This window comes from Pelagibius litoralis (assembly GCF_011683915.1).
GTDB lineage: Bacteria > Pseudomonadota > Alphaproteobacteria > Kiloniellales > Kiloniellaceae > Pelagibius > Pelagibius litoralis.
Genome location: NZ_JAAQPH010000002.1, coordinates 284055 through 339601, shown reverse-complemented (window position 1 = coordinate 339601; position 55547 = coordinate 284055). Strand labels below are relative to the sequence as shown.

Annotated in this window: 56 protein-coding genes (2 of these 56 cut by a window edge); 35 read left to right on the top strand and 21 right to left on the bottom strand. The window is 63.1% G+C overall.

Annotation, left to right across the window (positions count from 1 at the left end):
• A protein-coding gene (locus tag HBA54_RS03790; RefSeq protein ID WP_167221504.1) for an anti-sigma factor family protein crosses the window boundary here: on the top strand, nucleotides 1-562 show its 3' portion. Its footprint begins 194 nt before the window's first position; 562 of the gene's 756 nt are visible here — the last part of the coding sequence; its start codon lies beyond the left edge, outside the window; it ends in the stop codon at nucleotides 560-562.
• Nucleotides 563-568: 6 nt separating this feature from the next.
• Here HBA54_RS03790 and HBA54_RS03785 read toward each other — a convergent pair whose 3' ends face one another.
• Entirely contained in the window at nucleotides 569-1432 is an 864-nt protein-coding gene (locus HBA54_RS03785; RefSeq protein ID WP_167221502.1) for a nitrilase-related carbon-nitrogen hydrolase, read from the bottom strand.
• A 349-nt stretch (nucleotides 1433-1781) separates the two neighbouring features.
• On the opposite strand from HBA54_RS03785, the gene hydA reads away from it, so the two are divergent.
• The 10 genes from hydA (at nucleotide 1782) to HBA54_RS03735 (ending at nucleotide 11986) form a co-directional block, all read left to right on the top strand.
• Nucleotides 1782-3224, top strand: coding sequence for a dihydropyrimidinase (gene hydA / locus HBA54_RS03780; protein ID WP_167221500.1), 1443 nt, complete (start codon nucleotides 1782-1784; stop codon nucleotides 3222-3224).
• Between the two features lie 59 nt (nucleotides 3225-3283).
• Entirely contained in the window at nucleotides 3284-4342 is a 1059-nt protein-coding gene (locus HBA54_RS03775; RefSeq protein WP_240932483.1) for a BMP family protein, read from the top strand.
• Nucleotides 4343-4428: 86 nt separating this feature from the next.
• On the top strand, nucleotides 4429-5994 hold the full coding sequence (locus tag HBA54_RS03770; RefSeq protein WP_167221498.1) for an ABC transporter ATP-binding protein: 1566 nt from the start codon (nucleotides 4429-4431) through the stop codon (nucleotides 5992-5994).
• Nucleotides 5984-7033, top strand: a complete 1050-nt coding sequence (locus HBA54_RS03765) for an ABC transporter permease (RefSeq protein ID WP_167221496.1) — start codon at nucleotides 5984-5986, stop codon at nucleotides 7031-7033. The genes HBA54_RS03770 and HBA54_RS03765 overlap by 11 nt, the downstream gene beginning before the upstream one ends.
• Nucleotides 7034-7975, top strand: a complete 942-nt coding sequence (locus HBA54_RS03760; RefSeq protein WP_167221494.1) for an ABC transporter permease — start codon at nucleotides 7034-7036, stop codon at nucleotides 7973-7975.
• 21 nt (nucleotides 7976-7996) lie between these two features.
• Complete coding sequence (locus HBA54_RS03755) at nucleotides 7997-9265, top strand: amidohydrolase family protein (protein WP_167221492.1); 1269 nt, start codon at nucleotides 7997-7999, stop codon at nucleotides 9263-9265.
• A gap of 24 nt (nucleotides 9266-9289) precedes the next feature.
• Nucleotides 9290-10525, top strand: a complete 1236-nt coding sequence (locus HBA54_RS03750; RefSeq protein ID WP_167221490.1) for an aminotransferase class V-fold PLP-dependent enzyme — start codon at nucleotides 9290-9292, stop codon at nucleotides 10523-10525.
• A 70-nt stretch (nucleotides 10526-10595) separates the two neighbouring features.
• Nucleotides 10596-11093, top strand: a complete 498-nt coding sequence (locus HBA54_RS03745; protein ID WP_167221488.1) for an RDD family protein — start codon at nucleotides 10596-10598, stop codon at nucleotides 11091-11093.
• 230 nt (nucleotides 11094-11323) lie between these two features.
• Entirely contained in the window at nucleotides 11324-11638 is a 315-nt protein-coding gene (locus HBA54_RS03740) for a hypothetical protein (RefSeq protein ID WP_205944390.1), read from the top strand.
• A gap of 33 nt (nucleotides 11639-11671) precedes the next feature.
• The gene (locus HBA54_RS03735; RefSeq protein WP_167221485.1) at nucleotides 11672-11986 is read left to right on the top strand and encodes a hypothetical protein; all 315 of its coding nucleotides are present in this window, start codon (nucleotides 11672-11674) and stop codon (nucleotides 11984-11986) included.
• A gap of 54 nt (nucleotides 11987-12040) precedes the next feature.
• Here the strand turns inward: HBA54_RS03735 and HBA54_RS03730 are convergent, their stop codons facing one another.
• From HBA54_RS03730 to HBA54_RS03700, 7 genes are all read right to left on the bottom strand, one after another.
• Entirely contained in the window at nucleotides 12041-13042 is a 1002-nt protein-coding gene (locus HBA54_RS03730; protein WP_167221483.1) for an ABC transporter substrate-binding protein, read from the bottom strand.
• A gap of 86 nt (nucleotides 13043-13128) precedes the next feature.
• A complete protein-coding gene (locus HBA54_RS03725; protein WP_167221481.1) occupies nucleotides 13129-14274 on the bottom strand; it encodes an ABC transporter permease in 1146 nt (381 codons plus the stop codon).
• Entirely contained in the window at nucleotides 14271-15197 is a 927-nt protein-coding gene (locus tag HBA54_RS03720) for an ABC transporter permease (protein ID WP_167221479.1), read from the bottom strand. The genes HBA54_RS03725 and HBA54_RS03720 overlap by 4 nt, the downstream gene beginning before the upstream one ends.
• Complete coding sequence (locus tag HBA54_RS03715) at nucleotides 15187-16002, bottom strand: ABC transporter ATP-binding protein (protein ID WP_205944389.1); 816 nt, start codon at nucleotides 16000-16002, stop codon at nucleotides 15187-15189. Before HBA54_RS03715 ends, HBA54_RS03720 begins: the two co-directional genes overlap by 11 nt.
• 78 nt (nucleotides 16003-16080) lie before the next feature.
• Nucleotides 16081-17319: a Zn-dependent hydrolase gene (locus HBA54_RS03710; protein ID WP_205944388.1), complete on the bottom strand. Its 1239-nt coding sequence runs from the start codon at nucleotides 17317-17319 to the stop codon at nucleotides 16081-16083.
• 33 nt (nucleotides 17320-17352) lie between these two features.
• Nucleotides 17353-18630: an NAD-dependent dihydropyrimidine dehydrogenase subunit PreA gene (gene preA, locus HBA54_RS03705; RefSeq protein ID WP_167221475.1), complete on the bottom strand. Its 1278-nt coding sequence runs from the start codon at nucleotides 18628-18630 to the stop codon at nucleotides 17353-17355.
• Between the two features lie 37 nt (nucleotides 18631-18667).
• On the bottom strand, nucleotides 18668-20017 hold the full coding sequence (locus HBA54_RS03700; protein WP_167221473.1) for an NAD(P)-dependent oxidoreductase: 1350 nt from the start codon (nucleotides 20015-20017) through the stop codon (nucleotides 18668-18670).
• Between the two features lie 193 nt (nucleotides 20018-20210).
• Between HBA54_RS03700 and HBA54_RS03695 the strand changes: the two genes are divergently transcribed.
• The 7 genes from HBA54_RS03695 (at nucleotide 20211) to HBA54_RS03665 (ending at nucleotide 27276) form a co-directional block, all read left to right on the top strand.
• Nucleotides 20211-20894, top strand: a complete 684-nt coding sequence (locus tag HBA54_RS03695) for a TetR/AcrR family transcriptional regulator (protein WP_167221471.1) — start codon at nucleotides 20211-20213, stop codon at nucleotides 20892-20894.
• Between the two features lie 56 nt (nucleotides 20895-20950).
• On the top strand, nucleotides 20951-21883 hold the full coding sequence (locus HBA54_RS03690) for a 2-hydroxyacid dehydrogenase (RefSeq protein WP_167221469.1): 933 nt from the start codon (nucleotides 20951-20953) through the stop codon (nucleotides 21881-21883).
• A gap of 145 nt (nucleotides 21884-22028) precedes the next feature.
• Nucleotides 22029-23243 (top strand): D-alanyl-D-alanine carboxypeptidase family protein, encoded by a 1215-nt coding sequence (locus HBA54_RS03685; protein WP_167221467.1) that lies wholly within the window; start codon nucleotides 22029-22031, stop codon nucleotides 23241-23243.
• A 163-nt stretch (nucleotides 23244-23406) separates the two neighbouring features.
• Complete coding sequence (locus HBA54_RS03680) at nucleotides 23407-24390, top strand: Bug family tripartite tricarboxylate transporter substrate binding protein (protein WP_167221465.1); 984 nt, start codon at nucleotides 23407-23409, stop codon at nucleotides 24388-24390.
• 98 nt (nucleotides 24391-24488) lie between these two features.
• A complete protein-coding gene (locus HBA54_RS03675; protein ID WP_167221463.1) occupies nucleotides 24489-24971 on the top strand; it encodes a tripartite tricarboxylate transporter TctB family protein in 483 nt (160 codons plus the stop codon).
• Nucleotides 24972-24980: 9 nt separating this feature from the next.
• Nucleotides 24981-26474, top strand: a complete 1494-nt coding sequence (locus tag HBA54_RS03670) for a tripartite tricarboxylate transporter permease (RefSeq protein ID WP_167221461.1) — start codon at nucleotides 24981-24983, stop codon at nucleotides 26472-26474.
• Nucleotides 26475-26499: 25 nt separating this feature from the next.
• Nucleotides 26500-27276: an HpcH/HpaI aldolase family protein gene (locus HBA54_RS03665; RefSeq protein WP_167221458.1), complete on the top strand. Its 777-nt coding sequence runs from the start codon at nucleotides 26500-26502 to the stop codon at nucleotides 27274-27276.
• A 27-nt stretch (nucleotides 27277-27303) separates the two neighbouring features.
• Here HBA54_RS03665 and HBA54_RS03660 read toward each other — a convergent pair whose 3' ends face one another.
• The gene (locus HBA54_RS03660; RefSeq protein WP_167221456.1) at nucleotides 27304-27597 is read right to left on the bottom strand and encodes a hypothetical protein; all 294 of its coding nucleotides are present in this window, start codon (nucleotides 27595-27597) and stop codon (nucleotides 27304-27306) included.
• 221 nt (nucleotides 27598-27818) lie between these two features.
• Here HBA54_RS03660 and HBA54_RS03655 point away from each other — a divergent pair, with 221 nt between their 5' ends.
• The 3 genes from HBA54_RS03655 to HBA54_RS03645 all read left to right on the top strand — a co-directional run bounded on the left by HBA54_RS03655 (nucleotide 27819) and on the right by HBA54_RS03645 (nucleotide 29641).
• Nucleotides 27819-28382: a sugar O-acetyltransferase gene (locus tag HBA54_RS03655; protein ID WP_167221454.1), complete on the top strand. Its 564-nt coding sequence runs from the start codon at nucleotides 27819-27821 to the stop codon at nucleotides 28380-28382.
• Between the two features lie 128 nt (nucleotides 28383-28510).
• A complete protein-coding gene (locus HBA54_RS03650; RefSeq protein ID WP_167221452.1) occupies nucleotides 28511-28960 on the top strand; it encodes a GFA family protein in 450 nt (149 codons plus the stop codon).
• Nucleotides 28961-29008: 48 nt separating this feature from the next.
• The gene (locus HBA54_RS03645) at nucleotides 29009-29641 is read left to right on the top strand and encodes a DUF7002 family protein (protein WP_167221450.1); all 633 of its coding nucleotides are present in this window, start codon (nucleotides 29009-29011) and stop codon (nucleotides 29639-29641) included.
• 9 nt (nucleotides 29642-29650) lie between these two features.
• On the opposite strand, the gene HBA54_RS03640 is transcribed toward HBA54_RS03645, so the two are convergent.
• Nucleotides 29651-30091 (bottom strand): DUF3574 domain-containing protein, encoded by a 441-nt coding sequence (locus HBA54_RS03640; RefSeq protein WP_167221448.1) that lies wholly within the window; start codon nucleotides 30089-30091, stop codon nucleotides 29651-29653.
• A 208-nt stretch (nucleotides 30092-30299) separates the two neighbouring features.
• Nucleotides 30300-31127: a PhzF family phenazine biosynthesis protein gene (locus HBA54_RS03635; RefSeq protein WP_167221446.1), complete on the bottom strand. Its 828-nt coding sequence runs from the start codon at nucleotides 31125-31127 to the stop codon at nucleotides 30300-30302.
• Nucleotides 31128-31272: 145 nt separating this feature from the next.
• Here HBA54_RS03635 and HBA54_RS03630 point away from each other — a divergent pair, with 145 nt between their 5' ends.
• Nucleotides 31273-31749 carry an Lrp/AsnC family transcriptional regulator gene (locus HBA54_RS03630; protein WP_322095971.1) on the top strand — a complete coding sequence of 159 codons (477 nt, stop codon included), beginning with the start codon at nucleotides 31273-31275 and terminating at the stop codon, nucleotides 31747-31749.
• Between the two features lie 19 nt (nucleotides 31750-31768).
• Here the strand turns inward: HBA54_RS03630 and HBA54_RS03625 are convergent, their stop codons facing one another.
• Nucleotides 31769-33358: a gamma-glutamyltransferase family protein gene (locus HBA54_RS03625; protein WP_205944387.1), complete on the bottom strand. Its 1590-nt coding sequence runs from the start codon at nucleotides 33356-33358 to the stop codon at nucleotides 31769-31771.
• Nucleotides 33359-33414: 56 nt separating this feature from the next.
• Between HBA54_RS03625 and HBA54_RS03620 the strand changes: the two genes are divergently transcribed.
• Nucleotides 33415-34092 (top strand): RraA family protein, encoded by a 678-nt coding sequence (locus HBA54_RS03620; protein WP_205944386.1) that lies wholly within the window; start codon nucleotides 33415-33417, stop codon nucleotides 34090-34092.
• 26 nt (nucleotides 34093-34118) lie between these two features.
• On the opposite strand, the gene HBA54_RS03615 is transcribed toward HBA54_RS03620, so the two are convergent.
• Entirely contained in the window at nucleotides 34119-35078 is a 960-nt protein-coding gene (locus HBA54_RS03615) for a DMT family transporter (protein ID WP_167221444.1), read from the bottom strand.
• Between the two features lie 99 nt (nucleotides 35079-35177).
• Here HBA54_RS03615 and HBA54_RS03610 point away from each other — a divergent pair, with 99 nt between their 5' ends.
• The 8 genes from HBA54_RS03610 to HBA54_RS03575 all read left to right on the top strand — a co-directional run bounded on the left by HBA54_RS03610 (nucleotide 35178) and on the right by HBA54_RS03575 (nucleotide 43066).
• Nucleotides 35178-36086, top strand: coding sequence for a LysR substrate-binding domain-containing protein (locus tag HBA54_RS03610; protein WP_205944385.1), 909 nt, complete (start codon nucleotides 35178-35180; stop codon nucleotides 36084-36086).
• A gap of 85 nt (nucleotides 36087-36171) precedes the next feature.
• Nucleotides 36172-37155: an NAD-dependent epimerase/dehydratase family protein gene (locus tag HBA54_RS03605; protein ID WP_167221440.1), complete on the top strand. Its 984-nt coding sequence runs from the start codon at nucleotides 36172-36174 to the stop codon at nucleotides 37153-37155.
• Nucleotides 37156-37247: 92 nt separating this feature from the next.
• Entirely contained in the window at nucleotides 37248-38282 is a 1035-nt protein-coding gene (locus HBA54_RS03600) for a TRAP transporter substrate-binding protein (RefSeq protein WP_167221438.1), read from the top strand.
• 60 nt (nucleotides 38283-38342) lie between these two features.
• Nucleotides 38343-39593 carry a flavin-dependent oxidoreductase gene (locus HBA54_RS03595; RefSeq protein ID WP_167221436.1) on the top strand — a complete coding sequence of 417 codons (1251 nt, stop codon included), beginning with the start codon at nucleotides 38343-38345 and terminating at the stop codon, nucleotides 39591-39593.
• On the top strand, nucleotides 39583-40146 hold the full coding sequence (locus HBA54_RS03590; protein ID WP_167221433.1) for a TRAP transporter small permease: 564 nt from the start codon (nucleotides 39583-39585) through the stop codon (nucleotides 40144-40146). The genes HBA54_RS03595 and HBA54_RS03590 overlap by 11 nt, the downstream gene beginning before the upstream one ends.
• Nucleotides 40143-41465, top strand: coding sequence for a TRAP transporter large permease (locus tag HBA54_RS03585; protein WP_167221431.1), 1323 nt, complete (start codon nucleotides 40143-40145; stop codon nucleotides 41463-41465). The genes HBA54_RS03590 and HBA54_RS03585 overlap by 4 nt, the downstream gene beginning before the upstream one ends.
• Nucleotide 41466: 1 nt before the next feature.
• Nucleotides 41467-41934, top strand: coding sequence for a MarR family winged helix-turn-helix transcriptional regulator (locus tag HBA54_RS03580; RefSeq protein ID WP_167221429.1), 468 nt, complete (start codon nucleotides 41467-41469; stop codon nucleotides 41932-41934).
• Nucleotides 41935-42157: 223 nt separating this feature from the next.
• Entirely contained in the window at nucleotides 42158-43066 is a 909-nt protein-coding gene (locus HBA54_RS03575; protein ID WP_167221427.1) for an MBL fold metallo-hydrolase, read from the top strand.
• Nucleotides 43067-43138: 72 nt separating this feature from the next.
• On the opposite strand, the gene HBA54_RS03570 is transcribed toward HBA54_RS03575, so the two are convergent.
• From HBA54_RS03570 to HBA54_RS03555, 4 genes are all read right to left on the bottom strand, one after another.
• Nucleotides 43139-43765 carry a LysE family translocator gene (locus HBA54_RS03570; protein ID WP_167221425.1) on the bottom strand — a complete coding sequence of 209 codons (627 nt, stop codon included), beginning with the start codon at nucleotides 43763-43765 and terminating at the stop codon, nucleotides 43139-43141.
• Between the two features lie 65 nt (nucleotides 43766-43830).
• On the bottom strand, nucleotides 43831-45132 hold the full coding sequence (locus tag HBA54_RS03565; protein WP_167221423.1) for a TRAP transporter large permease: 1302 nt from the start codon (nucleotides 45130-45132) through the stop codon (nucleotides 43831-43833).
• 10 nt (nucleotides 45133-45142) lie between these two features.
• The gene (locus tag HBA54_RS03560; protein ID WP_167221420.1) at nucleotides 45143-45685 is read right to left on the bottom strand and encodes a TRAP transporter small permease; all 543 of its coding nucleotides are present in this window, start codon (nucleotides 45683-45685) and stop codon (nucleotides 45143-45145) included.
• Nucleotides 45686-45734: 49 nt separating this feature from the next.
• Entirely contained in the window at nucleotides 45735-46745 is a 1011-nt protein-coding gene (locus HBA54_RS03555) for a TRAP transporter substrate-binding protein (protein ID WP_167221418.1), read from the bottom strand.
• Between the two features lie 379 nt (nucleotides 46746-47124).
• Here HBA54_RS03555 and HBA54_RS03550 point away from each other — a divergent pair, with 379 nt between their 5' ends.
• From HBA54_RS03550 to HBA54_RS03535, 4 genes are read left to right on the top strand one after another with little or no spacing between them, the layout of a single operon-like run.
• Entirely contained in the window at nucleotides 47125-48081 is a 957-nt protein-coding gene (locus tag HBA54_RS03550) for an MBL fold metallo-hydrolase (protein ID WP_167221416.1), read from the top strand.
• Nucleotides 48057-49754, top strand: a complete 1698-nt coding sequence (locus tag HBA54_RS03545; RefSeq protein ID WP_322095970.1) for an FAD-dependent oxidoreductase — start codon at nucleotides 48057-48059, stop codon at nucleotides 49752-49754. The genes HBA54_RS03550 and HBA54_RS03545 overlap by 25 nt, the downstream gene beginning before the upstream one ends.
• A gap of 8 nt (nucleotides 49755-49762) precedes the next feature.
• The gene (locus HBA54_RS03540) at nucleotides 49763-49960 is read left to right on the top strand and encodes a DUF2783 domain-containing protein (RefSeq protein ID WP_167221415.1); all 198 of its coding nucleotides are present in this window, start codon (nucleotides 49763-49765) and stop codon (nucleotides 49958-49960) included.
• Entirely contained in the window at nucleotides 49957-51375 is a 1419-nt protein-coding gene (locus HBA54_RS03535; protein WP_167221413.1) for a CoA transferase, read from the top strand. The genes HBA54_RS03540 and HBA54_RS03535 overlap by 4 nt, the downstream gene beginning before the upstream one ends.
• Nucleotides 51376-51387: 12 nt before the next feature.
• On the opposite strand, the gene HBA54_RS03530 is transcribed toward HBA54_RS03535, so the two are convergent.
• The 4 genes from HBA54_RS03530 to HBA54_RS03515 form a co-directional block, all read right to left on the bottom strand.
• On the bottom strand, nucleotides 51388-52608 hold the full coding sequence (locus HBA54_RS03530) for an outer membrane beta-barrel protein (RefSeq protein WP_167221411.1): 1221 nt from the start codon (nucleotides 52606-52608) through the stop codon (nucleotides 51388-51390).
• Between the two features lie 57 nt (nucleotides 52609-52665).
• Entirely contained in the window at nucleotides 52666-53238 is a 573-nt protein-coding gene (locus tag HBA54_RS03525; RefSeq protein ID WP_167221409.1) for a polysaccharide biosynthesis/export family protein, read from the bottom strand.
• 79 nt (nucleotides 53239-53317) lie between these two features.
• Complete coding sequence (locus HBA54_RS03520; protein ID WP_167221407.1) at nucleotides 53318-54157, bottom strand: sugar phosphate nucleotidyltransferase; 840 nt, start codon at nucleotides 54155-54157, stop codon at nucleotides 53318-53320.
• A 66-nt stretch (nucleotides 54158-54223) separates the two neighbouring features.
• Nucleotides 54224-55547 carry the 3' portion of an undecaprenyl-phosphate glucose phosphotransferase gene (locus HBA54_RS03515; RefSeq protein WP_205944384.1) on the bottom strand. 137 nt of this gene lie beyond the right edge of the window, so only the last 1324 of its 1461 coding nucleotides appear in the window; the start codon falls outside the window, past its right edge; its stop codon occupies nucleotides 54224-54226.

The window sequence follows — 55547 nt, the reverse complement described above, 5'->3', positions numbered from 1 at the left end:
CATGCTGAAAAATACAACGGCGCCACCGCCCGCTTTGATTGGCCGCCGGGCCACCGCAATTGCCGCCAGCCTGCTGATCGTCGCTGCTCTCGGATTCACCATGGGCCGCTTTTCCGCACCGCCGGAGACTGAAGATTGGCGCATGGCGGTGGCGGAGTACCAGTTGCTCTATCGCAGTGAGACGCTTTCCCATCTCGTCAGAGAGGACGACGCCCTGGAGCGCGAGCGGGCCCGGGTCGTTGCCAGACTGGGCCTGGATATCGACGGCAAAACCCTGATGAACCTGGATGGATTGAGCTATCGCCGCGCCCAATTGCTGGGTTTCGAAGATGCCCCCCTTGTGCAGTTCGCCTATCTCGACGGCAACCAGCAGCCCTTGGCGTTCTGCGTGACCCCGACCGGGGCCGCTGATCGTCCGGTCGAAAGCGCCAACCTGAAGGGCCTCTCGGCGGCCTCCTGGATTGCCGGAGGCTACGCCTTCCTGGTTATCGGCGACATCGCGCCGGATCACGTCCGTCGAACGGCAGAGACGCTCGCCGGTGCAATCGGCAAAGGGGCCTGACGGCGATCAGATATCCGTCAGCGGCCCGTAAGCCTCCGGCCGGCGGTCGCGGAAGAACTGCCAGAGGTTCCTGACTTCGCGAACCAGGTCCATGTCCATGTCGGCGACCACCAGTTCGTCCTTGTCCTCGCTGGCCTCGACCAGGAACTCGCCGCGCGGATTTACGACATAGCTGGAGCCGTAGAACTTGCCGATATCCCAGGGCGCTTCCGTGCCGACCCTGTTGATTGCGCCGATGTAGCAGCCGTTGGCGACGGCCGAGGCCGGCTGTTCCAGCTTCCAAAGGTACTGGCTGAGCCCGGCCACGGTCGCCGAGGGATTGACGATGTACTCCGCTCCGCTGAGCGCCAGGGCGCGCCAGCCCTCCGGGAAATGGCGGTCGTAGCAGATGTAGACCCCCAGTTTGCAGTAGGCGGTCTGGAACATCGGCCAGCCGGAGTTGCCGGGCTTGAAGAAGAACTTCTCATAGAAGCCGGCGACCTGGGGAATGTGCGATTTACGGTACTTGCCGAGGTACTTGCCGTCGGCGTCGATCACCGCGGCGGTGTTGTAATAGACCCCGGTGATGTCTTCCTCGTAGATCGGCACCACGATCACCATGGAGTGCTTTTTGGCATAGACCTGCATCAGCCGGACGGTCGGGCCGTCGGGCACCTTCTCCGCGGCGGCGTACCACTTGGCATCCTGGCTCGGGCAGAAGTAGGGCTGGTTGAACACCTCCTGCATGCAGAGCACCTGCACGCCCTTGGCGCCGGCCTCGTCGATCAGCGGCAGGTGGGCCTCGTTCATCTTGTCGCGGATCGCCGCCGGGCTGTCGCCGGTATCCGCTTTCAAGGCCATCTGAATGAGACCGGCACGCACGTTCGCCATCGACTTAGCTCCCCTGTTTTTCCGCTGTTCCTGACGATGGGCGGCACTGCAACCGCAGATCGTCAGGCTTGACCATTTGGTCAGGAAGTTTAGCGCGCGGCGATTCACTGGCAAGGGGATTGTTGGCGCTAAGCCAGAAAAGAAAAGGACTTGGGCGACAAAAGCGGACTCGCATCGCGGCGCGACTTGGTGCAAAATTGACCAAATGGACAGCTTTCTGTTCGCCTACGAAGCAGGCCGAAAGCAGGTCCGACAGGGAAACAAAAAACAGCCGCCGGCGGCCCACAAGGTCGCCTGCGCGGTAGAACGTGGCAACAGGCCCGGCGTGGCAACAGGAGGACGATCCATCATGGCGATCTTGATAAAAGGCGGCACAGTGGTCACGGCAGACCATTCGTTCAGGGCCGACGTGCTGACCGAAGCCGACAAGATTGTCGCTGTTGGCGAAAACCTCGAAGCGCCCGGCGGCGCCGAAGTGATCGACGCGGGTGGCGCCTATGTCCTGCCCGGCGGGATCGATCCGCACACCCATATGGAGCTGCCTTTCATGGGCACGGTGGCTTCCGAAGACTTCTTTTCCGGCACCACCGCCGGCATGGTGGGCGGCACCACCATGATCATCGACTTCGTCATCCCCAGCCCCCAGCAGGACATTTTGGAAGCCTATCACACCTGGCGCGGCTGGGCCGAAAAGTCCGCCGGGGACTACTCCTTCCACGTTGCCATCACCTGGTGGGACGAGACGGTCAAAGCGGCGATGGAGACTCTCACGACCGAACACGGGGTAAACTCGTTCAAGCACTTCATGGCCTACAAGGGCGCCATCATGTGTGACGACGAGGTGCTGGTGAATTCCTTCACCCGGGCCCGCGAGTTGGGCGCCATCTGTACCGTCCACGCCGAGAACGGCGAACTGGTCTTCCACCTGCAGAACGAAATCCTGAAAAGCGGCATCACCGGGCCGGAAGGGCATCCCCTCTCCCGCCCGCCGGAGGTCGAGGGCGAGGCCGCCAACCGTGCCATTCGCGTCGCCCAGGTGTTGGACGTACCGCTCTACATCGTCCACAACTCCTGCATCGAATCACTGCAGGCGATCACCCGGGCGCGCAACGAGGGCCAGCGGGTCTTCGGCGAAGTGCTGGCCGGCCACCTGCTGGTGAACGACGAGGTCTACCGCGACCCGGATTGGGACACCGCGGCCGCTCATGTCATGAGCCCGCCGTTCCGGCCCAAAGAGCATCAGGAGGCGCTCTGGCGCGGGCTGCAGGCCGGCATGCTGCAGACCACGGCGACCGACCACTGCTGCTTCTGCGCGCCGCAGAAGCGCATGGGGCACAACAACTTCACCCAGATCCCCAACGGTACCGGCGGGGTCGAGGATCGCATGCATGTGCTCTGGCATCACGGCGTGAACTCCGGGCGTCTGACGATGAACGAATTCGTTGCCATCACCTCCACCAACGCGGCCAAGATCTTCAACATCTATCCGCGCAAGGGATCCATCTCCATCGGCGCCGATGCCGACATTGCGATCTGGGACCCGGAGAAGGAACGCACGATCTCCAAGGACACGCATCATCAGAACGTGGACTTCAATATCTTCGAGGGAATGACCGTAAAAGGCATCAACACGGTCACCATCAGCCAGGGCAAGGTGGTCTATCAGGACGGCGATGTCCGCACCGAAAAGGGTGTCGGGCGTTACGTCGACCGGCCGACCTTTGCGCCCTATTACCAGGCTGTGAACCGCCAACGCAAAGCAAAGGCGCCGGCGGCGGTGGACCGTATGTAATTGCCCGGCCTTCAAGCCGGGTAACACCAGACAAACTCAATAACAGGGGAGCTTGGGGTATGACGTCTCTGAAAAAGGGGAACGAGAAGGTATTGGAAGGTTACGGGCGCCGGACCCTTCTAGGCTTTGGACTGCGCGCCGGGGCAATGGCAGTCGTTGCGGCAACGGCCCTGAACCTCTCCGCCACGGACGCCTTGGCGGAAAAACTGAAAGTCGCGGGCATCTACACCGTGCCTATCCAGCAGAAGTGGGTGGGCACCCTGCACCGGGCCCTCACCGCCGCCAAGGAACGCGGCGAGATCGAATACAGCTTCTCGGAGAAAGTGGCGAACACCGACTACGTAAGGGTGATGCGCGAATACGCCGAGAGCGGCGTGAACATGGTGGTCGGCGAGGCTTTCGGCATCAGCCGCGAAGCGCGCAAGGTATCCGACGACTATCCTGAGATCGCCTTTCTGATGGGCGATCCCGGCGGCCCCCACGGCGAGAATTTCTCGGTCTTCGACAACTGGATTCACGAACCCTGCTACCTGATGGGCGTCGTTGCCGGCACCATGACCAAGACCAACAAGATCGGCATGGTCGGCGGCTTCCCCATCGGTGAGGTGAACCGCCTGTTCCATGCCTTCATGGCGGGCGCCCGCTCGGTCAATCCGGACGTCGAGTTCAAGGTCTCCTTCATCGGTTCCTGGTACGACCCGCCGAAGGCCAAGGAATTCGCCTTCGCCCAGGTCGAATCGGGCGTCGACGTGCTCTACGCCGAGCGTGCCGGGGTCGTCGATGCGGCGCGCGAAAAAGGCATCGTCGCCTTCGGCAACGTGAACGACATGAACAAGGCCGAGAACGGCACCGATGTCGTGGTCGCCTCGGCCCTCTGGCACATGGAACCGGCCATCGACTATGCCATCGCCCAGGTGAAGGCCGGCAAATTCGCAGCCGAAGACTATAAGGAATGGACGATGATGAAGGCCGGCGGCGCCTCCCTCTCGCCCTTCTACGAGTTCGACGGCAAGATTCCAGCGGAGACCAGGGCGAAAGTCGAAGCCCTGGCCCAGCAGATCAAAGCCGGGGATTTCGTCGTAGAAACCAACGACGAAGAACCGAAGTCGACGTTCTAGTCTGACACGTCAGAACGGCGGAGCGGTGCCCGATCCGGTGCCGCTCTGGCCGCTCTGACCTTTTTCTTGTTTCGGGGGAATTGACGATGCCGGAGGCGCAGCAGCCTGCCGCCGTTGACGCCGGTGTTCAGCCGGTTCTGCGGCTGTCCGGCATCACCAAGCGGTTCGGTGCGCTCACCGCCAACGACGTCATCTCCCTCCAGCTTCAACCCGGGGAGATCCTGGCGCTGCTGGGGGAAAACGGTGCCGGCAAGACCACTCTGATGAGCATCCTCTTCGGCCACTACGTTGCCGATGAGGGTGGGATCGAAGCTTTCGGCGCTCCCCTGCCCGCCGGCTCCCCCAAGGCCGCCATATCGGCCGGTATCGGCATGGTGCATCAGCACTTCACCCTCGGCGAGAATCTCTCGGTCCTCGACAACATCGTCCTGGGAACCGAAGCGCTCTGGTCGCTCGGCCAGAACAGTGGCGCCGCGAAACGTAAGATCGAGACCCTGGCGGAACGCTTCGGCCTGGACATCGAGGCGCAGCGGCTGGTGCGCGATCTCTCCGTCGGCGAGCGTCAGCGGGTCGAGATCCTGAAGGCGCTCTATCGTGGCGCCCGCATCCTGATCCTCGACGAACCGACCGCGGTGTTGACGCCGCAGGAGGTCGAAAGCTTTTTCGCGACCCTGAAGGCCATGGTCGCCGACGGGCTGTCGATCATCTTCATCTCCCACAAACTGAACGAGGTCATGGCCATCGCCGACCGCGTGGCCGTCCTGCGCCAGGGCAGCCTGGTGGCCGACTTCCCCATCGCCGAGGCAAGCCGTGAGAGTCTGGCCGAAGCCATGGTCGGGCGGGCGGTAGCTTTACCGGAACGCAACGCCCTGGCGCCGGGCGCCACCGTTCTGGCAATGCGGAACCTCAGCTTGCGTAATGGCGACGGCCAAACCCTCCTGAAGAATGTGACGCTAACCCTCAGAGCCAGGGAGGTTCTCGGCATCGCCGGCGTTTCCGGCAACGGCCAGGGCGCTCTGGCCGATCTGCTGTCGGGTCTGGTGACCCCGGATGAAGGCGACCTGGAAGTCCTGGGCGAAGCGGTGACCCGGGTCTCGCCCGCCGCCATGCTGGCGCGCGGGATTGGCCGGGTACCGGAAGACCGCCACGCCACCGGCGTCATCGGCGATTTCGCGGTGGAGGAGAACCTCGTTCTCGAGGTCTATGGCGACAGCCGTTTTTCGCGCCTGGGATTTCTGAAGGGCACCGCGATCCGCCGCAACGCCGAAACCCTGATCGAAGACTTCGATATCCGGGGCGCCGACCCGCAGACCACCACGCGCAGCCTTTCCGGCGGCAACATGCAGAAGGTCATCTTGGCGCGTGTCCTGACCGAGAAACCCAAAGTCATTCTGGCCAATCAGCCGACCCGCGGTCTCGATGTCGGCGCGGCGGCCACGATGCAGCGCCTGCTGTTCGAGGCCTGTGCCGGCGGCGCCGGTGTCATCCTGATTTCCGAGGATCTGGAAGAGCTGCTGCAGATGTCCGACCGCGTCGCCGTGCTTTACCAGGGCCAGCTCAGTCAAGCCATGCCGGTCGAGGACGCGGACCTGAGGACGCTCGGCCTGATGATGGCCGGGCACAGCCCTGCGGAGGCGATTGATGCGCCTTGAGCCCCGCAGCCATGTGCCGCTCTGGCTGAACCTGGCGGCCCCCCTCTCGGCAGTCGCCCTGGCCTTTGTGCTCTGCGCCCTGCTGATCGTCTGGGCGGGCGCGCCGGTCTTCGCTGCCTATGGGGCGCTCTTGAACGGCGCCTTCGGATCGGTCTTCGCCATCAGCGAGACCCTGACCCGCGCCGCGCCGCTGATCTTCACCGGACTTGCCGCCGCCGTGGCCTTTCGCGCCAAGCTCTGGAACATCGGCGGCGAAGGCCAGCTCTATGCCGGCGCCCTGGCCGCGACCTATTTCGGCACCGGGCTCATCGAGCTGCCGCCTTTTCTGATGATCCCCTTTCTCTTCCTGGTCGGGGCCATCGCCGGCGGGCTTCTCCTTCTGCTGCCGGTGATTCTGAAACTGAAATTGCGGGTCGACGAGGTCGTCACCACGCTGCTGTTGAACTTCGTGGTGCTGCTGTTCGCCAACTACCTGCTCTTCGGGCCCTGGAAAGATCCCCTGGCCATGGGCTGGCCGCAGGCCGCGCCGATCATCGACGAAGGGGTCCTGTCCCCGCTGATCGCGCGCACCCGCCTGCATTCCGGTCTGATCTGGGCCGTCTTCTTCGCCGTCTGCGCCTGGGCTTTCATCCGCTATTCGAAGTGGGGCTTCGAGATCCGCGCCGTGGGCAACAACCCCACCGCTGCCGATTTCGCCGGTATTCCCCTGGGCGCGACGGTGCTGCGCACAGCGATGATGTCCGGCGGCCTGGCCGGCATGGCCGGGGTCTGCGAACTGGCCGGGCTGAAAGGCTACCTCACCCTCGATCTCTCCCCGGGCTTCGGCTACACCGGCATTGCGGTGGCCATGCTGGCGGGGCTGCATCCCCTGGGCGTCATCGCCTCGGCGATCTTCATCGCCGCGATCTACAACGGCGCCGATGCCATGAGCCGGGCCATGTCGATCTCCAACTATCTGGCCGACGTGATGACGGCAACGGCGCTGCTGCTGGTGCTGGCCTCCGTGCTTTTCGTCCGCTTCAGGCCGAGACTCCGTTAAATGGATCTCCTCGACATCTTCGTCTCTCTCGGCTTCTGGGCCGCCCTGGTGCGCATGGCCACGCCGCTGGTCTTCGGTACCCTGGGCGAGCTGATCTGCGAGCGCGCCGGAGTTCTGAACCTCGGGATCGAGGGGATCATGACCATGGGCGCGATGGTCGCCTGGATGTGGGTCTATCAGGGCGGCGATCTCTGGACCGCGGTGCTGGTGGCCGCCATCTTCGGCGCCCTCTTCGGCCTGCTGCATTCGGGTTTCAGCGTCTATCTGGGCGTCTCCCAACATGTTACCGGCATCGGCATCACCCTACTGGCCTCGGCCCTCAGCTACTTCGCCTTTCGCATGCTGCTGCCCGACGTCACCACGCCGCCGAAGATCGACCCCTTCAAGCCCTATCCCATTCCCGGCCTGTCGGAGCTGCCGTTCCTCGGTGAGGTGCTCTTCACCCAAAGCCCCCTCACCTATCTGGCGTTCCTGCTGGTGCCGGTGGTGGGCTACGGGCTCTACCGCACGCCGCTCGGCCTCGCCCTCCGTATGGTCGGCGAAAATCCGATGGCGGTGGAGGCTCAGGGCATCGACGTTCACCGCCTGCGCACCGCAGCGGTGATGCTGGGCAGCGCCTTCATGGCGGTCGGCGGCGCCTTCCTCACCATTTCGGTCTTCGATGCTTTCTACATCGGCATGATCAACGGCCGCGGCTGGATCTGCATCGCCCTGGTGATCTTCGCCTCCTGGCGGCCGGGCAAGGCGCTGCTCGGCGCGCTGCTGTTTGCCGCCTTCGAAGCCCTGCAGATCCGCGTCCAGCAGTCGGCCTCGGCCTTCATTCCCTATCAATTCTTCCTCATGATGCCTTATGTTCTGAGCATCCTGGCGATGATCGTCATGTCGCGGCGGGCCGCCTATCCCAAGGCGCTGCTGGTGCCCTTCCGCAAGGGCGAGCGTTAGGAAACTTAAACCGGAGGCAAGATGCTCGATCTTATTGTCCGTAACGCCAGCCTGCCGAGCGGTGAGGCCGGGCAGGATATCGCGGTGAAAGACGGCCTGATTGCCGAGGTTGCACCGAGTATCGAGGCCGAGGCGACAGAGGTCATCGATGCCGCCGGGCATCTCGTCACGCCGCCCTTCGTCGACAGCCACTTCCACATGGATGCCACCCTCAGCCTCGGCCTGCCGCGGCTGAACGAGAGCGGCACCCTGCTGGAAGGCATTGCGCTGTGGGGCGAACTGAAACCGGACCTGACAGTCGAGGCCCTCAAAGAGCGCGCCCTGGCGCTCTGCCGCTGGTCCATCGCCAAGGGCACCCTTGCCATCCGCAGCCATGTCGACATCTGCGATGACCGGCTGCTGGCGGTAGAGGCCTTGCTGGAAGTGCGCGAAACCGTCAAAGACTATATCGACCTGCAGCTCGTCGCCTTTCCGCAGGACGGCTACCTGCGCTCACCCACGGCCCGGGAAAACCTGAAGCGCGCGCTCGGCAAGGGCGTGGATATCGTCGGCGGCATCCCGCACTTCGAACGCACGATGAGTGACGGAGCGGAGTCCGTGCGCCTGCTCTGCGAGATCGCGGCAGAGCGCGGCCTGATGGTCGACATGCACTGCGACGAGACCGACGACCCGCTGTCACGCCACATCGAGAGCCTGTCACACGAGACCCAGCGCCTCGGTTTGCAGGGCCGGGTCACCGGCTCCCACCTCACGTCCATGCACTCCATGGACAACTACTACGTCTCCAAGCTTTTGCCGCTGATGGCCGAGGCCGGCGTGCACGCCGTCGCCAACCCGCTGATCAACATCACCATCCAGGGCCGCCACGATAGCTACCCCAAGCGCCGCGGCATGACCCGGGTGAAAGAGTTGTTAGCACAGGACATCAACGTTTCCTTCGGCCACGACTGCGTCATGGACCCTTGGTATCCGCTGGGCAGCCACGACATGATCGAAGTGGCCCATATGGGCCTCCACGTCGCCCAGATGACCGGGGTCGAGGAACAGAATGCCTGCTTCGCCGCCGTCACCGCCAACGGCGCCAAGACCCTGGGGTTGGAGGGTTACGGTCTGACGCCGGGCTGCAAGGCCGACCTGGTGATCCTCCAGGCCGGCGACGTGCTGGAGGCTCTCCGCCTGCGCCCCGTCCGCCTCACCGTCATCCGCCGCGGCCAGGTGATCGCCGAAACCCCGCCGGTACAATCGCAGTTGAAGGTGCTGGGCAATGAGGCTATCGATTTTCTGAAATAAGAACTTTGCCCCGAGGAATTCACTTTGCCCCAACTCGATCTCGCCTTCGCCCGCGCCCAATTTCCCGCTTTCTCCGAGCCTTCCCTGAAGGACTGGGCGTTCTTTGAGAATGCCGGCGGGTCCTATGCCTGCGGGCCGGTCATCGACCGCCTCACGCGCTTTTACCGGGAGACCAAGGTGCAGCCTTACGGCCCCTTCCCGGCTTCGGAGCGTGGCGGGCAGGAAATGGACGAAGCGCGCCGCCGCCTCGCCGGCTATCTGAACGTCGCGGAGGACGAGGTGCACTTCGGGCCCTCGACGACGCAGAACACCTACGTTCTGGCCCAGGCCTTTCGCGGGATGATGCAGGACGGCGACGAGATCGTCGTCACCAATCAGGATCACGAGGCCAACTCCGGCGCCTGGCGCCGTCTGGCCGAGCGCGGCATTGTGGTGCGCGAATGGCAGGTCGATCCGGAAAGCGGCCAGCTCGACCCCGGCGACCTCGACAGCCTGCTGAACGACAAGACCCGCGTGGTCGCCTTCCCGCATTGCTCCAACATCGTCGGCCATGTGAATCCGGTGGCGGAGATTGCCGCCAAGGCCCAGGCCACCGGTGCCGTGGTGGTGGTGGACGGTGTCTCCTACGCGCCCCACGGCTTTCCGGATATCCAGGCCCTGGGTGCGGACATCTATCTCTTCTCGCTCTACAAGACCTTCGGGCCGCATCAGGGCCTGATGACGGTGAAGCGCGCACTGGCCGAGCGCCTGCCCAACCAGAGCCACTACTTCAATGCCGATCAGATCACAAAGAAACTGACGCCCGCGGGGCCGGACCATGCCCAGATCGCCGCCTCCGCCGGTATCGCCGATTACTTCGATGCGCTCCACGCCCATCACTTCACGGACAGTCCTGTCGCCGATCCGGCAGAATGCGGCCGCCAGGTTCATGCACTGCTGGAGGCACAGGAAAAAACCCTTCTCGCGCCCCTGCTGGACTACCTGAGGCAGCGCAACGACATCCGTATCCTGGGGCCGAGCAATCCCGCCGTCCGTGCGCCTACGGTGGCGATCCACGCGAAGAACAAGCCGGCACCAGAAGTGGTCGAAAACCTGCGTCAGCACAACATTGCCGCCTGCGTCAGCAACTTCTACGCGGTGCGTCTGGTCGAGGCCATGGGCGTCGCCGCGGAACCCGGCGTGCTGCGCCTCTCCTTCGTACACTACACCAGCCCCGAAGAAATCGAGAAGCTGATCAAGGCGTTGGATCAGAGCCTTTGAGCGAGGTTAAGCGCCTTGAATCTCTAAGGTATAGAATAAAGTCGCGCGGCATTGTCACCTGAGGATTTGGATGAAATATGCAGGTTTCTGGGCGAGGGTTCTTGCGGGGCTGATCGATGTGGTGGCGCTGATCGTCCCCAGCATTACCATTGTCTTGTTGTCAGAACCTGAACTCATCTCAGATCCGTCGAATCATCAAGAAAAGCCGCTTACCTACTTTCTTCTTGTTGGCTTGTGGGCAGTCTATCAAGGCGGCATGGAGAGCTCGCGACTGCAAGCCACATTGGGTAAGCTCGCGATTAAGGTCTATGTCACCGACCTGCGGGGCAGAAGGCTTTCCTTCCCCACAGCCGCAGTCAGATGTTGGCCTATGTATCTGGGAAATTTAGCGCTCGGGCTGAATGCCATGGTACAGACCGACATAGGCGACACCTTCGTTATGGCCGCCCTTGGGATGTCGTTCTGGGCCTGTCTTTACATCGTCATATCGCCTCAAAACCAGGGACTGCACGATTGGATATCCGGAACGTTCGTGCTTGCGAAGCAGGGTCCGGTCGCCGCTGAATAGAGCGGTTCTGATCGACCGCCGAGCGACTTCTCGCAGCGGCTGACTCCGTAAAAGTGAACCTCAGAACAGCTGCGCCCGACCAATCGTCGGCGCCCACTATCTTCAGGCGCCTCAACTTGAGGAGCATCCTGACAATGAATCTACGAAATTTATTCGCCACAGCCATGGTTTGTGCGCTGTTGGCCCTCTCACACAGCGTTCGGGCGGAAGCGCCCGATACGAACACCATTATGCGATCGCAGGAAGCGGCAGTTGCTGCGCCTGTTCAGGTGCAAGAACCTGCTGCGATCACCGTTGCCCAGGTTCAGCAGCTTAAGAAAAGAGTTCTGCAGGACCCGCCGCGCCCCGAGGGGCCGCAATCCTTCCAGGCAACGCCCAGCGGCCCGCCGGCGTTTGAGGCCTGTTGCGATTCCTGTCCTGCGGGCGGCTGTACCGGCTGCAATTCCTATCCTGGCGTCCCACACCTCAACTGCGGCAGCGGTCTCATCAAGGCCAACTGTCAGGTCGTCGACGACACGGTCACCTGCGTCAAAGACGACGGCTAAGGGCCTCCGGCTACCACCGATAAGGATAGTTCAATGATCTTTCGAATCTGTTTTTGTGTCTTTGCTCTCGGCATGGTGCTGATGACGGCTGATATCACCCAGGCTCAACAACGCAGTACCGACTTGAAAGCCACCCCGCCACCGGGGGAAGTGGAGTTTCCGGCTTGCTGTGACTCCTGCGATCAGAACGGCTGCACCGGCTGCAACTCCGGACCGGAAGGGCTTACCTGCGGGTCGGGTCTGATCAAGGCTGAGTGCTCAATATCCAACAACAAGGTATCTTGCGAGGAAGATACGGCGTCGACGCCTCTGCAGTCGACACCGAACAAATTTCAGACTCGTCAGTGAATAAAAAAGGGGGAGCGCCAATGCGCTCCCCCTCCACCCCCCGGAGTGAAGATCTTACATCCCCGAAGCTTTCTCCCAGACCGCGTGGGTCCAAGCTCCCTCCGGCTTTTTGGTGATGACCGGGGTTGAGGCGTTGGCCAGCAATGTATCGACCGTACGATCATAGTCGCCCGGCTCAAGATATCCCAGCCCTTTGGTTCCGCCTTCCAACAGCTTGGCAATCTCGCTCATCATGCGCCGCTGATGCTTTTCCGTCTGCGCGCCGGTTTCATCGTTTTCCAGAACGATATCAGCCGCTTCGTTGACGTTGTTCTTGGCGTAGTCCCAGCCCTTCAGGGAAGCCGCCACGAAGCGCGACATCTTTTCGACGAAGGCCGGATCATCAAGGTTTTCTTCCATGACGTAGAGGCCGTCTTCCAGGGTGGCCACACCCTGGTCCTCGTACTTGTAGACGATCAGGTCGTCGGCGGTGAGGCCGGCGTCAATGATCTGCCAGTACTCGTTGTAGGTCATGGTGGAAACGCAATCGGCCTGCTTCTGCAGGATCGGATCGACGTTGAAACCCTGCTTCAGAACCGTGACGCCGCCATCGCTGCCGTCGGTCGGCAGGCCCAGCTTGGCCATCCAGGACAGGAACGGGTATTCGTTGCCGAAGAACCAGACGCCCAGGGTGCGGCCCTTGAAGTCAGCCGGCGAGGTGATGCCGCTGTCCTTGCGGCAGGTCAGCATCATGCCGGACTTCTTGAAGACCTGGGCGATGTTCACCAGGGGCACGCCCTTTTCCCGCGACGCCAGGGCAGAGGGCATCCAGTCGATCACCACATCGGCGCCGCCACCGGCGATGACCTGCGGCGGAGCGACGTCCGGGCCGCCCGGCTTGATGGTCACATCGAGACCGGCATCTTTGTAGAAGCCTTTGTCCTGGGCCACGAAGTAGCCGGCGAACTGGGCCTGGGTCACCCACTTCAACTGCAGCGTCACCTTGTCGGCGGCACTTGCCGTGCCCGCCGTCAGCAGCAGCCCCGCCCCTGCCGCCAGTGAAATCAGTTTTCTCATCTTGCCTCTCCTCTTCATTGAGATTTGTCGATTATTTCTTAAGGTTTCCTCGCCGAACCGCCGTCCATGGCGTTGTTATACTTCATTTATCGATAAGACGGGTGCCAGAAAGTCGTCGCCCGCTCCGCCACCGCCAGCAGACCGTAAAACAGGGAGCCGGCGACCGCCGCCACGGCGATGGTCGCCCAGACCATCTCCACATTCATGCGGCCGATCTCGGTCGAGATCCGAAAACCCATGCCGACAATCGGGGTGCCGAAGAATTCGGCCACGATTGCCCCGATCAGCGCAAGGGTGGAGTTGATCTTCAAGGCATTGAAAATGAACGGCAGCGCATTGGGCAGCCTGACGCGGACCAGGGTCTGCAGATAGCTGGCGCCATAGGAGCGCATCAGATCGCGCTCCATCGCCTGGGTCGCGTGCAGGCCAGCGATGGTGTTCACCAGCATGGGAAAGAAGGTCATTATGACCACGACCGCGGCCTTGGACTGCCAGTCAAAGCCGAACCACATCACCATGATCGGCGCCACGCCGACGATGGGCAGCGCGGAGACGAAGTTGCCGAGGGGCAGCAGGCCGCGCTGCAGGAAGGGCACCCGGTCCACCAGAACCGCAACCAGGAAACCGCTGCCGCAGCCCATGACGAAGCCCGAGAGCACCGACTTGAGAAAGGTCTGGTAGAAGTCCGCCTGCAGGGTATCGGTCGAGGCCATGAAGACATCGGCGATGCGCCCCGGCGACGGCAGCAGCACCGAGGGCACGTCGAAGCCGGTCACCCCGACCTGCCAGAGATAGATCAGCCAGGCACCGAAGAGCCCGGGCACCAGCAGGCCGAGAATCCGAGGCGCGCCTCGTTCGGAAGACGCCTCGGAGAGAAGGTTGAGCGACTGCCAAACCAGGAAGCAGAGACCGAAGACAAAGAGCCAGATCCCTAAAGCCCCGGCGCCGATCGTCCATTCTGCGGCCTGCAACTTCTCAATGGCCGTCAAGGGTGCCCAGGCGCCAACCGTTGCGGCGGCTGCCAGCATAAGGCCGGACAAGAATCCGCGGCGCCCGATGAACCTCTGAACGATGAGTGCAGTCACCGGCACTAACACGCCAACCACGAGTTCCGGCCACTCGAACCAGCCGATACTGCGCCCGTCGGGGGAATGCCCCAGCGGCAGCAACAATGCTGCGAGCAGTATGGACATTGACGCCAGGACAGCGCTCTCTTGCCGCAAGGTCTTCATGGCCGTGCCCCCGAACGGCGCAGCACCAGCCGCTCGATGCCGCCCATGGCGGCGACCAGCATCCCCGCCATGGCGGCGGCGGTCAGCAGCGCCGCCCAGATCTGCACCGTCTGGCCGTAGTAGCTACCGACCAGCAGGCGCGCGCCGATGCCGGCCTGGGCACCGGTCGGCAGTTCGCCGACGATGGCGCCGACCAGCGAGATGGCGATGGCCACCTTCAGGCTGGCGAAGAGGAAAGGCACCGACGACGGCCAGCGCAGCTGCCAGAAGACCTGCACCTTGCTGGCGCTGTAGGTGCGCATCAGGTCCATCTGCAGCGGATCGGGCGAGCGCAGGCCCTTCACCATGCCGATGGTCACCGGGAAGAAACAGAGATACATGGAAATCAAGGCCTTGGGCACCAGCCCCGTAAAGCCGATGTTGCCTAGCACCACGATGACCATGGGGGCAATCGCCAGGATCGGAATGGTCTGGGAAGCGATCACCCAGGGCAGCAGTGAGCGGTCGAGCGTGTTCACATGGACAATGCCGACAGCGAGTACGATCCCCAGCAGCGTACCCATGGCAAAGCCCAGCAAGGTCGAGGAAAGCGTCACCCAAGCGTGGTAGATCAGGCTGCGCTTGGAGGTGACGCTGCGCTGCAGGATCGACTTGTTCAGTTCCTCAACCACCTGGTGGGGCGCCGGCAGGATTGGCCGCTCCATCGCCATGGCGTCCCCGGCCAGACCGGTGATCGACCAGTCCTGTCCCTCCCGCTCATAGCGGTCGATCAGGAGAGGCGCGTTCAGCCAGACCGTTCCAAGATACCAGAGCACGAAGATCGCCAGGCAGACCACCGCAAGCGGGCCGCTACGGCCGGCGAAAGCCCGGGACAGCAGCCCGGGAGTGGATTTGGAAGGCCCGGCGATGGCCTCAGTCGTCATAGCTGTGTCCGGCCCGCAGGCCTTCGCGGACCCGATGGGCGATCTCCGCGAACTCGTTGCTCTCGCGGCTGTCCAGCGTGCGGTCCGCCGGCAGGTTGCAGTCGATGACGTCGATGATACGGCCGGGGCGCGGTGACATGACGACGATCTTAGAAGACAGGAACACCGCCTCCGGAATCGAATGGGTCACGAAAACCACGGTCTTGCCGGTACGCTCCCACAAGCGCAGAAGCTGTTCGTTCAGATGATCGCGGGTGATCTCGTCCAAGGCGCCGAAGGGCTCGTCCATCAACAGCAGATCGGGCTCGAAGGAGAGCGCGCGGGCGATGGAGACGCGCTGCTGCATACCGCCGGAAAGCTGCCAGGGAAACTTCTTCTCGAAACCCCCAAGATTTACGAGATCCAGGTAGCGCGCCGCCCGCGCCTGCCGTTCGGCACTGGTCATCCCCATGATTTCCAGCGGCAGCATGACGTTGCGCTCCACCGTACGCCAGGGATAGAGCGCCGGGGCCTGGAAGACGTAGCCGTAGGCCCGCGCCCGGCGCGCCTCTTCCGGCGAGACGCCGTTCACGCTGATCGTGCCGCCGGTCTGATGCTCAAGATCGGCGATGACCCGCAAAAGGGTGGTCTTGCCGCAACCCGAGGGCCCGATAAAGGAAACGAAGTCACCGGCATTGACGGTGAGATTCACTTCGGAGAGGGCGTAGACCGGCGCATCGGCGGTCTCGAAGGTGAGCGAAAGATTCTCGACCTCGATGACCGGCCTGGCCGCACTGCCTGCCGTTTCCGCTTCCCCCTGCTGCATAACCGCCTCTAACGCCATCCCCGTCACGCCCCCCTTGTTAGGGAGTTGGCGTCATTCCTGCCTGTTCGGCCGGAAAGGTCAAGCACTAGCCCGCTCCAGCATGGCGTGCAGCAGCACGTTGCAGCCGGCAGCCAGGTCCTGGGGCGTGGCGCTCTCGGCCTCGTTGTGGCTGACGCCGTCCTCGCAAGGGACAAAGATCATGGCGGTCGGCGCCACCCGGCTGATGTAGCAGGCATCGTGGCCGGCGCCGGAAATGATATCCATGTTGCCGTAGCCGGCGGTCCCTGCCGCATTCTTCACGGCCGAGACACAATCCGGATCAAAGCTGATCGGCGGCGAGTACCAGATGTTCTCCAGTTCCGCCGCAATCCCCACCGGATCGCAGATCCCGGCGCAGGCGCTGCGCAGTTCCTCTTCCATCCGGCTTAGTGTGGCATCGTCGGGGTGCCGCAGGTCGATGGTCATGAAAACCGAGCCGGGAATCGTGTTCCGCGAATTCGGACTGACCTGCATCATGCCGACGGTGGTGACCGCATGGGGGGCATTGGCCAGCGCGATCTCGTTGATGGCGGTCACCAGTTTCGAAGCCGCCACCAGGGCATCCTTGCGCCGGTTCATCGGCGTCGTCCCGGCGTGGGACTCCGAACCGGTCAGCGTCGCCTCGAACCAGCGCTGTCCCTGGGCGCCGGTCACCACACCAATGGTCTTTTCCTCGGCTTCCAGGATCGGGCCCTGTTCGATGTGGGCTTCGAAAAAGGCGCGGATCGGGTGTTCGCCCGGCGTCTCGTCGCCCTTGTAACCGATGCGCTCCAGTTCATCGCCGATGGTCTTGCCGTCGATATCGGCGCGGGAGTGCCCGTAGTCCAGGTCGAAAACCCCGGCGAAAACGCCGGAGGCGACCATGGCCGGAGCAAAGCGCGAACCCTCTTCATTGGTCCAGACCGACACCTCGACCGGCGCCGTCGTCTCGACGCCGTGATCGTTCAGGGTCCGGATGACCTCCAGCCCCGCCAGCACCCCGAAAACGCCGTCGAACTTGCCGCCGGTCGGCTGGGTATCCAGGTGGCTGCCGGTGGTCACCGGGGCCATCGAGGGATCGGTGCCCGGCCGCCGCGCGAAGATGTTGCCCATCTTGTCCACGGTGATCGAACAGCCTGCTTCCTGGCACCAGCGAACGAAGAGGTCCCTGCCCTCGCGGTCAAAATCGCTGAGCGCCAGGCGGCAGTTACCGCCGGCGATGCCCGGGCCGATCTTGGCCATTTCCATCAAGGAGTCCCAAAGCCGGTCCTGGTTGACCGTCAGGTTTTTCAACGTCATCGATTGCCAATCCCCTGTTCAAACGCGCGCCGCTTACTCCGCTGCCTTCTGGTTCATCGGATTGCGCGGGTCCTGCGTCCAGTTCATGTAGTCCTTGCCGTTGTCGACCTCGACCATGGTGATGCAGTCCTCCACCGGGCAGACATGCATGCAGAGGTTACAGCCGACGCACTCGGCATCGATCACCTCGTAGCGCCTGGCCCCGCCGTTCTTCTCCGCGGCGATGGCCTGGTGCGAGGTATCTTCGCAGGCAATGTGGCAGAGCCCGCATTTGATGCAAAGGTCCTGGTCGATCTTGGCGACGGTTTCATAATTGAGGTCGAGGTACTTCCAGTCGGTCACGTTGGGCACCGCGGCGCCGCGGAAGTCGTCCAGGGTTCCATAACCCTTTTCGTCCATCCAATAACCCAGGCCGTCGATCATATCCTCGACGATCTTGAAGCCCTTGTGCATGGCGGCGGTGCAGACCTGGACCGAACCGGCGCCCAGGGTCATGAATTCCGCCGCGTCGCGCCAGTTGCTGATGCCGCCGATGCCGGAAATCGGTATGCCGGCGCATTCCTGGTCGCGGGCGATCTCCGCTACCATATGCATGGCGATGGGTTTCACCGCGGGGCCGCAGTAACCGCCGTGGGTGCCCTTGCCGTCCACCGTGGGGGTCGGCGCCATGACGTCCAGATCGACCGAGACAATGGAGTTGATGGTGTTGATCAGGGAAACTGCGTCGGCGCCCCCCGCCTTGGCGGCGCGCGCCGGGCCCAGCACGTTGGTCACGTTGGGCGTCAGCTTGACCAGGACCGGCATGCGGGTGTGCTTCTTGCACCAACGGGTCACCATCTCGATGTATTCCGGCACCTGGCCGACGGCCGAGCCCATGCCGCGCTCCGACATGCCGTGCGGGCAGCCGAAGTTCAGTTCGACGCCGTCGGCACCGGTCTCCTCGACCTTCGCCAGAATGGCGCGCCAGTTCTCTTCCTCGCAGGGCACCATCAGCGAGACCACCATGGCGCGGTCCGGCCAGTCCTTCTTTACCTGCTTGATCTCGCGCAGGTTCACATCCAGGGGGCGGTCAGTGATCAGCTCGATATTGTTGAAGCCGGCCATGCGGGTGCCGTTGTAGCTCATGGCCCCATAGCGCGAGGAGACATTCACCACCGGCGGGTCTTCGCCCAGGGTCTTCCAGACGACGCCGCCCCAGCCCGCCTTGAAGGCGCGGACCACGTTATACTCTTTATCCGTCGGCGGCGCCGAGGCCAGCCAGAAGGGATTGGGCGACTTCACGCCGCCGATTTCGCAACGAAGGTCAGCCATATCTCGTCTCCCTTGGTTCGGTTTCCCGCGGCCCGCCTCAGCGGCGCAGGAAGGAATCGATGGCCTGGGCGGCCAGTTTGCCGTCCTGTACGGCAGCCACCGTCAGGTCTTCGCTGATTGAAACGCAGTCGCCGCCGGCCCAGACATCCGGCAGGGAACTTTGACGATCCTCGTTCACCGCGATGCAGGCGCCGTCCATCTCCAGCAACTCGGAACCGCCGTTCGCCTGGGGCAATGGCAGCATCTGCTGGCCGATCGCCTTGAAGACCATGTCGGCCGGCAGGCTGAAAGCATCGCCGGTCCCGGCGAGACGCCCGCTGTCGTCGAGCTGCGTGTACTCAAAGACGACATCGGTGATGCGCCCATGCGCGCCGCGCAGCTCACGCGGCTGGGCCCAGTGCTTGATCTTCACGCCGTTGACCTGGGCGAATTCCTGCTCATGCCCGGTGGCCGACATGGCATCGGCGCCCCGGCGATAGACCAGGGTGACGTCCTCCGCGCCCAGGCGCTTGACCTGCACGGCGATGTCGATGGCGGTGTTGCCGCCACCGATCACTACCACCTTGCGGCCGACCGGCAGGGACTTCAGATCGTCGCTCTGGCGCAGCTCGGCGATGTAGTCGACGGCGTTATAGACGCCTTCCAGGTCTTCGCCCTCCAAGCCGAGGGCGCGCACGCCGCCGAGGCCCATGCCCAGAAACACAGCATCATAGTCGCGCCGCAGGTCGGCCAGGGAGAAGTCCCGGCCCAGGGCCTGATCGTTACGGATCTCAATGCCGCCGATGTCGAGAATGAAGTCGACTTCACGCCTGGCGAATTCGTCGGGCAGTTTGTAGGCCGCAATGCCGTACTCGTTCAGCCCGCCGGCTTTGGGTTTGGCCTCGAAGACCACCACGTCATGGCCCAGCATGGCCGCGCGATGCGCGCAGGACAGCCCGGCCGGACCGGCACCCACAACGGCGATGCGCTTGCCGCTGGACGCCGCGCGGGTGAAGGGGTGCGTCCCCTCGTCCATCAACGCGTCGGTGGCATAGCGCTGCAGCAGGCCGATCTGCACCGGCTTGTGCTCCTGTGTGTTGCGCACACAGGCTTCCTCACACAGAACCTCGGTCGGGCAGACCCTGGCACAGGCGCCGCCCATGATGTTCTCGTCCAGGATATCCTGCGCCGCCCCACGGACATTGTCGGTGGAGATTTTACGAATGAAGCTGGGAATATCGATGCCGGTCGGACAGGCCTCGATACAGGGCGCGTCGTAGCAGAAGTAGCAACGGCTGGATTCGATCAATGCCGCCTTGCGGTCGAGCGGCGGATGCACATCGCTGAAGTTTTCCGCGTAGGCGGAATCAGGCAAACGCCCGGCCACGATGTCCGGTTGGGTACCCATCCTGATCTCCCCGATCATTTGACTGCTTACGCTCTTACGGCGCCTTGCGTCGTTGTTGTATAAGACTGTAGCCTTACCTTGACCAAGCGGTCAATTAATTTTGACCAATTGGTCAGGTTTTAGAAACTCCAAGTGCCTGCCGCGGGCCAAAGAAGCCCGCAGACGAACGATCGATAGAGGATGGCCCCGGCCGATGAGCGAAACGGCAACGAAAGAAAACCTCGGCAAAGAGGTTGAGAAGGAGGAGACCGGTCCGGGCCATATCCGGCTGCGCAACCGGGCGCTCATCCTGCAGGCCGCCGAAGAGGTCTTTGCCGAACAGGGTTACCGCGGGGCGACCACCGCCGCCATTGCCGAGCGCGCCGGCCTGCCCAAGGCCAACGTCCATTACTACTTCGGCACCAAGGAAACGCTCTACCGCGCCGTGCTCGACGACATTCTGGCGCTCTGGCTGGGTGAGCTCGACCGCCTGACCGAGGACAGCGACCCCGCCGAAGCCCTGGCCGACTACATCAAGGCCAAGGTCGTTCACTCCCGTGAACGGCCCCTCGCCTCACGCGTCTATGCCAACGAAATGATCCGCGGCGCCAAGCACACCGGCGACTTTCTGAAGAACGATCTGAAAAGCCTGGTGAAGCGCAAGTCGCGGGTGCTGGAAAGCTGGGTGGCGCAAGGCAAGATGGAACCGATCGACCCGGTTCACCTGTTTTCCGTGATCTGGGCCGCGACCCAGCACTACGCCGACTTCGAGGTTCAGGTCGCCGCCCTGGTGGGGCGGCGCCAGATGACTGCGCGGGATTTTGACGAGGCAGCCGATACCATAGTACGTATGGTGCTGCGCGGCTGCGGTCTGCACTACGGCAAGGCAGCCGAGTAGCCGGACGGGCCGCGCCGGCGGGGCGGTCTCTTCTCAATTCGGCGGGGTAATGGATTATGGCATTGGTGGTGCGCGTCGGGCCGGCGCGGGAAGTCTGGTGGCGCGATACTCTGCAAGACTTGCTGCCGGATGTGGAGTGCCGCCTTTGGGGCGAAGCCGGTGATAAAGACGAGGTCGACTACGCCGTCGTCTGGCAACCGCCTATCGGCGAACTGAAGACCTTTCGCAATCTGAAATGCATCGTTTCCATGGGCGCCGGGGTCGACCACATCCTGCTGCGCGACCCTGATTATCCCAAGCATGTCCCGATCATCCGCACGGTCGGAACCGATCTGCGCCAGCGCATGCGCGAATACGTGGTGCTGCATGTGCTGCGCCTGCACCGCCGCCTGCCGGATATCGAGGCCGGGCAGCGCCGCCACGACTGGGACCAGATCATCACCCCGACCGCACCGGATCGCCGCGTCGGCATCCTCGGCCTCGGAAACATGGGCGCGGATGTCGCCCAGGCCTTGGCGGGTCTCGGGTTTTCGGTGCTCGGCTGGTCGCGGCGGCCCAAGGAGGTCGCGGGGGTGGAGTGCCATCACGGCAGCGCCGGCCTGAGCGACGTCCTGAAACAGAGCGAGATCCTGGTCTGCCTACTGCCCCTGACGGCGGAGACCCAGGGGATCCTTAACAAGGACCTCTTCGCCCGGATGCCCAAGGGCGCCAACCTGATCAACGTGGGCCGCGGCCAGCACCTGGTGGAGGAGGACCTGATCCCGGCGCTTGATTCCGGTCAGCTTTCCCGCGCCACCCTGGATGTGCTCTGCCAGGAACCGCCGGAAACCGATCATCCCTTCTGGGATCATCCGGGCATCCTGCTGACGCCCCATGTCGCCAGCCTTATCGACCCGGCGGCGGGCGCCAAGATCATCGCCGGCAACCTGAAACGCTTCATCGCCGGCGAGCCGGTGCCCGACATGGTCGATGTCGCGCAGGGATATTGACTGCCTGACGCGTGATGATGTTGCAGCGCCGGAACCAGCTGCGCGGGAAACCTGGACAAAATAGGTAAGCCCAAGGTGAAGCTTCTCGTTGAACTTCCCACGTAGTATCTTCCACAGACAGGGAAGTGGTCGTGCCGGGGAAATCATGCGCATTGTTGCGATATCTGCGATTCTGATCGCCACAGGTCTCTGGGCACAGCCTGCTGTTGTGCAGGCTGCCCCCAAGCCCGCTGTGCTGGTGATCGAGGCAGAGACCGGCGCCGTGCTGGAAGCCGAAAACGCAACCCAACCCTGGTATCCCGCCTCCCTCACCAAGGTGATGACCGCTTACATGGTGTTCGACGCGCTGGCCGAGGGCTGGCTGGCGCTGGACGAAAAGGTTCCCGTTTCCGCCCATGCCGCCGGCCAGTCGCCCACCAAGCTGGGCCTCGGCAAGGGCAAGCAGGTCGCGGTGAAGGTGCTTCTCGACGCCATGATCGTCCGCTCGGCCAACGATGCGGCGGTGGTGCTGGCCGAAGCGGTCAGCGGCAGCGAAGAGGCCTTCGCCCGGGCCATGACCCGCCAGGCCTACAAGCTCGGTATGCGGGCCAGCCGCTTCATGAATGCTTCGGGCCTGCCCGACCCGGATCAGGTCACCACGGCCCGCGATATGGCAATCCTCGCCCAGGCTGTCAGGCGCGACTTCCCGGAACACTACGGGCTTTTTTCAAAAACCCAGTTCATGCTCAACCGCAAGGTCCGGCCCACGGTGAACGGCTGGATGGCCGGCTATCCCGGCGCCGACGGTATGAAGACCGGCTTCACCTGCGGTTCCGGTTACAATCTGGTTGCTTCGGTGGAGCGCGATGGGCGCCGTGTGGTCGCGGTGGTCCTGGGCGGCATCAGCAGCGGCGCCCGCAACGGCCGCATGACGAAACTGATGAACGCCGCCTTTGCCGCGCCGGCGCCAGAGGTAGAGACGGAAAACACAGTTCATCTCGGGGCGCTTCCCGCCGCAACCAACGCCACCGCCCCTTACGTTCTGCCCGGCGACAAATGCCCGGTCGCCGTCGCCGTCGGCACCGCCCCGACCGATGGGAAGCTGCCGGGCTGGGGCCTCGTTCTCGGCTCCTTTGCCTCGAAAGCCCAGGCCAACGATGTGGTCAAGGACCAGCAGCAGGCCCTCAAGAGCATTACCAAGAAGGGCCGCCCGGCCGTTGTCGCCAAGCTGCGCCACGATCCGCAACTCTACACGGCGCTGCTGGTCGACCTGGAGCAGCGCGATGCCGGGGAAGCCTGCAAGCACCTCTGGTCGCTGGGGCGCTACTGCCTGGCGGTGCCGCCCAAGCTGCTGAACAATCCGGATACGCTTTGGCGTTAAGCGTTTTCGACTTACGTCGAAGCAGCACCGCGCTTTTCGTAACATTGCCAAACCGCTGGCGTCTCTCTAGCATTCCCTTTGTGGCCTTCATAAAGGACGGCAAGCAAAGAGAACCGCCCCCACCCGGCCAGCCCTTTTTGACATCTCAAGCGGGAGGATACCCATGCGGACATATCGCAAAAGCGGAGTGATTCTGGCGGTTGCAGCCGCAACCCTGTTCTCAGCCGGCGCAGCCATGGCTGCCTGCGACTGGAAGCCTGAGCGGCCTGTAACCTACGTTGTGCCCTGGGGCGCCGGCGGCGGTACCGATGCCAACTCCCGCATGCTGGCCAGCATGATGGAGAAGCACTTCGGCGTGCCCTTCAATGTCGTCAACCGCACCGGCGGCAACGGCGTGGTGGGCCATAGCGCCATCGCCAACGCGGAACCGGACGGCTACACCATCGGCGCGGCAACTGTCGAGATCACGACCATGCATCACGCCGGCCTGACCGAACTGAACCACACCAACCTGACCCCCATCGCCCTGGTCGATATCGTTCCCTCCAGTGTTCTGGTCTCCAAGGATTCAGAGTTCAACAGCCTGAACGACCTGCTGACCTACGCCAAGGCGAACCCCGGCAAGCTGACCGGCTCCGGCACCGCCCAGGGCGGCATCTGGCATCTGGCCCTGGCCGGCATGCTGCAGTCCGAGGGTATGGATCCCGCCGCAATCCGCTGGGTGCCCTCCAACGGTGCCGCCGCGGCCATGCAGGAGCTGGTGGCCGGCGGCGTCGATGTGGCGACCCCCGCCCTTTCCGAAGGCAAGGCGCTGATCGAGTCAGGCGAGCTGAAGGCCCTGGCCTACATGCACGACACCCGCATGGGCGCCCTGCCCGACGTGCCGACCACCAAGGAGCTGCTGGATTCCAAGTGGACCCTGGCAGCCTTCATCAGCGTCAGCGGCCCCAAGGGCATGCCGGAGGAAATCGCCTGCAGCTATGAGAAAGTGGCGATGGAAGCCTTCGGCCAGCAGGACTGGGCCGACTTCAAGGCATCGCGCGGCTCCGAGGTCGTCATGATGGGCGGCAAGGATCTGGCCGTCATGATGCAGGACACCTCCGACAACCTGGGCGCCACCATGAAGGCCATCGGTCTGGCGAAGTAAGACCCTGAACGAAAGAAACGGCCTCTCTTCAGGCAAAGAGGGGCCGTTTCCTTTTCCGTAAGTGCCAGGCAAGGCACAGCTGCAATAGGAAACGGCAGATGAAACTGGGCGACCTTCCGCTCGGGCTGCTGGCCGGGCTGTTCGGTCTGGCCGTGGTGCTGGAGGCGATGAGTTTTCCGGAAATGGGCGGCATGGCCTATGGTCCGGAATTCTTTCCGATCATCGTCGGCGCCGGTTTCTGCCTCTGCGGCCTGGTGCTGATTGCCGGCGACCTGCGCCGGCGCCTGACCGGCAAGCGTGAGGCCCTGGTTTCAGTCGAACCCTCTCTCAAACAGGGCAAGGCCCTGCTGCGTGCCGCTGCGGTATTGGTCACCGTTATCGCCTTCGTGCTGCTGGTGAAACCCTTGGGCTTTCTGCTTACCCTGGCGCTGCTGCTGTTCTTTCTGCTGCGCTGCTTGGCTGCCGGCTGGGGTATCAGCCTCGCGTTGGCGCTCGGCCTTCCTTTCGCCCTGCATTTCTGTTTCACCAGCCTGCTGCGGGTTCCCCTGCCCCGCGGCTTCGTTGAAACCCTGTTGTTCTAGGGCCGGGGCATGATCGAAACCCTTTCTGCCGCCCTGGCCTCGGTTCTGACCTTCGAAGTCCTGCTGACCATCCTTCTCTCGGCCCTCTACGGGCTCTTTGTCGGATCGATCCCCGGCCTGACCGCCACCATGTCGGTGGCGCTGCTGGTCCCCATTACCTTTTTCCTCGACCCCGTTCCGGCGGTCGCCGCCATCGTCACCACCACGGCAACGGCAATCTTCGCCGGCGACATTCCCGGCGCGCTGCTGCGCATTCCCGGCACGCCGGCCTCCGCCGCCTATGTGAACGAGGCCTTCGCCCTGACCCAGAAAGGCGAGAGCGAAAAGGGCCTGGGCGCCAGCCTGGTGACGGCGGCGATCGGCGGAGTGATCGGCGTGCTGCTGCTCACCCTCTTCGCCAACCAGCTGGCCGGCATCGCCGTGCGCTTTTCCTCCATGGAGTATTTCTGGCTCGGCTGCCTGGGGCTGACTTCGGCGGTGGCGGTCGCCAGCGCCTCGGTCCTGCGCTCGGCTCTCTCGCTGCTCATCGGTTTGATGATCTCCACCGTCGGGATCGATATCGCCACGGGCCACCCGCGCTTTACCTTCGGCGCCATCGACCTGCTGGACGGCGTTTCCTTCATCCCGGCGATGATCGGCATGTTCGCGCTCAGCCAGATCCTACGCACCGTCACCTCGGATCTGCAGAGCAAGACCGTCGTCACCAAGATCGGCTCGCTCACCGGCTACATGATCGCCACCGTCCGGCGCTTCTGGCCGAACATCCTGCGCTCCAGCCTGCTGGGCAACGCCCTGGGCGCCCTGCCCGGCGCCGGGGCGGACATTGCCGCCTGGATCGCCTACAGCCTCTCCAAGCGCTTCTCGAAGACGCCGGAGAAGTTCGGCACGGGTTACGAGGAAGGCATCGTCGATGCCGGCTCGGCCAACAACTCCGCCGTCGCCGGTGCCTGGGTTCCGGCACTGGTGTTCGGCATTCCCGGCGATTCCGTTACCGCCATCGGTATCGGCGTCCTGATGCTGAAAGGCATCACGCCCAGCCCGCGGGTGTTCCAGACCGACGGCGACCTGATCTACGCCATCTTCTTCGCCTTTATCATCGCCAACCTGATCATGCTGCCCCTTGGCATCCTGGCAATCCGTTCCGCCCGCCATGTGCTGTCTGTGCCCAAGCGCATCCTCATGCCGCTGATCCTGGCGTTCAGCATTCTGGGCGCCTATGCCGTCGACAACACGACATTTTCGATCTGGGTCATGCTGGTTCTCGGCCTGCTCGCCTACTTCATGGAGAGCAACGATATCCCCATCGCGCCGGCCATCCTCGGTATCGTGCTGGGCAAGGTGATCGAGAAGAACTTCCTGATCACCATGATCAAGACCCAGGGCGACCTGCTGGGCTTTTTCGAGCGACCCATCGCCGCCGGCCTGGGCATCGCCACCGTCGCGCTCTGGGCTTATCTCTGCCTGGGACCGTTGGTGCACTGGATCAGAGAAAAAAGACACTAGATCAAATAAGAAGCGAGGAATCTTGATGAACGACCTTAAGAAGCGTGTGCTGGCGAAAACCCCGACCTACGGCGCCTGGCTGCAATTCGCCTCAGCCAACGTGACCGAGGCGCTGGTCGCCACCGGCTTTCCCCTGGTGCTGATCGACAACGAGCATGCCGGCGCCTCGCTGGAGACCACCCTGGCCATGATGCGGGCGGCCGAGGCCAACGGCGGAGAGGTCATCGTGCGCGTGCCCTCCAGCGATCCGATCTATCTGAAACGGATCATGGAACTGGGGCCGAGCGGGCTGCTGGTGCCGCAGGTCGACACCGCAGAGGAAGCGGCGGCAACGGTCGCCGCCTGCCTCTACCCCCCGCACGGCCGCCGCGGTTTCGCCCGCACGGTGCGGGCCTCGCGCTACGGCCAGATCGCGAACTACGCGAAGGAAGCGCACAAGGACCTGACCATCATGGTTCAGATCGAAACCGGCGAAGCCGTGGCGAATGCGGAGGCGATCGCTTCCGTCGAAGGCGTCGACATGCTGTTCATCGGGCCCTACGACCTCTCCGGCGCGATCGACGAGCTTGGCGCGACCGGCAGCCCTGTCGTGCTGGAGGCCATCGCCAAGGTCGAGGCCGTGGCCAAGGCGCAGAACATCGCCCTCGGCACCGTGCCGCGCGCCAATGCCGACGCCCAGACACTCTTCGACCTGGGCTACACCCTTGTCCTGGGGATTTCCGACATCGGCGCCCTGCGCAATGGCCTGGCGGTCGAGGCCAAGGCGGTACCGGAGTCCGCGCGGTTGATCAAAGCCGGCTAGACGCGAACATCCGTAGCCCTGGCGTCCTCAGTCGCTTTGCTTCTGCGCCTGCCGGTAGGCCGAGTTACTCCGGCAGCTGCCGTCCGGTTTACAGTCGATCCGGGCGCCGTTGCTTTTGGCACAGCCGTAACCGCCGAAGCCGTAAGTGCCGTAGGAATTGCCGCCCTCGCGCTGGCAGTTCACTTCGACCTGCACCCGTGTCGCCTTCACCTCGTTGGCGCCTGGCACGGGCGCGCGGGAATCATCCGCCAACACCGGCACAGCAACAACACCGGCCATCAGGACCGCAGCAGCAAGCATTCGCTTTCGATACGAAATCATAAGAACTTTCTCCGTCAGACTGGCGGCGGAGTCCCGGTCTTGGCGGCAGCCAGGGCCCGGACCAATCCATAGACGTCTAGAGATCTGATGTTTCAGCTTTGGCACTCAGGCCAGCGTTTCTGGTTTCATTTGTGCCGTTGGCACCTCTGTTGTGTTTCCGCCTGTTCCAACAGGTCAGCGGGTCAGCTAGGCTGCCGCTTCTTTCGGATGGATGACATGCGATGACCATGAGCGAGCGGCAGAAGGCCCTGGCGGGCCTGCCCTACGATATTTCAGACCCGGAACTGGCCGCCCAGCGCGCCGCCGTCCGCCGGGCACTCCAGGCCCACAACCAGTCGGTTGCCTTGGAAGAAGACGGCCCCACGCAGGCGCTGCGCGACCTGCTTGGGGCGATGGGCCGCAACGTCTTCATCGAGACACCGTTCCACTGCGCCTATGGCGTGAACCTCTTCCTTGGCGACAATGTCTATATCAATTCAGGCTGCGCGATCCTGGACTGCGGCAAGGTGGAGATCGGCGACGGTTCCATGTTCGGCCCGGCGGTGCAGATCTATACGGCGGTGCATCCGCTCGACCCTGTAGAGCGGGCCAAGGGGACCGAGACCGCAGAAGCCATCACCATCGGCCAGAACGTCTGGGTCGGCGGCGCCGCCGTCCTCTGCCCCGGTGTCATCCTCGGCGATAACGCGGTGGTCGGCGCCGGTTCCGTCGTGGTGAAGGATGTGGCGCCGAACGCCGTCGTGGTCGGCAACCCGGCGAAGGTGGTGCGGCGGCTTACCGGCTGATCCCGCTTCTTCTATGTCCCTAGAGGCCTTGAACCAACTGTCCATTGCGCCTTTGTTGAAGCCTTGACCGACAAAGCTGAAGTACGATGATAGATGAAGCGAATCTAAAGGAATTGGAGTTCACAGACATGAACGACCGTGTCGAAACCGGCTCCTGCTTTTGCGGGGCAATCGCGGCGGAGTTGCGCGGCGAGCCGTTCTGGATCACTTACGACCATGACGACGACTGCCGCCGCGCTACCGGCGGCCCCCTGACCGTCTGGATCGGCGTTCGACCGGCGCAGTTCCGCTTCACAAGGGGCACCCCCAAGACTTTCTCGAAAACGCCGGGGGTAACGCGCAGCTTCTGTGCCGACTGCGGCACCTCCATCGGCTATCGCGACGATGGCACCGCCAACGAGCTTTATCTGAGCATCGGTTTTATGGATGCCCCGGAACGCTTTCCCCCGCAGGCCCATGCGTTCTGGCGTCAGAGACTGCCTTGGGTCGTCTTTGCCGATAACCTGCCCTGCATCGACGGCTACTCCCGGGAAAGGGACCCCGCCGTCGGTTACCCCATTGATCGCAAATGCGGTTAGTTTTTCCCGATTGCTTTCTTAAGAGCGGGAGATAGGCCTGAAAAAAATATGACACCGGAAGAACTGACGGAGCGCCATCCAAAGCTGTTTCATGTCACCGAACCCGGCACCCATAGGAGCATTCGGGAACATGGATTGCTGTCCACCGCCGAGATTCTGACGTTGTTCGAGGTCGAAGCAAAGGAACGCGAACGGTTGATGACCGCTCGCCGGGCGACGGCCATATCGCTGCGTCACCCCCGCCACGGCAGCGCCGTTTTGAACGACAACCTGCCGCTCTCCGAAAAGGCGCTCGAAACCTGTCTTGACGACGGGCTGACGCCCGCGGACTGGCTGCGTATCCTGAACAGCAAGGTGTTCTTCTGGGCCGACGAAGCCGGCCTTCAACGCCTGCTTGGCGCAAGGATGAACCAGGGGCGGCAGAGAGAGGTGCTGGTTTTCGACACGCTGCGTGTCGCTGAAGCCCATCTAGACACGCTCTGCCTCTGCCCGATCAACTCCGGCGCCACCATTCGCAAAGCCGCCCGGCGCGGCCTCTCGACTTTCACCGCCGCCAAGGCCCACAGCTATGCGCAGTGGCGCAAGCTGCGCGGGCGGTCCGACAAGGTGGTCGAGATCACGGTCGACCACGCGGTCCCGCGTGCCGGAGAGTTCCTGACCGATGTCCGGCTAGTGCCGTAAGGACCCTTCTCAGAACGACACGCAGTTGGCGCTGTCCACGCGCATGACGCTTTCCTGGTCGAAGCGCTTTTTGTAGGCGCTGCGGACCGCCTCGATCTTGGTCTCACTATCGTCCGAGGGGACGTAGAGGATCACCAGCACCGCCGAAGTTTCCTTGGTGATGACACCCTTGCTGTTGCGCCACTGGCCGTTGCCGGTGAGGACCGTCAGGCCGTCGGGAAAGCGCGGCGTTACCTCTTCGTCGAGGAAGCCGTTCCACTCCGCATCGGTGACCGGCGAGCCGTCGGGGCGTTCCGTGCCGAAGTAGAGTTCCAACCGCGCCATGGAGAGATAGTCGGCCTGGCAGGTCGGCAGCACCACCTGCGCGGAAGCCGGCGCCGGCACGCTGAAGAAGCCGCCGGCAAGGCCGGCCGCCAACAGGATCGCGGCGAAAACATGCGGAATTCTCATCGAAGCTATCTCCCAAATTACCCAAGTAACCCAGGAACGACTATAGCCCGATCCGCCCGCCCAGCGGCAAGTGAATGCAATGCGGCACTGAGCGAGGGCCCCTTCGAGACGCTTGCTGCGCAAGCTCCTCAGGGTGAAGTCGAACAAACGCCTCATACTGAGGAGGGCCCCACAGGGGCCCGTCTCGAAGTATGAGCCGCGCGATGCCCTACATCAGCCGTGCGGCGCCGGACACGCGGATCGAACTGCCGGGCTCGGCCGGAATCTCCGCGGTCAGGCGCGATTTCATGCCCATGTCCTCGCCCTGGACGATCTCGATGCGCCCACCATGGGGCCAGCCGATGTCGCGCAGGTAACCGGCCAGCGCTGCTGTCGCCGCACCCGTCGCCGGGTCTTCGAGAACACCGCCTGACGCGAAGGGATTGCGGGTATGGAAGTGTTGCTCGGTTTCGGCATAGACCAGGGCAATCGTGACCAGCCCGGCTGCATTCATCAGCTTACGTCCGGCGTCGAGATCATACGACATGGCCGAGAGCGTCGCCCGCTTGGTGAGCGCCAACACTAAATGGGTCGCGCCGCCCTCGGCAAAAGCCGGCGGAATGCGCGGATCGAGGTCATCCTGGTTGAAGCCGAAAAGCGCCAGGGCCTCCTCCACAAGTTCTGCCTTCGCAGGCGCGCTGCGGGTCGGCGGCGACTGCAGGGCGCCGGCAATGATCTCTCCGTCGCGTCGGCCTTCGACCGTAATTTCAGCAGCATTCAGGACCAACGGATAGATACCGTCGCCATTTTGCAGGGCAAGGGCCGCGCCCAAAGCGATGGTTGCATGGCCGCAGAACGGAACCTCGGATTCCGGGGAGAAATAGCGCACGCGCCAGCCCTCGCCATCCTTCGCCGCAAAGGCGGTCTCGGAAAAGCCGACCTCCGCGGCGATACGCTGCATCTCACCTTCGTCGGGCAGATCAGCGGCAATGACCACACCAGCGGGATTGCCGCCGTTTTGGCCATCCGAGAAAGCTGCAATGCGAAGTACCTCCATAACCCTTTCCTCTTCCTGAATCTGCCCGGCCCGCATCTGGTGGGGCCTTTTCGAAGCCACCGCACTTTAGCCCCGCCTCCTGCGTCTTTACAGAAAGCGATGAAGGTGTTTTGCTGGATTCGTCGATGTTTCAAAGGAAAATAGCGTGAAATCCTTACAGAATAAAGGTGTCGCTCTTGATGGTGTCGATGAAAAGCTGATTGCCGCTTTGATCAAGAACGCCCGCTCTTCGATGCGCGATCTCGCGGCCCTGGTCGGCATGTCGGCCCCCAGTGTGACTGAGCGGGTCCGCCGGCTCGAAGACATAGGGGTCATCCGCGGCTTCACCCTCGACCTCGACCCTCAGGCGCTTGGTTACGCGCTGCAGGCCATCGTCAGGATCAAGCCGCTGCCCGGGCAACTGAAAAAGGTGGAGACGCTGATCCAGACGATCCCTGAATGCATGGAATGCGACAAGGTCACCGGCGAAGACTGTTTCATCGCCCGCTTCTGCGTGCCTGAGATCGGCAGCCTGGACGGTCTTCTGGAGGGGTTGGAGGCGCGCGCCGAGACCAACACAGCCATTATCAAAACTTCGCCGGTGCCCCGGCGCCTGCCGCCGCTGCAGGCCGGGCGCAGCTAAGCGCTTGCGGCCCTGACGCCTAAGCCCTGACGCCTTGGCTTTCCGCAACAGCGGATTCCAGAGTGAAGGGCGCCGCGACGGCCGATCCCGCCACCGGCGAAGATTTGTCCGCCGCGCCCCAGCAGACACCATCCGCATCACGCAGCACGCCGGAGGGGCAGGAATAGAGCTTTGGGAAGACCATGAGCTGGGCGACTTCCAGTTCGAAGACCTTTCCCAGCTCGGCCAGCGCCGCCGCCCCCATCGCCGGGTCGGCCCGCACCGACCCCCGTGCCGAAGCATCGATGCGCGGGGTGTGGAAAGCCTGTTCCAGAGTCATGCCGTAATCGAGCAGCAAGGCGGTAAGCTGCGCCGTGCAGGGCACGATGTGGTTCGCCCCCGAAGCGCCGACGGCAAACAGCGCCTCGCCGTCGCGGGTCGCCAGCGTCGGGCACATATTGGAGGAATTGATCCGCTTGCCGCCGGACATCGAGACCGGGTTGCCGGGCCGCGGATCGAAGTAGGAGACCGAGTTGTTCATCAGGATGCCGGTCTGCGGCAGCACCACGCCGCTGCCGAAGCGGTTCAGCAGCGTGTAGGTCAGGGCCACCATGTTCCCCTCCCCGTCCACCGCCGACATGTGGGAAGTGCAGCCGCCCTGCTGCACCAGCCCGACCTTGCCCTTGTGGGTGGCGAAAGCCTGGTCGAGGCCGCGGGCATAGGCAGTCCAGGTGTCCGGCCCGACCGCCTTGCCCGGCGTCAGGTGCTCCTCAACATAGGTCAGCATCTCCAGCAGGCGCGGGCCGCCCGAGGGATCTCCGGCGGTGTGGATATCGGCGCCGCGATGACGGCCGCTGAGCGGAGCGTGCTGTTCCACGGCGTAGTGCGCCAGGTCGTCCAGCGCAATGCGCGAGCCGCCGGCCTGCAGATCGGCCACGACCCGTTCCGCCAGGGCGCCGCGATAGAAACTCTCCGGCCCCTCTGCCGCCAGGGTCTTGAGGGTCGCGGTGAGCGCCGGCAGCGGGCAGTACGTCTCCGGCTGAGGCGGCACACCGTCGGGCAGGTAAATCGCCGCAGCCGCCGGATCGCGGCGCAACAGATCCATCGCAAGCCCCACTTGCAGGGTGGCGTGCCAGTCGACCGGCAGCCCGCGCTCGGCCAGGGCGATGGTCGGCGCCAGCACCTCGGCCCAGGACAGTGCGCCATAATCGGCAAGTGCGGCCGAAAGGCCCGCCACCGCCCCCGGCACGGTGATCGAGCCGTAACCCCGGACGTTGGCTTGGTCCCGAACGCCGGGATAGCCCATCAGGGAGTCGGCCTCTTCCGGGTCCAGCGGATAGTCCGCCGGATCGATGGCCTGTGCCAGGCTGCCCTGGAAGTTCACTACCCGCGCTTGTTTTTCTTTCGCCAGCCAAACCAGAAGAAAGCCACTGCCGCCGAGGCCGCACATCCAGGGCTCGACAACGTTGAGCGCCATGGCACAGGCGACCGCTGCGTCCACCGCGTTGCCGCCCCGGTCCAGCATCGCGGCACCGGCGCGTGCCGCCTGCCAGTGTTGTGCCGCAACGACGCCTTTGCTCGAAGAAACTACCGGTTTGCTTACCTGCCACTGTTCGACGTTTTCGTTCACGCGGGTTAGTCTCCTTGGCTTGAGAATCGTACTGCGGGGATAGAGGGAGAGACTGCATGACCTACGTGATCAATACCATGCCCGATCAGGTTGACGGGGGCCTGCTGGCCAAAGCCGAGCGGGCGGAAACCGCCACCATCGGGCATCGCCGCCACATGGGCTTCGTCGACAAGGATATTCAATGCGTTCTCCCCCGAGAGATCTTCCCAAAACAGCGAACCGCCGGCACGGCGGTTACCCTGGCGCTGCCCGGCCAGGACTCTACCCTACTGCATCACGTCATTGAATTCCTCCGTCCCGGCGACATCCTGGTGATCGACCGGCTGGGCGATCACAAGCACGCCTGCCTCGGCGGCGGTGTCGCGGCGGCCATCAAGGCCAGCGGCTGCCGGGCGGTGATGATCGACGGGCCCTGCACCGACCTGCCGGAGATCGAAGACCTGGCGCTGCCGGTGTGGTGCCGCGGGGTCGCGCCGATTACGACGCGCCTCTATGACATCGGCGGCAGTTTCAATGTGCCGGTCTGCTGCGGCGGTGCCGTGGTGAACCCCGGCGATCTGGTGGTCGCCGATTTCAGCGGCGCGCTGGTCATGCCGCCCGCCGAAGCCGAAGGGGACATCGACTGGGCGCTGGGCAAACAGGAAGGTGAGCTGGAAGGGCACAAGCGATTGTTGGCGGGCGAAAAGCTCGGGGAGCGGACCGGCGCCAGCGCCATGGTTCGCGCCAAGCTGTGACCCCGGTTGCGACAGGATAAAACCGGTCAGTCCGCATTTTCAGCGAGAGGCATTCTTCTTCGGCGACCCCGGCGGATCACCAGAAGCCCGGCGCCACCGATCATGATCATGCCTACCAGGGTGGTGCCGTCAGGCAGCTCGGAAAAGAAAAGCACGCCCCAGAAAATCGCAAACAGCAGGTAGCTGTAATCGAAGGTCGCAACGGTGGCCGGCGGCGCGGATTGATAGGCTTTCGCCGCCGCCGCGCTCGCCCCCACCAGAAGGATCGATAAGACCGCCAGGAGCGCCCAGTCCTGCCCGCCCATGGAGCTCCAGGGGCCAAGCAGAAAGGGGTTGGCCGCGATGTCTCGGGATTCAAGACCAAGCAACGCAATGCCGCCGCTGCCGGCGACACCGAACAAAAGCAGCAAAGCGGAGAGGCAAAGCGCGAGAACAAAGGGATTCTCCGCCGCACACTTGCCCCGGGTAATGATCATCGCGAGCGCATAGCAGGCAGCAGAGAGTATGGGCAGCAGGGTCGCATAGGAAAAAGCATCGCTTCCCGGCCGGATGACGAACAGAACCCCCGCAAAGCCGAGCACGATGGCACAGCCCCGCCGCCGACCGACAGCCTCGCCAATAAGAAGGCTTGAAAACAGCGTGATAAAAAGCGGCGCGGTGTAAAGCGCGGCCGCGGCGACCGGCAGGCTGAGATCCGGCAAAGCGATATAGAACGTGATCCACATCATGACCTGGAGCAGACAGCGCAGAAACACCCAGCCGGCGTTTCCCGGCGCCACCGTCAACGGCTGACCGAGAAACCGCAGGAGCAGAAGACAGAGCGGAATCGCCAGCAAGGAACGGGTGACAAAAACCTGCCACAGGGAGAGGTCGGCGCTGACCCATTTGACCAGCGCGTCGCCTAAGGAAACCATGAACACCGCGGCGACGATCATGCTGCATCCAAGCAGTACCGCTTCGGGACGGACAGCACCTGACTGTGACATTCTTCTTGGTCGCCTCATTCTTGAATTTACCGTTCTGGTAAAGAATGAGACGTGTTAACCTGTTATTTCAAATGAGTTCCCATCTATTTCACATTACTGATGGTTATGAATAAACTCGGCAAAGCACTCCCGCCCCTGGCCTGCCTTCTGCCTTTCGAAGCGGCTGCCAGGCTGGGGAGCTTCACGCTGGCAGCCGAGGAACTGCACGTCACCCAGGCGGCGGTAAGCCGGCAGATACGCGCGCTGGAAGAAGATCTTGGTGTCAGGCTTTTCGAGCGCCGTCACCGGGCTGTTTTCCTCACCCCCGCGGGTGAGGATTTCAGCCGCAGGGTTTCGGCGAGCCTGGAAACCATCGCCGCCGGCGCCGGCGAACTCCGCGGTCAGCGGCGCGGCGGTGAAGTCATCCTCTTTGCCGAGCTCTGTTATGCGTTCTACTGGCTGATGCCACGCCTTTGCGCCTTTAATCAGCAGCACCCCCGCATCGACGTTCGCGTCACTGCCTCCACCCGGCCGGTTGGCCTTTCGGACGACGACTTCGATATCGCCCTGCAGACGACCGGACGGGCCAGCGGCGCACATCTTCTGGCCTTCACCGCCTCCGACGAGGTGTTCCCGGTGTGCAGCCCGGACTATCTGGAAGGCCGGCGAAGCCCGCTTCTGTTAAAGGATTTACCGGACCACCGCCTGCTGCACCACCGGGTCGATCCGCAGGACTGGCTGGAGTGGGATGAATGGCTCGAAAAAGCCGGTCAGAAAGTCAGGGTCGGTCATCGCGGCAGCGTCTTCGACAGCTATCCGGTCATGGTCCAGGCTGTTGTCGGAGGGCACGGAATCGGCCTTGGCTGGCAGCGGTCAACAGACCAGCTTTTAGAGTCCGGGCAGCTCGTCAGACCCTTCAAGGAAAGCGTGTTCCGAAAAGCCGAGCTTTCGATCTACAGGAACCGTAAGCACAAGCTGCGACCGGAAACCAAGGCCTTGTTGACCTGGCTCAAGGAGGAGCTCACCTGAACCGACTTTCCGTCATTGACAGCATCCCTCGCAGCTTTTCATGCTGTCGGCATAGACCCTTACCCTGGCGGTCGATGGAGCGAAGATGAAAACCCTTGTTACCGGAAGCGCCGGCCACCTCGGCGAGGCGTTGATGCGCAGCCTGCAGGATGCGGGACAGGAGGCCTTGGGCCTCGACATCCTTGATTCTCCCTATACCAATGAAGTCGGATCGATCACCGAGCGTTCGCTTGTGCGGCGCTGCATGGCGGACACCAAGGTCGTGTTTCACACGGCCACGCTGCACAAACCCCATGTCGCGACGCACAGCCGACAGGATTTCATCGATACCAACATCACCGGCACCCTCAACCTGTTGGAAGAAGCCGTTGCGGCGGGCGTCGACGCCTTCATTTTCACCAGCACGACCAGCGTGTTCGGCGACGCCCTTGTCCCGCCGCCCGGGGCGCCGGCAGCCTGGATAACCGAAGACGTAACGCCGATCCCCAAGAACATCTACGGCGCCACCAAGGCCGCAGCGGAAGACCTTTGCCAGCTGTTCCACCGGAACCAGGGCCTTTCCTGTCTCATTCTCAGGACCTCTCGCTTCTTCCCGGAAGAAGACGACAACCGGGCGATGCGCGAGGCCTATGGCGACGACAACATGAAGACCAACGAACTGCTGTCCCGCCGCGCGGACCTTGAAGACATCGTCAGCGCCCATCTGCTTGCCGCAAAGCAGGCCGCCTCAATCGGTTTCGGGCGCTACATCATCTCGGCCACCACGCCCTTCTCCCCGGAAGATCTGGAAGATCTGCGGGAAGATGCGTCCTCGGTGGTCCGCCGCCGGGTTCCGGGTTTCGAGGCTGAGTACGCGCGCCGCGGCTGGACAATGTTTCCCGGAATCGACAGGGTCTACGTCAATGCCCTTGCAAGACGCGAACTCGGCTGGCAACCGCGTTATGATTTCGTCCAGGCAATCGCCTGCCTGAAAGAAGACAAGGACCCGAGGAGTGTCCTTTCGCGCCTTGTCGGATCGAAGGGATATCATGGCGAGGCCTTTGCCGACGGTCCCTACCCCGTCGACTGAGAAAGTCGTTTACTAGATAAACAACCTGAGTCACCCTGTCGCCTATACAAAAAATGCGCCCGAACAAAGAGGCGCCGAACTGGGAGGAAAGCATGAAACGGTTACTGCAATCGGTTTTGGCAACGCTGCTCGTCTGCGGCACGGCCGGTCTGGCTTCGGCGCAGGAGGTGACGCTGCGCGTCCACCACTTCCTGCCGGCACCGGCGCCGGTTCCGAAGAACTTCATCACGCCCTGGGCGGAGAAGGTCGAGGCCGAGTCCGGCGGGCGGATCAAGGTGGAGATCTATCCGGCCATGCAGCTCGGCGGCAAACCGCCGGCCCTGTTCGGTCAGGCCAAGGACGGCGTCGTCGACATCGTCTGGACCCTGCCCGGCTACACCCCCGGCCGCTTCCCGGGGACCGAGGCCTTCGAACTGCCGTTCATGCCGGCCTCTGCCGAAGCGACCAGCCAGGCAGCCTGGGACTTCTACGAGAAGTATCTGCGGAAAGAGTTCAGCGATGTTCACGTGATCGCAACACACGTCCACAGCCCCGGCCTGCTGCACGTCAAGGGCGACGGCGTCGCCAAGCTGGAGGATATGCAGGGATTGAAACTGCGCGGCCCGACACGGCAGGTGAACGCCCTGCTGTCGGCCCTCGGTGCAACGCCGGTCGGCATGCCGGTTCCGGCGATGCCCGAAGCGCTGTCAAAAGGCGTGATCGACGGCACGGTCATTCCCTGGGAGGTGACCACACCCCTGAAGGTCGCCGAGTTGGTGAACAGCCATACCGACTTCGAAAGCACGCGCGGGTTCTATACCGCCTTCTTCGTCTTCGTGATGAACAAGGCCAGCTACGACGGCCTGCCGGCGGAGCTGCGCCAGGTAATCGATGCCAATTCCGGCCGCGAGACCTCCAAGTGGGTCGGTCGCGTGATGGACCAGGGCGATGCTCCGGGCATCAAGGCGGCAGAAGCGGCCGGCAACACCATCCGCAAACTCTCGCCGGAGGAAGTGGCGCGTTGGAAAGAGGTCGCCGCGCCCCTGGCAGCGGCCTGGATCGCGGAGATGGACGGCCAGGGTTACGACGGTGCCGCGATGGTCGCCGACGCCAAGGCCCTGATCGCCAGCTACGCCGGCGCGGAGTAACGCTGAGGAACGCGCGGGCCCCGGTCGCCCGGCACGTTCCTTTGGTAGGGAGATACCAGCATGACCGTTCTCATCGCCGGCGCCGGCATCGGCGGCCTGACCCTGGCGCTCAGTCTGCACCAGGCCGGTATTCCCGTACTTGTCTTCGAGGCCGTAAGTGAACTGAAGCCGCTCGGGGTCGGCATCAACCTGCAACCCCATGCGGTGCGGGAGCTGACCGAGCTCGATCTGCTCGACCGCCTGGAGAAGATCGGCCTGCGTACCGGCAAGGTCGCGTATTTCTCCTCCGGCGGGCAGTTGATCTGGGATGAGCCGCGTGGCACCGCCGCCGGCTACGACTGGCCGCAGTTCTCGATACACCGCGGCCATCTGCAGATGATGCTGCTGGAGGCTGCGCGCGAGCGCCTGGGCGACGATGCCATCCGAACCGGCATTGCCGTCGACGACTGGCGGGAAACCGGCAAGGGTATCGAAATCAGCCTGACAGATCGCCAAACGGGCGCTGGCCAAGGCCAGGAAAACGGAGCCGTCTTCGTCGCCGCGGACGGCATCCACTCGAAAGCCCGCGCGGCCCTCTATCCGGACGAGGGTCCACCGGTCTGGGGCGGCATCATGATGTGGCGCGGCGTCACCCGCGGCCCGAAGTTCCTCGGCGGACGGACCATGGCCATGGCCGGCTGCAAGGCGCGGAAGTTCGTCTGCTATCCCCTGGCCGAAGAAGATGACGGCGCGGTCATCAACTGGATCGCCGATCTGTCCTTGCCACCTGAGGCTTTGTGGAGCCGGGAAGACTGGAACCGGCCGGGCCGCCTGGACGACTTCCTGCCGCGCTTCGCCGACTGGCATTTCGACTGGCTCGACGTGCCCCGGATCATTGAAACTGCGGAGCATGTTTTCGAATACCCCATGGTCGACCGCGATCCCCTGCCCCGCTGGACATTCGGACCCATGACGCTGCTGGGCGATGCGGCCCATGCCATGTATCCGATCGGCTCCAACGGCGCCTCACAGGCAATTCTCGATGCGCGGGTCCTGACACGGGAGTTTCTCGCTCAGGGTGTCGGCAAGAAGGCCCTGCAGGCCTACGAAGACGAACGCCGCCCCGCCACCGAGAAAATCGTTCTTGCCAACCGCGGCGACGGCCCCGACAAAGTGTTGGATATTGTCGAACAACGGGCGCCCCGCGGCTTCTCCAGGATCGATGAGGTTCTCAGCCGCGAAGAACTGGAGGAAACCGCCGCGGCTTATAAACACATCGCCGGCTTTGACGTCGAGACCCTGAACAAGCGCCCCTCCATCGTTGCGGTCTGACAGCATGGCCACCGCCGGAACCCTGGGGCTCGCGCCCGCGTTGGAAGCACGTATCGGCCGGGCTCTCGGCTGGGCATCGCGCATTCTGGCGCTGGCCGGCGGTGTCGTGCTCACGGCCGTTGCCCTGATGACCGTGCTTTCGATCATCGGGCGAGGTTTTTCCTTTGCCGGCCTCGGCCCGGTGCCGGGCGACTTCGAGCTGGTCGAGGCGGGCTGCGCCGTTGCGGTCTTCGCCTTCCTACCCTGGTGCCAGTACCGACGCGGCCACGTCACCGTGGACATCTTCATTTCCCGTTTTCCACTGCGGTTACAGGCAGGGCTCGCGGTGATCGGCAATGCCGCACTCAGCCTGGCGGCCTGTCTGATCGCCTGGCGCCTGTGGTACGGCATGATCGATAAGTTCTCCTACGGCGAAACCACCATGATCCTCGGCATGAAACTGGGCTACGCCTACGCCGCCGCGGTGCCGGGCGCGGCCTTCTTTGCGGTTGTCTGCCTCTACACGGTATGGCGCAGCGTGAACGAGACGATCCGGGGGCAGGAAGAGCGATGAGCGGCCTGGCGCTTTCCGCCCTCGCCTTCGCGGCCATGCTGGGCATGATCTTCCTGCGCATGCCCATCGGCGCCGCGATGCTGCTGACCGGCTTCACAGGGACCTGGATCGTCACCGGCTCGACGACGCCGGTCTTGGCGCAGCTCAAATCCCTGACCTACGACACCTTCTCCAGCTATTCGCTGTCCATCGTGCCGCTGTTCCTGCTGATGGGTCAGTTCGCCGCCAAGTCCGGCATGTCGGAGAGCCTGTTCCGCGCCGCCGCCGACTGGCTCGGCCACCGCAAGGGCGGCGTCGCCATGGCAGCCGTGGGCGCCTGCGCCGGCTTCGGGGCGGTCTGCGGCTCCTCCCTTGCCACGGCGGCCACCATGGGTCAGGTAGCCCTGCCGGAGATGCGCCGCCTGCGCTTCTCCAACGCTTTGTCGACGGGCGTTCTGGCCGCCGGCGGCACCCTGGGCATTCTGATCCCGCCCTCGGTGATCCTGGTGATCTACGCCATCCTGACCGAGCAGAACATCATCAAGATGTTCGCTGCGGCCCTGGTACCGGGCATCCTTGCCGCTGCCGGCTACATGATCACGGTGGCGATCTATGCCCGGGTGAGTCCGGACTCGGCCCAGGTGGCGCCCCGGGTGCCCTACGGACAGCGCTTTCGCAACCTGGCACGGGTCTGGCCGGTGGTGGCGATCTTCGCCCTGGTCATCGGCGGCATCTACCTCGGCTGGTTCACGCCGACCGAGGCCGCCGCCATCGGCGCCATCGCCACCGGCGGCTATGCCCTGGCGGTCGGGCGCCTGAGCCGCAAGGACTTCGCCGACTGCGTGCTGGCCGCCGCCTCGGCCACTGCCATGATCTTCCTCATCGTCCTCGGCGCTCAGGCCCTGAACACCTTCCTCGCCCTGACGCAGACACCGCAGGCGGCGGCCGACTGGGTAACCCAGTCCGGGCTCTCGCCCTGGATGGTGCTGGCGCTGATCCTGGCCTGCTATCTGGTGTTCGGCTGCGTGATGGACTCGCTGTCGATGATCCTGCTGACCATTCCGATTTTCTTTCCCATCGTCATGGCCCTCGACTTCGGCCTGCCGCCGGAGGAAACCGCGATCTGGTTCGGCATCCTGGCGCTGATGGTGGTGGAGGTCGGGCTGATCACGCCACCGGTGGGCCTCAACCTCTTCATCATCCACTCCCTGGCCCGCGATATCCCGATGAGCGAGACCTACCGCGGCGTCGCGCCCTTCGTGATCAGCGACCTGATCCGGATTGCCATCCTGGCGGCCTTCCCGGTGATCACCCTGGGCCTCATGCGGGCAATGTTCTGAGATGCCGACGCCGCCGAAGCACCTGGACTACGGTGTCCTGAACCAGCTCGGCGGGCATCTCTTCCGCCATGCCTTCCTGAGAGGCCAGCAGGTTTTCGCCGAGGTTTTCTCAAAAGAAACGATCACGCCATTGCAGTTCATGACCCTGGAACTGGTGTCGCAGAATCCCGGCGTGACGCACAGCGATATCTGCGACGCCATGGCCTCGGCCCCTTCGGTCCTGACGACGATGCTGAAGCCGCTGGTCCGCGACGGCCTTTTGCTGCGGGAACGCATTGCCGGCGACGGACGGCGCATCGGCTATCGCCTGTCGGCGGAGGGGGAGGCCTGGTTCCGGAAGATCCGCCCGCAGATCGATGCGGCCGAGGACAAGCTCTTTGAAGGGCTTGCCCCCGCACAGCGCGAAGCCCTGCTGGCGTCACTGCGCCATCTGACCGGGCGCGAAACCCAGGGCGGCGGGAACGACTGACTTAGCGTCGTCCCGTACCTTGCCGGACACTTTTCAGTGTGAACGGGTTCCAAATGGTAAATCCGGACTAGATAATATCCAGAACTTCGAACTCTGCTCCCGTGCCGCTCATGGAGGAGAATCAAGCGGATAACCCTGAAAACTGAAATCTCAATCAAGCCTGTCGCGAGAACGGCTCTGCCGGCTGGCGCCGCACCCATCTGATAGACAAGAAAGATCAAAAATGAAAAACACCAGTCTTCGAGTCCTCGGTATTTCCACCTTCGCCTGCCTTCTTTCCAGCCCGGCCATAGCCCAACAGGACTTCAGCAAAGTTGAGATCACGACCACGGAACTGAGCTCTAACGTTTACATGATGACAGGCGCCGGCGGTAATCTGGGCGTTTCCATCGGTGATGACGGGGTCTTTCTGATCGACGACCAGTTTGCGCCGCTCAGTGAGAAAATCAGCGCCGCCATCGCAGAACTCACTGACAAACCGGTGACCTACGTCCTGAACACGCATTGGCACTTTGATCATACCGGCGGCAACGAGAACTTCGGCCAGAGCGGCGCGGTGATCGTTTCCCATGCAAACGTGCGCAAGCGCATGTCAACGGATCAGCTCATCAAAGCCTTTGATCGGGCGGTGCCGGCGTCGCCTGCGGCGGCGCTTCCGGTCATAACCTTTACCGAAGACGCGACATTTTACTTCAATGACACCGAGATCCAGATTGTCCACCACGCTACGGCACACACCGACGGTGACTCAGTGGTGATGTTCAAGGAATCTAATGTTGTGCATGTGGGTGACATTTTCTTTAACGGGTTTTTCCCCTTCATCGACGAAAGCTCGGGCGGCACGCTCGAAGGGGTCATCAACGCCGTGACCGACATCCTTCCGATGGTCGACGACGAGACGAAAATCATTCCCGGCCACGGACCGCTGGCCAATAAGGCCGACCTGACGGCCTATCTCGAAATGCTGAAAGAGGTTCGCACGATCATGCGACCGCTGGCAAAAGGCGGCCAATCCCGCGAAGAGGTGCTGTCCGCGAATCCCCTGGCAGGCTTCGAAGAGGATTGGGGCGGTGGATTCCTGAAAGTCGATGTGTTCACAGGCATTGTCTACGACATCGAGGCAGCATCCTGAACCCAGTCACGCGGGAATGGTTGCTCAGGGTCCTGTGCGCTAACCGCAGTTAGCGCACAGGCGTCCCGTCGATCAGCGTTCCTGAAAGGCGAGACGAACCCCCAGAGCGCAGTAGATGCTGCCCACCACTTTGCCCTGCCATCGCAGAACGGCGGGGGTTTGACGCAAGAACCTGCCGATGCTTCCCGCCGCGACGGCACAGACAATGGTGCTCAGCAGCCCCATAAGGACGAAGAGGACGCCGAGAACGGTGAGTTGTGTCGCGACCGAGCCGTTTTCCGGTCGGACGAACTGCGGCAGAAAGGCGAGGAAGAAAAGCGCCGACTTGGGGTTCAGTACTTCTGCAAGGGTGGCCTGCCGGAATGCCTGCCCGGCAGTGATCCGAAGCGTCTGTGCGCCAATGGCGGCCGGCACCTTCTCGAAGATTGCCCGAAGGCCGAGATAAACCAGATAGGCGGCGCCAAGATACTTGACCACACTGAACAGGAAAGCCGACGCCAGAATGATCGCCGAGATGCCGAAGACCGCCATTGCGGTGTGAATGAGATCGCCAACAGCGATCCCCAGACCCGTTGTGATCCCGACGCGCGTGCCCGAACTGGTCGCGCGGGCTATGGTCAGTAAAACCGCCGGTCCGGGGATGAACACGAAGCCAAGCAGGACGGCCAGGTAAGTGATCAGGGTCGTTTGATCGATCAAGTTGCCAACCTCATAAAAAACGCATGTTCTATGTGAATTAGAATGACAACGGATGGCTTCGGCAACTAGTTGAAAATGATTGCCGTATCCGGGCCCAACACCAGGTTCGGCAGCCAGAGGGTCAGCGCCGGCACGTAGGTGATGAAGATCAGCACCACGATCAGCGGTACCAGGAAGGGCAGCACGGCCATGGTCACCTTCTCGAAAGGGACCTTGCCGACCTCCACCATGATGTAGAGGCCGATGCCCATGGGCGGCGTGGCGATGCCGATCAGCAGGGCGAGCTGCAGAACGATACCGAAATGGACCCGGTCGACGCCGAAGCTGTCGATCACCGGCAACAACATGGGCACCAGCATCAGCTTCGCGGGCACACCCTCGACCACGCAGCCGATCAGCAGCACGAAGATCAGCATCAGGCCGAGAAAGACGGCGCGGCTTTCGGTCAGGGCGAAGATCGCGTCACCAAGCTGCTGCGGCACCTGCTCGATGGCCAGCAGCCAGCCCATGGCGATGGAAAAGCCGATGATGATCATGATCACCGAAGTCATCAGCATGGTGTCGGTCAGCGCGCGCCACAGCCGCTCGAACGTCAGGGTGCGATAGCAGGCACCGAGCGCCAGAGAGTAGAGGCAGGCCAGCACGCCCGCCTCCGTCGCCGTGACGATACCGCCGAGGATGGAACCCAGGATAATCCCCGGCGCCACCAGGGCCAGAACACCGTCGATACCGCTGCTGACGACCTCGCTTTTTGTCGCCTTTTCCTGTGTCGGAAAGTTATGGCGCACCGCCAGAAGACGGTTGAACAGCATCAGTGCGAAACCGACGGTAAGGCCGGGCACCACGCCGGCCAGAAACATCCGTTCGATGGACTGCTGGGCCAGGAAGGCGTAGACCACCAGGCCGATGGAGGGTGGGATGAGCGGGCCTACCACCGCTGAGCAGACGGTCACCGCCGCCGCGAATTCCGGCTTGTAGCCGCGTTCCTTCATCGCCTTGATTTCGATGGTGCCGAGGCCGGCGCAGTCCGCCACCGCGGCGCCGGAAACACCGGCGAAGATCATCGAGGAGAGCACGTTGACCTGGGCCAGCCCCGCCTTGAAGTGACCGACCAGGGCGTTGGCGAAGTTAAAGATCCGGTCGGTCATCCCGACCACGTTCATCAGGTTGCCGGCCATGATGAAGAACGGCACCGCCGCCAGCGAGGGCTTGTTCACGCCCTCCAGGATCTGCTGCGGGACGATGTAGAGGGCGTCGGAAAAGTCCGAGGTCGCGAAAGCCAGCAGGACCGCCGCCCCGATCGCCATGGAAACCGGCACCCGCAGCAGGATGAGCGCAATAAAACCGACAAAGAGGATCAACGCCATGCCGGTTTCCCTAGCTGTCTATGGCCGGAAGCGTATGGGGCTCCGGCCAGCCGAGCCAGGCCTTCAGAAGATCCAGCAGCGCGTTCACGAAAATCAGCAGGCAGGAAATGCCCAGGGGGATCGAGAGGGTATAGCGCTCCAGTTCGCCCCAGGGAGTCACCACCGCATCGATAACCCCGACCTGGGACTCGATGATCGTCGGCATCTGCCAGAGAATCACCCCGGTGACCGCCAGCACGACCAGGGCCACGAAATAGCGTGTGCCGATCATGGCGCCATCGCCGAGCCGCAGGACCACGAAGTCGACGGCAATATCCTTACGGAAGCGATAGACCGCGTAGAAGCCGAAAAACGACATCCAGACGAAGAACTGCATCGTCCAGGGCCAGATCCAGTAGAAGGAAAGATTGATCGGGCGCAGCAGGATGGTGGCCGCCGTGCCGATCAGCATCAGCAGCAGGCAAAGGTTGGCGATGACCAGGAACAGCTTGCCGAGCGTCTCCAACGCCCCGTCCAGCCGAAGGACGAGCCGCGCAAGCGGCCCGTCCTCCATAGCATGATTATCCGGCACTCTGGTTACTGTCCCCTGCTCATCGGTTCGCCTACTGGGGTGTCCGGGTGGCCTCGACCATCGCCAGGAAGCCCTCAGGCAATTCGCCCTGTGCCTCCAGGTCCTGGTAGAAGCGCGCCATCGAGTCGACAAAGGGTTTGCGGTCCAGATTGACGAAGGTCACGCCATGCTCCTTCATCCGGGCGATCGACTCCTCAGCCGCCGTGCCCATAATCTCGTGGCTGTAGGCGCCGGCTTCCGTATAGGCCCGGGTAAGTGCCGCCTGCAGTTCCGGATCGAGCTTGTCGTAAGCGGCCTGATTGGTCATGAAGCCGATCGACTGATAGTACTCGTCGTGGCGCACGACATGGGGTGCCACTTCGTAGAAGCGCATGGACTCCACCAAGGCGATGGGGCTGTTGACCGCGCCTACGATCTTTTTGTCGATGGCCTGATAGACATCGGTCCAGGCCAGGGTCTTCACGTCGGCACCCAGATGGGTCCAGGTCGCGATGGCCGTCTTGTCGGGGTGCATCCGCAACTTCAGGCCCTTCATTTCCTCGTAACCGCGAACATCCTCATTGGTCACCATAACGCGGTAGGGGCCGCGGATGATCGCCGTGGGATCGCCCAGCACCCCGACGCCGGCCTCTTTCGAGGCTTCCTCGAACCAGCTCTTGGTCATATCGCTGTTCATGAACCGAACCCAGTGATCCCGGTCGTCGAACAGGAAAGCGGCGCTGATCCAGGTGATCTCCGGCACCCACTTTTTCATGTAGGTGGAGCCTTCGGCATAGAGGTGGACGGTGCCGAGCTTCAACTGCTCCATCACCGCGTTGGTCTTGCCGAGCTGCTCGTTGGGATACATTTTAATCTTGAGCTCGCCGTTGCTGTATTGCTCGGTCAGGTCGGCGAACTTCTGAAAGACTTTTCCTTCCGGACTGTCCGGCGGCATTTTATGGGCCATGCGCCATTCTTCGGCCGCCTGAGCGGTCGAAAGGCTCAAACCGGCCGCTACGGTTACCGCCAGCAAAGCGGCCATACTGCCCTTAAAGATATTCATCGCTTCCCCTCTCTCGCAGGCAATGCTTCCATCAGCATTGCAGTTGCCTTGTGCTGCAGCGCGTAGTCCGAGGGGCGACCTGTCAGGATCGCCAGTCTGCCGATTTGGGCCGCGCCGTCATTCGCTTTTAACGGGATTGAGCCTGCATTAGATCGTAACCCGTAAGCCGCGGTCAATAGGGCCACGGCCCCAGGCGTACCCTGGGTGGAAGTCCGCGCGAGCATTTCGGCCCATCCTTGCGTATTCTGGAGGCGAAGGCTTGACGGTTACATTTCCGGACAGAAGCCTGCGAACAATCCGAGCCCGCTTCCCGGCTTACCGCCGCGGCACTTACAGGGGCAAACGCGGGCTCATCTTTGAAGAGGGAGAGGCAGACGGAATGGCTGACAAAGCTTTTGCTTCACAGGGCGACCTGGAAGAAAAGACGATAACCTTCGAGGCACTGGCAGACGGTCTCTACGCCTACACCGCCGAAGGCGATCCGAATTCCGGCATCATCGTCGGCGATGACTCGGTCATGGTGGTCGATACCCAGGCGACACCGGTCATGGCCCAGGGGGTGATCGACCGCATTCGTTCGGTGACCGATAAGCCAATCGACTACGTCGTGCTCAGCCACTACCACGCCGTGCGGGTGCTGGGGGCCTCTGCCTACGGCGCCAAGCACATCATCGCCAGCCGTGACACCCATGACCTGATCGTCGAGCGCGGCCAACAGGACTATGAGTCCGAGGTCGGCCGGTTCCCGCGCCTGTTCCAATCCGTCGAGACCGTGCCCGGCCTGACCTGGCCGAACCTGATCTTCGAAAAGTCCCTGACGCTCCATCTGGGCAAGCGGGAAGTGCAGATCCTTCAACTGGGCCGCGGCCACACCAAGGGCGATACCGTGGTCTGGCTGCCGAAGGAAAAGGTGCTCTTCGCCGGCGACCTGGTGGAGTTCGGCGCAACCCCCTACACCGGCGATGCCTATCTTAAGGAGTGGCCCGAAACCCTCGCGCGGCTTTGCGCCCTGCAACCGGAAAAGCTCGTGCCCGGCCGCGGTGCCGCCCTGAAGACGGCGCAAGAGGTCGAAGAAGGAATTGCCGGCACCCAGGCCTTCCTGACGGAGATGTATCAATCGGTGGCACAGGGCGTCGCTGACGGGAAGCCCTTGAAGGACATCTACAGCGAGACCTTCACCCGCCTTGAGCCGACCTTCGGTTCCTGGGTGATCTTCGAGCACTGCATGCCCTTTGACGTCAGCCGGGCCTATGACGAAGCCTCCGGGGTCGACGACCCGCGGATCTGGACGGCGGAGCGGGATATCGAGATGTGGCGCTCCCTGGAGCGGGACTGACCCCCGCACCCATGCCCAGGACCTACGAAAACCCGCGCTACCCCTATCGCCGCAGCCCCGACCAGGATGGAGCCTCCGCCCACCACCGGGTGATCATCGTCGGCGCCGGACTGGTCGGCCTTGCCGCTGCCGTCGACCTGGCCGGCCGGGGCATCGCCAGCGTGGTGCTGGACGACGACGACACGGTCAGTTTCGGCTCTCGGGCAATCTGCTTTGCCAAGCGCAGCCTGGAAATCCTGGACCGGCTGGGTATCGGCGAAAAGCTTCTGGAAAAGGGCGTGACCTGGAATCGCGGCAAGGTCTTTTTCCGCGACCGGATGATCTATGACTTCGATCTGCTGCCGGAGGGCGGGCATCGCTGGCCTGCCTTCATCAATCTGCAGCAGTACTATGCCGAGGAATGGCTGGTCGAAGCCGCCGGGGCCTCCGGCCTGGTGGACCTGCGCTGGAAGAACCGGGTGGTCGACGTGGTGCCGAAGAGCCAAAGCGCCGATGTGGACATCGAGACGCCGGACGGGCCCTATCGCCTGAGCTGCGACTATCTGCTGGCGGCCGACGGCGCCCGAAGCAGTGTAAGGAAATCCCTCGGCCTTTCTTTCAGCGGCCAGGTCTTCCGCGACCGCTTCCTGATCGCCGATGTGGTGATGCAGGCGCCATTCCCCAGCGAGCGATGGTTCTGGTTCGACCCACCGTTTCACCAGGGCCAATCCGCCCTGCTCCACCGGCAGCCGGACAATGTCTGGCGTATCGATCTGCAGCTGGGATGGGATGCCGACCCGGAGGCGGAGAAGCAGCCGGAACGGGTGATCCCCCGGCTGAAGGCAATGCTTGGCGAGGATGTCGACTTTGATCTCGAATGGGTCTCCGTCTATACCTTTCAGTGCCGCCGGCTGGAGCGTTTCCGTCATGGTCCGGTCTTCTTCATCGGCGATTCGGCTCATCAGGTCTCCCCTTTCGGCGCAAGGGGCGGCAACGGCGGCCTGCAGGACACCGACAATCTCTGCTGGAAACTGGCCGCGGTCCTGAAGGGCGAAGCCCCGAACCGCCTGCTCGACAGCTATGACGCGGAACGTGTCCCCGCCGCCGACGAGAACATCCTGAATTCGACCCGCAGCACCGACTTCATCACCCCGAAGAACGCCATCAGCCGCCTGTTCCGCGATGCCACGCTGGAACTGGCCGAAGAACACCCCTTCGCCCGGGCCCTGGTGAACTCCGGGCGTCTTTCCCAACCGGCTGATATGCCGGACTCGCCTTTGGTGAAGGCCGCGGAATCGTCGTTTGACGAGGCTCTCGCACCGGGCTCGCCCTGCCCCGACGCGCCGCTGACCCGTGCGGGTGGGCAAACCTGGTTGCTTCAGCAGATAGCGGGCGGTTTCTGCGGTCTTTACTACGGTGGCGAACGGGAAATGGCCCGGGACCGCGGCGCCTTGGCCAAACTGACTTTGGATTGCCCTGAACTGTCCGTCCTCACGATCTCGGCCGAGACACCAGGCACAACAGAGACAGCAGATGTCTGCTACGACGTCGACGGCCTGGTCGCCGAGCGCTACGGCGCCCGTCCTGGCAGTTTCTACCTCCTGCGACCTGATCAACATGTTGCCGCCTGCTGGCCGATGCTGTCGCCCGAAGCCGTCAAAGAGGCTATAAGCAGGTCCCTGGCTTTGGAGTGATCATTGCTATGCCTCAGCACCTGAAGAACGAACCGCGGATCGGCACCCCGGACGACTTTTACGCGGCGCTGACCGACCTGCATCGCGACCTGGACCTGGAGGAAAGCGCCAAGGTCAACGCGAAGCTTGTGCTGCTGCTGGCCAATCACATCGGCGACCCGGCCGTCCTGGCCGAAGCGATTGCGGCGGCTAAGCCCAAGCGATGACGGCGGCCTTCACGACAACCGCGCCGCAACCACCCGAGCAGGTTCTGCGAGAGATCCTGGAACTTGGCGGGTTGGACGGCAGTCGGGCGGAGGCGGTTACGCTCACCGGCCAGGACCCTGTGCTGCCGTCGTCTTTCGCGGTGGGCAGCGTCGCGCAGACAACGATTGCGGCCACTGCGGTTGCGGCGGCGGAGCTATGGCGGCTGCGGGGCGGACGCCCCCAGGACATCGCCGTCGATATGGGCCATGCGGCCATTGAGTTTCGCAGCGAGCGCTATCTCACCGTGGACGGCCAGCCACCCAAGAATCCCTGGGACCCCCTTGCCGGTGCTTACCGAACGGGCGACGGGCGCTGGGTACGGCTGCATACCAACTTCGCACATCACCGCGACGGCATTCTGGCGCTGCTGGACTGCGCCAACGACCGCGAGGCCGTGCAGCACGCACTGAACAGCTGGAAAGCAGCCGACTTCGAGACTGCCGTCGCGGAGCGTGGCCTGGTCGCAACGATGATGCGCAGCCCGGAGGAATGGCTGGACACACCGCAGGGACAGGCCCTGGCAAGACAGCCGTTGGTTTCGTTCGAGCGGATCGCCGGGAGCCCGACTGAAGCCCCGCCCCCGGCTGAACGCCCGCTTGCCGGGCTCCGCGTTATGGACCTGACCCGGATCATCGCCGGCCCCATCGCCGGACGCGCCTTGGCCGCCCATGGTGCCGAGGTCATGCGCATCACCGGCCCGCACCTGCCCTTCATCGAAGCATCGGTGATCGATTGCGGGCGCGGCAAGCTGTCTACGCATGTGGATCTGCGGTCGGAAGAGGGCCGCCGGGATCTGACGGCGCTGCTGCGCAAAGCCGATGTCTTCGTGCAGGGTTACCGTCCCGGCGCCTTCGCCGACCGTGGCTTCGGCCCGACGGAGGCCGCTGCCATTAGGCCCGGCATCATTTATGTTTCCCTCTCTGCCTATGGCTTCGAAGGTCCCTGGGCCGGGCGACGCGGCTTCGATTCACTGGTCCAGACCGCCAGCGGCATCAATCACGCCGAGGCCGAAGCGGCCGGCACCGAAAGCCCCAAGGCACTGCCCTGCCAGGCGCTCGATCATGGCGCCGGTTACCTGATGGCTTTCGGCGCAATCGCCGGGCTGAGAAAACGAGCCCTGGAAGGCGGAAGCTGGCATATCAGGGTTTCACTCGCCCGCTGCGGACGCTGGCTGCAAAGCCTGGGGCGGGTTGCGGGCGGGCATGACTGCCCGGAGCCGGACGAGACCGCCGTCGCAGAGCTTCTTGAGCAAAGCGAGTCCGGCTTCGGCAGCCTGTCTGCGGTACGCCATAGCGCCCGAATGTCGGAGACGGCCCCCGCTTTCGATCGTCCAAGCGCTCCCTTGGGCAGCCACCCCGCATGCTGGCCCGATTGATTCGGCGCTTTATCAGAACTTTGTGCGCAGACCCAGAGTAACAAGATTCCGGGTAAAGTCCCGCGTCTCTTCATCAGACCAGCGCTGCTCGAACTGGTAGTCCGCCGCGAGGGATACGTAGCGGTTTATCAGGTATTCGCCGCCGAACCCGAAGATCGCCCGGTCATCGACGCGGTCGATCTCGCGATAGTCGTCCTGGACGTAGCGGGCCTCCGCAACCAGCAGAATGTTGCGCTGCAGCTCATGCTGCACCTCGCCACCGACGGTGGTGCGTGTCCGCGAAGACGAGCCCGGCTGGTTGGAGGCAATGTCCTCTCTGGCCACCCGCCCCTTTACGGTCGTCAGGTCGGTGACATACCAGGTCGCATCGCCGTCGACGATAAAATCCACAACGTCGTCGAAATCGGGATCTTCAAAGTCGTTGGCGATCAGACCCAGATCAAGCCCGACGTGAAAGAGCCGCGTCACCTCGGTTTCAAATCCGACAGTCGCCCCCACCGCCTCCGAATCGCGGTTGTCTCCATCGTCGTCCAGGTCATCAAAGTCCCGGATGCGATAGAAGGGCTCGAACTTCAGGTCGGTGATGGCGGAGAGTTCGTATCCGCTGGGCAACCCGAAACGGTACTCGATTCTATCCCGGTCGGCGTCGCCGGAAGAAATGTAATCGTCGCGCCGCACCGAGACGTCACCGCCAATGAAAACGCGGTTAAAACGATGGGTGTAGCCAAGCTCCGAAAAATAGCGGTCGAACTCGGTCGGCTCCTCATCGCCGCTGTCCTCCGGGTCGTCCCGCCCGACCACCCGGCGACTCTGTTCGGCGGTCACCGTCAGTTCGCTGCGCTCGGCCAGATCCAACCGTAAACGCGGGCGGATAACATATTCCGTACGGTCCTGACTGGAGTTGTCGAGGAAGACCTGATTGCGCACCTGCCCCAGGATTCTGAGGTCATGGCGCGACCATTCACTCCGGGCGACCAGCGAAGCCGCGGTCGACGTTATGAAATCGTCCTGGGTGTCGCCGTCATCGGCAAAAATGTTGTCGTCATAGGTTTCACTGACTGACGCGCGGGGGAACAGACGGAACCCGCCGAGATCCACCCCCTTTGCATCATAGGCACTGCGGGGCCGGTCCAGGACATCGACCGGTGCCTCACCATCCTGTGCTACCGCGGCCGTGGGAACGGCCGCCAGCGCGAAACCCGCACACAGCAGCCAAAAGCTGCCGCGCCTCATAAGCACCGACCGTCGCACGACAGTGGCAAAACGTGAAAAGATAATGATACCAACCGCCTAGAAGTAGCGCTCATAAACGTTGATGACGTCGCCCGGCTCAACGTAGGTGAGTGGATCGGCCTGGAACTCCGACAACTGACCGTCGACGGTACGAGTGATCGAGACAAGCTCCTGGTCCGCACGGAAGGTATAGCCACCGCTGATCGAGACGGCGGTGAGCACCGTCATCCGGGGTACATAGGCGTACTGGCCGGGCGACTTCGTCTCGCCAAGAATGTAGAAAGGCCGGTAGGTGACAATCTCGGCCGTCGTGTTCGGGTCGACCAGAATGCCTTTTTTGAGCTCTGACGAGATCTGCTCTTCAAACTGACGTATGGTCAAATCTTCTGCCTGAACAGCACCGACAAGCGGTACCGTAACGTAACCGGAATCGCTGACAAGATACTCGCCGGTCAACTCTTCCTGGCCGAACACAACCAGGCGAACGCGGTCGCCCGCACCCAACTGATAAGGCCCCTCACCGGCCTCCGGTAAAGCCGGCAGCGAACCCGCGCCGGTACAACCGGCCAATAGCGAAAACAGCGCCAAGGCTGCCAGGAACCTGGCACCCGCGCTTCCCCCAATTTGCATTTCCTCGTCCTCCAGTCTCTTCAGATCTTGTCACCGGCCCAGAACCCGACAGGGGCAATGGGCTGCGGCAATAAAAGTATCAATCACCCGCTTCGGACAGGCTGGTCCCCTTGGCAAAGCTCTCGCGGCCGAGGCGGCCGGTCCCATAACGCTCCAAAACATCATCCATGGCGTTTGCCAAGTCACCGCCGCGGCCGAGGGCGTAAGCCACCTGTGCCTCCAGCAGGCCGGCAGGTGTGCGGCAATCGAAATGACGCCCCTTCACGGCAACCGCCCGCAGCGACCACGCCTCGGCCATCGAAAGAATGGCCTGATTGAGATCGAGCCTGTCCTGGCGCTCCAGGGCGTCAAAGACATCCGGCTGCAGGATGTAACGCCCTTTCGACCCGGCGCTTATGGCGGCAGAAGTCCCTTCGCGCTGACGCAGGCCGTCATCGGCAACCGCAACGACATTGCCGCCATGTTCGTCATACTGTGCGATCATCTGGGCCATTGCCGGGGTCTCGCCCAACAGAAGGTCGGAAGGCATGAGAACTGCAAAGGCCTCTGCCCCGATCAGGTTTCGCGCGGACCACAGCGCCTTGGCCAATCCACCGCCTTCATTCTGCCGGCATATCAGGATCTGCCTCGGACGGCCTGCCGGCCCCCAGGAACTCGGGCGGCCGACAATGCTCCGGTCGTCCTCCCGCAAGGGTCCGCGCTTTTCAGCAAAATGGTCCTCGACGATGGTCAGACCCTGTTGCGTCACGAAGATCAACTCGTCCAGACCGCTGGCCAAAGCCTCCTCGACGGCATACTGGACGAGCGGTCTATCCACGACCGGCAACATCTCCGCCGGCACCGCGCGAGAAGCCGGATGGAGGTTGTTATCGTCCAGACCAACGGGAATGACGGCCTTACGCAGTTTTGGGTTTTTCAACGGTGCTTTACTCCCTTCCGCGAGAGTTGTGCTCATTTGAGTCTCAAAGATGATGACCGCGCCCTCCTAGTAGGCTTCATCACGATGGCCCAGGACCACGAAGGCCGTACGAAGCAGGATCAGAAGATCAAAACCGAGCGACCAGTTCTCAATGTAGAACAGGTCATATTCAACGCGGCGTTCGATTTTTTCCACGGTGTCGGTTTCGCCGCGCCAGCCGTTGATCTGAGCCCAGCCGGTGATGCCCGGCTTGACGCGATGGCGGGCCGCATAGGCATCTACCGCGTCTTCATAGAGGTGGCCGTCGGCTTTTGCCGAGGTCGCGTGCGGACGCGGCCCGACCAACGACATATCGCCCGTCAGCACGTTGATAAGCTGGGGAAGTTCGTCGATGCTGGTCTTGCGCAGGAACCGCCCGATACGCGTTACCCGGCCGTCGTTGCGGCTTGTCAGCACCTCGGCGTTGGCGTCCGCCATGTGGTGGTGCATCGTACGAAACTTCCAGCAATCGAAGAGATTGTTGTTGAACCCATAGCGCTTCTGACGAAAGAAAACCGGACCCGGTGAATCGAGCTTTACAGCCAGGGCGACGACGGCGATCACCGGCAGTAGCGCGATGAGCAGCAAAGCGGCGATAAAGCGGTCCTCTATAGTCTTCAAAATGAACGACCAGCCGGAAATCGGTCGGTCGAAGAGCCGCATCATGGGCAGTCGCGCCACCGTGGTGAAACCGCGGTCGGGAAAACTGAAACCGGCAAGATCCGGTGCCAGGCGGATCGGCACCGGCGTCCATTCCAAGCGCCGAACGACTTCACGCAGCCGCCGGTCCGCCGTCCACGGCAAAGCGACAATGACCTGATCCACGTCGTCCAGCCGGATCATGCGGATAAGATCGTCGACGTTCCCCAAAAGCGGAATTCCACCGCTTTCCTTCGGCACACGGGAGCTGCGGTCGTCGGCAAAGCCGATGATCTTGGTGTTCACGTCGCCGTGGCGTTGCAGGTAACCGGCCAGACGGCGTCCCTGCTCACCGGCACCCAGGATGACGGTGCGGTTCGCAAAACGCCCGGCCACGGCAAGGCCGCTTACCCACTGACGCATAACGACCCGGCCCAGAACAAGCCCGGCACCCGCGCCCACAAACCAGGACAGTGCCCAAACGCGGGAATAGGTATCCGACATCTTGATCAGGAAGGCTGCCGCCAGCAGAACGCAGAAGGTGACCGCCCAGGCCGTCATCTGGTTTGCATAAGGGATGCGCTTGGAAAACAGAAAGTCATCGCGATACACATCGAAGCGATGCAGCATGTAGGTCGCAACGACCATCGCCAGCACGATGGCGCCGAGGTACTTCGGATAATAGAGGCTGGGATCGTCGGCCTGACGAATA

What these genes read in the sequence shown, in the direction of transcription:
- HBA54_RS03785 (WP_167221502.1), bottom strand. Translation starts at nt 1,432, where the DNA reads ATGGCGAACGTGCGTGCCGGTCTCATTCAGATGGCCTTGAAAGCGGAT.
- hydA (WP_167221500.1), top strand. Translation starts at nt 1,782, where the DNA reads ATGGCGATCTTGATAAAAGGCGGCACAGTGGTCACGGCAGACCATTCG.
- HBA54_RS03775 (WP_240932483.1), top strand. Translation starts at nt 3,284, where the DNA reads ATGACGTCTCTGAAAAAGGGGAACGAGAAGGTATTGGAAGGTTACGGG.
- HBA54_RS03770 (WP_167221498.1), top strand. Translation starts at nt 4,429, where the DNA reads ATGCCGGAGGCGCAGCAGCCTGCCGCCGTTGACGCCGGTGTTCAGCCG.
- HBA54_RS03765 (WP_167221496.1), top strand. Translation starts at nt 5,984, where the DNA reads ATGCGCCTTGAGCCCCGCAGCCATGTGCCGCTCTGGCTGAACCTGGCG.
- HBA54_RS03760 (WP_167221494.1), top strand. Translation starts at nt 7,034, where the DNA reads ATGGATCTCCTCGACATCTTCGTCTCTCTCGGCTTCTGGGCCGCCCTG.
- HBA54_RS03755 (WP_167221492.1), top strand. Translation starts at nt 7,997, where the DNA reads ATGCTCGATCTTATTGTCCGTAACGCCAGCCTGCCGAGCGGTGAGGCC.
- HBA54_RS03745 (WP_167221488.1), top strand. Translation starts at nt 10,596, where the DNA reads ATGAAATATGCAGGTTTCTGGGCGAGGGTTCTTGCGGGGCTGATCGAT.
- HBA54_RS03740 (WP_205944390.1), top strand. Translation starts at nt 11,324, where the DNA reads ATGCGATCGCAGGAAGCGGCAGTTGCTGCGCCTGTTCAGGTGCAAGAA.
- HBA54_RS03735 (WP_167221485.1), top strand. Translation starts at nt 11,672, where the DNA reads ATGATCTTTCGAATCTGTTTTTGTGTCTTTGCTCTCGGCATGGTGCTG.
- HBA54_RS03730 (WP_167221483.1), bottom strand. Translation starts at nt 13,042, where the DNA reads ATGAGAAAACTGATTTCACTGGCGGCAGGGGCGGGGCTGCTGCTGACG.
- HBA54_RS03725 (WP_167221481.1), bottom strand. Translation starts at nt 14,274, where the DNA reads ATGAAGACCTTGCGGCAAGAGAGCGCTGTCCTGGCGTCAATGTCCATA.
- HBA54_RS03720 (WP_167221479.1), bottom strand. Translation starts at nt 15,197, where the DNA reads ATGACGACTGAGGCCATCGCCGGGCCTTCCAAATCCACTCCCGGGCTG.
- HBA54_RS03715 (WP_205944389.1), bottom strand. Translation starts at nt 16,002, where the DNA reads ATGCAGCAGGGGGAAGCGGAAACGGCAGGCAGTGCGGCCAGGCCGGTC.
- HBA54_RS03710 (WP_205944388.1), bottom strand. Translation starts at nt 17,319, where the DNA reads ATGACGTTGAAAAACCTGACGGTCAACCAGGACCGGCTTTGGGACTCC.
- preA (WP_167221475.1), bottom strand. Translation starts at nt 18,630, where the DNA reads ATGGCTGACCTTCGTTGCGAAATCGGCGGCGTGAAGTCGCCCAATCCC.
- HBA54_RS03700 (WP_167221473.1), bottom strand. Translation starts at nt 20,017, where the DNA reads ATGGGTACCCAACCGGACATCGTGGCCGGGCGTTTGCCTGATTCCGCC.
- HBA54_RS03695 (WP_167221471.1), top strand. Translation starts at nt 20,211, where the DNA reads ATGAGCGAAACGGCAACGAAAGAAAACCTCGGCAAAGAGGTTGAGAAG.
- HBA54_RS03690 (WP_167221469.1), top strand. Translation starts at nt 20,951, where the DNA reads ATGGCATTGGTGGTGCGCGTCGGGCCGGCGCGGGAAGTCTGGTGGCGC.
- HBA54_RS03685 (WP_167221467.1), top strand. Translation starts at nt 22,029, where the DNA reads ATGCGCATTGTTGCGATATCTGCGATTCTGATCGCCACAGGTCTCTGG.
- HBA54_RS03680 (WP_167221465.1), top strand. Translation starts at nt 23,407, where the DNA reads ATGCGGACATATCGCAAAAGCGGAGTGATTCTGGCGGTTGCAGCCGCA.
- HBA54_RS03675 (WP_167221463.1), top strand. Translation starts at nt 24,489, where the DNA reads ATGAAACTGGGCGACCTTCCGCTCGGGCTGCTGGCCGGGCTGTTCGGT.
- HBA54_RS03670 (WP_167221461.1), top strand. Translation starts at nt 24,981, where the DNA reads ATGATCGAAACCCTTTCTGCCGCCCTGGCCTCGGTTCTGACCTTCGAA.
- HBA54_RS03665 (WP_167221458.1), top strand. Translation starts at nt 26,500, where the DNA reads ATGAACGACCTTAAGAAGCGTGTGCTGGCGAAAACCCCGACCTACGGC.
- HBA54_RS03660 (WP_167221456.1), bottom strand. Translation starts at nt 27,597, where the DNA reads ATGATTTCGTATCGAAAGCGAATGCTTGCTGCTGCGGTCCTGATGGCC.
- HBA54_RS03655 (WP_167221454.1), top strand. Translation starts at nt 27,819, where the DNA reads ATGACCATGAGCGAGCGGCAGAAGGCCCTGGCGGGCCTGCCCTACGAT.
- HBA54_RS03650 (WP_167221452.1), top strand. Translation starts at nt 28,511, where the DNA reads ATGAACGACCGTGTCGAAACCGGCTCCTGCTTTTGCGGGGCAATCGCG.
- HBA54_RS03645 (WP_167221450.1), top strand. Translation starts at nt 29,009, where the DNA reads ATGACACCGGAAGAACTGACGGAGCGCCATCCAAAGCTGTTTCATGTC.
- HBA54_RS03640 (WP_167221448.1), bottom strand. Translation starts at nt 30,091, where the DNA reads ATGAGAATTCCGCATGTTTTCGCCGCGATCCTGTTGGCGGCCGGCCTT.
- HBA54_RS03635 (WP_167221446.1), bottom strand. Translation starts at nt 31,127, where the DNA reads ATGGAGGTACTTCGCATTGCAGCTTTCTCGGATGGCCAAAACGGCGGC.
- HBA54_RS03620 (WP_205944386.1), top strand. Translation starts at nt 33,415, where the DNA reads ATGACCTACGTGATCAATACCATGCCCGATCAGGTTGACGGGGGCCTG.
- HBA54_RS03615 (WP_167221444.1), bottom strand. Translation starts at nt 35,078, where the DNA reads ATGTCACAGTCAGGTGCTGTCCGTCCCGAAGCGGTACTGCTTGGATGC.
- HBA54_RS03610 (WP_205944385.1), top strand. Translation starts at nt 35,178, where the DNA reads ATGGTTATGAATAAACTCGGCAAAGCACTCCCGCCCCTGGCCTGCCTT.
- HBA54_RS03605 (WP_167221440.1), top strand. Translation starts at nt 36,172, where the DNA reads ATGAAAACCCTTGTTACCGGAAGCGCCGGCCACCTCGGCGAGGCGTTG.
- HBA54_RS03600 (WP_167221438.1), top strand. Translation starts at nt 37,248, where the DNA reads ATGAAACGGTTACTGCAATCGGTTTTGGCAACGCTGCTCGTCTGCGGC.
- HBA54_RS03595 (WP_167221436.1), top strand. Translation starts at nt 38,343, where the DNA reads ATGACCGTTCTCATCGCCGGCGCCGGCATCGGCGGCCTGACCCTGGCG.
- HBA54_RS03585 (WP_167221431.1), top strand. Translation starts at nt 40,143, where the DNA reads ATGAGCGGCCTGGCGCTTTCCGCCCTCGCCTTCGCGGCCATGCTGGGC.
- HBA54_RS03580 (WP_167221429.1), top strand. Translation starts at nt 41,467, where the DNA reads ATGCCGACGCCGCCGAAGCACCTGGACTACGGTGTCCTGAACCAGCTC.
- HBA54_RS03575 (WP_167221427.1), top strand. Translation starts at nt 42,158, where the DNA reads ATGAAAAACACCAGTCTTCGAGTCCTCGGTATTTCCACCTTCGCCTGC.
- HBA54_RS03565 (WP_167221423.1), bottom strand. Translation starts at nt 45,132, where the DNA reads ATGGCGTTGATCCTCTTTGTCGGTTTTATTGCGCTCATCCTGCTGCGG.
- HBA54_RS03560 (WP_167221420.1), bottom strand. Translation starts at nt 45,685, where the DNA reads ATGGAGGACGGGCCGCTTGCGCGGCTCGTCCTTCGGCTGGACGGGGCG.
- HBA54_RS03555 (WP_167221418.1), bottom strand. Translation starts at nt 46,745, where the DNA reads ATGAATATCTTTAAGGGCAGTATGGCCGCTTTGCTGGCGGTAACCGTA.
- HBA54_RS03550 (WP_167221416.1), top strand. Translation starts at nt 47,125, where the DNA reads ATGGCTGACAAAGCTTTTGCTTCACAGGGCGACCTGGAAGAAAAGACG.
- HBA54_RS03540 (WP_167221415.1), top strand. Translation starts at nt 49,763, where the DNA reads ATGCCTCAGCACCTGAAGAACGAACCGCGGATCGGCACCCCGGACGAC.
- HBA54_RS03535 (WP_167221413.1), top strand. Translation starts at nt 49,957, where the DNA reads ATGACGGCGGCCTTCACGACAACCGCGCCGCAACCACCCGAGCAGGTT.
- HBA54_RS03530 (WP_167221411.1), bottom strand. Translation starts at nt 52,608, where the DNA reads ATGAGGCGCGGCAGCTTTTGGCTGCTGTGTGCGGGTTTCGCGCTGGCG.
- HBA54_RS03525 (WP_167221409.1), bottom strand. Translation starts at nt 53,238, where the DNA reads ATGCAAATTGGGGGAAGCGCGGGTGCCAGGTTCCTGGCAGCCTTGGCG.